The sequence below is a fragment of the Sphingobium sp. 3R8 genome, from assembly GCF_020166615.1.
Classification (GTDB): Bacteria; Pseudomonadota; Alphaproteobacteria; order Sphingomonadales; family Sphingomonadaceae; genus Sphingobium; species Sphingobium bisphenolicum.
Map to the genome: position 1 here is coordinate 1 of NZ_JAIQXR010000022.1, position 53075 is coordinate 53075.

Sequence of the window (53075 nt, forward strand, 5' to 3'; positions counted from 1 at the left end):
AACGTATCCACTCTGCTGTGCGGGCTGCAGCAAGGCTAAAGGCAAATTCTGGTCGTCAGCCGACGCCTTTCACGGTGTAAGGATAAATGGCCTCCCGAAGCAGGGACATCGTTTCGTCGGCGTCTCTGCCGTTGGATAAAGCCCATTCTTCAACTAGCCGAATCGGTGCATTAAGGTCGGACCGATCCATGACCAGATTGCTGGGCGCAAGGCCAGCGGGTTCGATCAAGGCTTCGATCAACACATTGACATATGGCGTGGTCAAAAAATCGATGCGAGGGCCATCCGCGAATTTTGAATGCAGCAAGATCGACAGAATAGGCCTCGCGTGCTGCCGGTTGACGCGAATGATAACATCGTCGTTAGTATGGGCAATGGCGATGCCCGGAGCCGTGCGTTCGGATTGCATGCCTTTTTATAAGAAGGTTTTTGCGGGAGGCAAACTAATGTCCGCTGTCGCGAAACCCAGGCGGCCTCTGAAACGGCAATTTCTGGTCGTCAGCGGTCATCGCTCACCCCGTCAGCGGACAGGTATCCAGTCCGCTGCTCCTCCGCACCACCGTCTTTCCTATTCTCCCATTCTCTGGTTTACCCTCATCGATGGACCAGCCCCTCCCCTCGTCACCCCCCACGCCTGCCAGCCGCTGGCCCATGGCGTCCGTGGCGCGTGGATGGCGCGAACCCGGCGCGTCCCTGTCGCATCCCCGTCGCGTTGGTGTGCCCCGATCATGACCGTCCCTTCACCCACCTGTAGCCTCGCGATAGCGTCGCAGGCGCGTCGGCGGCGCTTTTCGCGCAAATCACCCGACAACGGTGTGAACTTCGGCCGCGGCGCCCACCCGGCCCCGTCGCGACCCGTCGGCACCATCAAATCCCCGTCCCCCCTTCATCTTGGCCGCCGCTTGTTCTATGTCCGCACTCCAATTCCCAAGAGGACGCCATTTTGATCCTGGACCTTGCCGCCGCCGCTTCGGGCGCCATTCGCTTTGAAGATCTGGGGCTGGACCCCGTCGCCCTCAATCTGGGCTTCTTCACGCTCAAATGGTACAGCCTCGCCTATCTGGCCGGCATCCTGATCGGCTACTGGTATCTGCTCAAACTGGTCGCGCAGCCGGGGTCGCCGATGGGCCGGCGCCATGCCGACGACATGATCTTCTATGCGACGCTCGGCATCATCATCGGCGGGCGGCTGGCCTATGTGATCTTCTACCAGCCCGAAATCCTGGCCCATCCGCTCGACATCTTCAAGCTGTGGCATGGCGGCATGTCCTTCCATGGCGGCGCGGTCGGCGTGTCGTTCGGCATCCTCTACATGGCGTGGAAGGAAAAGCTGAGCTGGCTGCGCATCCATGATTATGTCGCCTGCGTCGTGCCCTTCGGCCTGTTCTTCGGCCGCCTCGCCAATTTCGTGAACGGGGAATTGTGGGGCAAGGAAACGGACGTGCCCTGGGCCATCATCTTCCCCACCGGCGGCCCCTACCCCCGTCATCCCAGCCAGCTCTACGAAGCCGGACTGGAGGGCGTCGTCCTGTTCCTGATCCTCGCCTTCGCCTTCTGGAAGACCCGCGCCCGCTACAAGCCGGGGATGCTGGTCGGCATCTTCCTGCTGGGCTATGGCTGCTTCCGCTTCGGCGTGGAATATTTCCGCGAGGCCGACGCGCAGTTGATGGAGTTCGCCGCGCGCACCGGCCTGCATATGGGCCAATGGCTGTGCGTGCCGATGATCCTGGGCGGCCTCTACCTGATCGGCACCGCCGGCCGCCGCCGCGTGCGGGTGGAACCGATCGCCGGGGCGAACAGTGTCGCCTGAAACGGCATCGCTGGCGGATCGGCTGGCGCGGCAGATCGCCTCGGGCGGGCCGATCTCGGTCGCCCATTATATATCGGAGGCGAACCAGCATTATTACGCGACCCGCGACCCCCTGGGCGCGGACGGCGACTTCACCACCGCGCCGGAAATCAGCCAGATGTTCGGCGAGCTGGTCGGCCTGGCGCTGGCCGACGTCTGGATGCGGTCGGGCCGCCGCCCCGAAACCGTCTATGCCGAGCTGGGGCCGGGCCGCGGCACGCTGGCGGCCGACGCGCTGCGGGCGATGGAGCGGGCGGCGCTCGCGCCCAAAGTGCATCTGGTCGAAACCAGCCCCGCGCTGCGCGGTCGCCAGCTCGCCCTGCTGCCCCATGCCGTCCATCATGACAGCATCGACAGCCTGCCCGAAACCGGCCCGCTGCTGGTGGTCGCCAATGAATTTTTCGATGCCCTGCCCGTCCGCCAATGCATCCGCGTCGGGGACGAATGGCGCGAGCGCGTCGTCGTCAGTCGCGAGGCGGAGGGCCGCTTCCTTGCCGTGCCCGGCTATCGCCGCATCGAATCGGGCCTGCCACCCTTTGCAGTGGACGCGCCCGAAGGCGCGATCCTCGAATCGCCGATCGTCGGCGCCGGCATCGCCTATGCCCTGGCCCACCGCATCGCCAGGCAGGGCGGCGCCGCGATCATCATCGACTATGGCCATGAAGGCCCGGCGCTGGGTGACACCTTGCAGGCGGTCAAGGCGCACCAGTTCGCCGATCCCTTCACCGATCCGGGCGAAGTGGACCTGACGACCCATGTCGATTTCAACGTGCTGGGCAATATGGCGCGCCAGGCGGGCCTGCGGGTTCATGGCCCGGTCGGCCAGGGCGATTATCTGCGCCAGCTCGGCATCGACGCCCGCGCCGACCAGCTCGCCCGCACCGCCCCTGCCCGCACTGCGGAGGTGGAGGCGGCCCGCCATCGCCTGACCGACGCGGCGGAGATGGGGACGCTGTTCAAGGCGATGGCCTGGACCCATCCCGACTGGGCGGACCCGGCCGGGTTCGACCGGCTTTAATCTTCCTGGTGGTAGCGGCCCAGCTTGCGGATGAAGCCGATCAGGCCGGTCTGCCGGCTGCGCTTCATCCGCTCGGCGTGGAGGATGGTCTGGACCCGCGCAAAGCAATCGTCGGCATCGACATTGCACAGCACATAGTCATAGCCGTCCCAATGCGCGATCTCGCCCGCGGCGCGCGCCATGCGACCCTCGATCACCGCCTCGCTGTCGGTCGCCCGCCCGCGCAGGCGCCGCTCCAGCTCCTCCATCGACGGCGGCAGGATGAAGATGCGGACCACGTCGCCGCCGGCAATCTGGTGCAACTGCTGCGCGCCCTGCCAGTCGATGTCGAACAATACGTCCTGACCAGCCTTCAGCATCGCCTCGACCGGGCCGCGTGGCGTGCCGTAACGCTGGCCGAACACATGCGCCCATTCCAGGAATTCATGGTCGCTCGTCATCCGGCGGAATTCTTCCAGATCGACGAAATGATAATCCTTCCCATCGACTTCACCCGGTCGCATCGGCCGCGTGGTCGCGGATACCGACATGGACAGGTCCGGTTCGGCGGCGAGCAGCTTGCGCGCAATGGTGGATTTGCCCGCGCCCGAAGGGGAGGAAAGGACGAAAAGAACGCCCCGCCGCTTGAAATCGGGGGTCTCTGAAGGAATGGTGTCGGCCATGGCCGCTAGTGACGCCTGAGACGCGATTTTGCAAGAGGGCGGTGGGGAGAGACGATGCGACGCAGACGACTGGCCAACCGGCGCGGCTTCATCGCCGCCGCCCTGATCGCGCTCGTCGCCTGTATCATTCTGTTTCTGATGCACCGCCCACCCATCTGCACCTGCGGCCATGTGGAACTGTGGCATGGCGCGCTCGACAGCGGCAACAGCCAGCATATCGCCGACTGGTACAGCCTCAGCCATGTGATCCACGGCTTCCTGTTCTACGCGGGGGCGCGCCTGTTGCTGAAACGCCGGCCGATCGGGCCTCGGCTGGCGCTGGCCGTCCTGATCGAATCGGCATGGGAGATATTGGAGAATTCGCCGATCATCATCGACCGTTATCGCACGACGACGATCGCGTTGGGCTATTCGGGCGACACGATCCTGAATTCGATGAGCGATATCGGCATGATGACGCTGGGCTTCCTGTTCGCCGCCCGCGCGCCGGTCTGGGTGACGGTCGCGCTCGCCGTCGCGCTGGAATTGCTTGCGCTCGCGGTGATCCGCGACAATCTGACGCTCAACGTCCTGATGCTGACCTGGCCGATCGACGCGGTGCGCGACTGGCAGGCGGCGCTTTAACCCTTGGCTTTCCGCGCCGTTTCGATCGGGATCGGCTCGCCGCTCTTGTCCGGCAGCAGTTTCAGGTTCCTTTTGCGCTCCGCCTCGCGCTTGGCCTCGTACAGCTTGCCCGCCATATAGGCCCCGGTTACGAACAGCGCGCCGGCGGGGTAGCGCATGATGATCCGCTTGGCGCCTGCGCCTGCGATCAGGCCGAACACGCCCTTCTTTCCCGTCGCCGCCGCGACCCGGGCGGCGACCACCGTCGCCCCGACCCGCGCCGCCTTTCGCAGCATTCCCGCCTTTTTCGGCGGACGGATCGTCACCAGCGGGGCGGAGGGGGTGAGGGGTGTTTTCTTCATACAGGGTTAATGTATCGAAGCCCGGCCGGTTCCGCCATGTTGATCTGGATCAGACCATATTTTCCGGCCGCACCAGCCGGTCGAAGGTCGCCTCGTCCACCAGCCCCAGTTCCAGTCCCGCCTCTTTCAGCGTCTGCCCTTTCTTGTGCGCATATTTGGCGATGGCGGCGGCATTGTCGTAGCCGATCTCGGGCGCCAGCGCGGTCACGAGCATCAGCGACCGGTCGACCAGCTCGGCGATCCGCGCCTCGTTCGCCACCAGACCCTCGACGCAGCGTTCCGCGAAACTTTCCATGCCGACGCTCAGCAGGTGGATGGAGCGCAGCACATTGGCGCCGATCAGCGGCATGAAGACGTTGAGTTCGAAATGGCCCTGCATCCCGCCGATCGTCACCGCCTGCGCATTGCCGATCACCTGCGCGGCCACCATGGTCAGCGATTCGCACTGGGTCGGGTTGACCTTGCCCGGCATGATCGAACTGCCCGGCTCGTTGGCGGGCAGGTCCAGTTCGCCCAGCCCCGATCGCGGCCCCGACCCCAGGAAGCGGATGTCGTTGGCGATCTTGGTCAGCGACACCGCCAGCGTGCTCAATGCCCCGGCGAAGAAGACGAGGCCATCCTTGGCGGCGAGCTGTTCGAACTTGTTGGGCGCGCTTTCGAAGGGGGTGCCGACGATGTCGCTGATCGCCGCGACCATATCCTCGGCCCAGCCTTCGGGCGCGTTGAGGCCGGTGCCGACGGCCGTGCCGCCGATCGCCAGCTTGCGGATATTGCCGTTGAGCGCCCCCTCGATCCGCGCCCGGCCGCTGACCAGTTGCGCGGCATAGCCGGAAAACTCCTGGCCCAGCGTCAAGGGCGTCGCATCCTGCGTATGGGTGCGGCCGATCTTGACGATATGGCTCCAGGCCTGCGCCTTCGCGGTCAACGCCCCGGTCAGCTTTTCGAGCGCCGGGATCAGCCGGTCGCGCGTCGCCATCACGGTCGCGACGTGCAGCGCGGTCGGGAAGCTGTCGTTGGACGACTGGCTCATATTCACATGGTCGTTGGGATGGACCGGGCTCTTGCCGCCGCGCGTGCCCGCCAGTTGCTCATTAGCGAAACCCGCGATCACCTCGTTGACGTTCATATTGGCCTGGGTGCCCGACCCGGTCTGCCAGATGACGAGCGGGAACTGGTCGTCCAGCGCCCCTGACACGATCTGCTGCGCCGCATCCTCGATCGCGGCGACGAGGCTGGCGTCCAGCCCATGCGTCCCGTTCACCCGCGCCGCCGCCTGCTTCACGATCGCCTGCGCATGGACGATGCCGAGCGGCATCCGTTCGGTGTCGCCGAAGGGGAAATTCTCGATGCTCCGCTGCGTCTGCGCCCCCCAATAGGCGGCAGCGGGCACCTCTATGGCGCCGATGCTGTCGGTTTCGGTGCGGGTGGTGGCGGGCATGAAGACAGTCTCCTTTTGAGAAGGAATCTCAAGAGACTGTCATGTAAGGTAAGGCTGGAAAATTCCAATGACCGACGGCGTGACCTGCCCCGCCGACGGACAGCTTTACTTCTTCTTCCCGAAGTCCACCGTCACGACATTGGAGCCGTCTTCGGCCGTCACCTGCGGCCCGTCATTCTCCGCTTCGTCATGCGGCTCGGGCAATTCATCCGCCGCGACCTGGAATTGCAGCGCGAAATTGACCGCGGGATCGACGAAGGCGGTGATCGCGCTGAAGGGAATATTGAGGTGGGCCGCGACCTGGTTGAAGGTCAGGCTGACTTCGAAATGATGGTCGCTGACCTTCAGGTCCCAATATTTATTCTGGAGGACGATCGTCATCTCGTCCGGGAAGCGCTCCACCAGATGTTTGGGGATGTCGACGCCCGGCGCGTTCGTCTTGAAGGTGATGTAGAAATGATGCGCGCCCGGCAGGCCGCCGGACTGCTGCACCTCGCCCAGCACGCGGCCGACGACTGCACGCAGGGCCTCCTGCACGATTTCGTCATAGGGAATCAGGCTGTCGGGCAGATCTTCGCTCATGGCGCAATGTCCTAACGGCCCGAAACAGGCGGTCAACCCCCGCAGGCGGATTGCATGAGCAGATTGCATGATGGGCGCTACACGCTATAGGGCGGCCATGCGCACGGCCGAGATTCACCGCAACACGGCGGAAACCCAGATCGACGTCACCGTCAACCTCGACGGGACTGGCCTCTATACGGTGTCGACGGGCATCGGCTTCCTGGATCATATGATCGAGCAGCTATCGCGCCATTCGCTGATCGACATGGATGTGAAGACGGTCGGCGACCTGCATATCGACCAGCATCACACGACCGAGGATACCGCGATCGCGATCGGCGAGGCGCTGGGCAAGGCGCTGGGCGAGAAGCGTGGGATCAGCCGCTATGGCAGCGTCTATTCGCCGATGGACGAAACGCTGAGCCGAGTGGCGCTCGACATTTCGGGTCGCCCCTGGCTGGTGTGCAAGCTGCCTTTCACCGTCACCAAGGTCGGCGAATGGGACACGGAGATGGTGGAGCATTTCTTTCACAGCTTCGCCCAGGCAGCCGGCATCACGCTGCATATCGAGCTGCTCTATGGCAGCAACAACCATCATATCGTCGAAAGCGCGTTCAAGGGTCTGGCCCGCGCGCTGCGCCAGGCGGTGGAGATCGACCCGCGCAAGGCGGACGCGATTCCCTCGACCAAGGGCATGTTGTAACAGCGCAACGAAAGGCTGGACCCATGTTCATCATATCGCTGACCTATACGGCTCCGGCCGATATTCTGGACGGCCATCTGGCGGACCACCGGGCCTGGCTGGACCGCGGCATTGCCGATGGCTGGCTGCTGCTGGCCGGCCGCCGTGAGCCGCGCACCGGCGGCATATTGCTAGCCCGTGGCGATCGCGCGGCGATCGAGGCGAAGGCGGCGACCGATCCCTTCGTCGTCAACGGCGCCGCTACGGCTGAGGTGATCGCATTCAACCCGGTGCGCGCGGCGGCGGGCGTCACTCTGGAGAGCCTGCTCGCATGATCGCCCTGATCGACTATGGCGCGGGCAATCTCCATTCGGTCCATAATGCTCTGCGCAAGGCTGGCGCGCACGATGTCGCCATCACCGCCGACGCCGATGTCGTGGCCAGGGCCGATCGCATCGTCCTGCCGGGCGTGGGCGCTTTCCGCGCCTGCCGCGATGCGCTGGTCGCGATCCCCGGCATGGTCGACGCCATGAACGAGGCGGTGAACGGGCGCGGCACGCCGTTCCTGGGCGTATGCGTGGGCATGCAGTTGCTGGCCGATGCCGGCGAAGAGTTCGGCCGGCATGAGGGGCTGGGCTGGATTCCCGGCACCGTCCGCCGGATCGAACCGACCGACGCCGCCGTCAAGGTGCCGCATATGGGCTGGAACGATGTGGTGCTGAACGGCGCGCCGCCGCTCATCGAGGCGGGTGAGGCCTATTTCCTGCACAGCTATCATTATGAGGCCGCCGATCCCGCCCATGTCGCCGCGACGACCGACCATGGCGGGCCTCTCGTCGCCGCAGTCGCGCGCGACACCATCATCGGCTGCCAGTTCCACCCCGAGAAAAGCCAGCGTTACGGGCTGGCCTTTATGGCGCGGTTTCTGGATTGGAAGCCGTGATATAATGCAACATCCGTTCGGTTCGAGCCTGTCGAGAACCCTCGCGCAACAGGTTCTCGACAAGCTCGAACCGAACGGAATTTTGGAAGTCGCATAATGTCCCTGATCGTCTTTCCCGCCATCGACCTGAAGAACGGCCAGGTCGTCCGCCTCGCCGAGGGGGATATGGACCGCGCCACCGTCTATGGCGACGATCCCGCCGCGCAAGCGCTGCTGTTCGCGCAAGCGGGCGCGCAGCATCTCCATGTCGTGGACCTCGACGGCAGCTTCGCCGGCCATGCCGTCAATGCGCAGGCGGTCGAGAAGATCGTCGACGCCTTTCCCGGCCATGTCCAGTTGGGCGGTGGCATCCGCAATCGCGAAGCGGTGGAGCGCTGGTTCGACCTCGGCGTCTCGCGCATCGTGATCGGTACCGCAGCGCTCAAAGACCCCGCCTTCGTCAAGGCGGCGGCGCGCGACTTTCCCGGTGGCATCGTCGTCGCGGTCGATGCCCGCGACGGCTTCGTCGCGACCGACGGCTGGGCGGAAAAGAGCGATATGGAAGTGATCGACCTCGCCCGCCGGTTCGAGGATGCCGGCGTCGCATCGCTGCTCTTCACCGATGTCGGCCGCGACGGGATGCTCAAGGGCTGCAATATCGACGCGACCGTCGATCTCGCCCGCGCCACCGACATTCCGGTGATCGCCAGCGGCGGCGTGGCGGGGATCGCGGACATCCGCATCCTCAGCCTCCATGCCGACGAGGGGATCGAAGGCGTCATCACCGGCCGCGCCCTCTATGACGGGCGGCTGGACCTCAAGACCGCGCTGGCGGTCGCCAAGGCGGCGGCGTGAGTAACGTGACATCCCACGGGTATTGGAAACCAGTCGCATGACCGTCCGCACCCGCGTCATCCCCTGCCTCGACGTCGCCAATGGGCGCGTGGTCAAGGGCGTCAATTTCGTCGATCTGAAGGATGCCGGCGACCCGGTCGAGCAGGCCAAGCTCTATGACGCGGCCGGGGCGGACGAACTCTGCTTCCTCGACATCACCGCCACCCATGAAGCGCGCGGCACCATCCTCGACGTGGTGCGCCGCACCGCCGAAGTCTGCTTCATGCCCGTCACCGTGGGCGGCGGGGTGCGCACGCCGGACGATGCGCGCGCGCTGCTGCTGGCAGGCGCGGACAAGGTCGCGGTCAACAGCGCGGCGGTCGCCCGGCCCGAACTGGTCGCCGATATCGCCGACCGCTTCGGTAGCCAGTGCATCGTCGGGTCCGTCGATGCACGTAAAGTAAGCGAAGGCCGGTGGGAAATCTTCACCCATGGCGGTCGCCAGCCGACCGGCATCGACGCATTGGAACATGCCCTGCGCCTGGCGGACCTGGGGGCGGGCGAACTGCTCGTCACCTCGATGGATGGAGATGGCACCAAGGCGGGCTACGACCTGGCGCTGACCCGCGCCATCGCCGACGCGGTATCGATTCCGGTGATCGCCAGCGGCGGGGTCGGCACACTCGACCATCTGGTCGAGGGCGTGGTGCAGGGCCATGCCAGCGCAGTGCTGGCCGCGTCCATCTTCCATTTCGGCCAACACACGATCGCTGAGGCCCATCGCGCGCTCGCGGCGGCGGGCGTGCCGGTACGGTCGGCCTGAAAATGTCGATTTACTTTACAGCAACCATGATTTCCGCTGCGATGTTAACCATCATTCTTCCCTAAAATACTGGGAATTCTACCCCATGGCATGGACCCTGCTTAACCAAGTCCGGGTCGCGTTCAACCATTACAGGTTCAACGCAAACGGGGTGATTTGATATGAAACTTCCTAAGATGCTTCTCATGGCCGGCGCCGTCGGCCTCATGGGCGCTGCCGTGCCGGCGCCCGCCAACGCCACTTTCTGGTGCTGGTTCGGAAAGTGCGGTGGTTCGTCGTCGGGTGGTTCGACCAGCGGCGGCGGCTCGTCGGGCGGCACGCCCACGCCGGTGCCGGAGCCGGAACAGATGGCGCTGTTCGGCATGGGTGCGGCCGTTCTGGCCGGCCGCATGTTCTTTGCGGCCCGCAAGCGCAAATAATCGATTGACGGGTCGCGCGCACGGCGCTTGATGGCGGCCATGCGCGCGACCCTTCATAGCCTCGAACAGACCATCCGCCAGCGGCGGAGCGCCGACCCGTCGGCCTCCTATGTCGCCAAGCTGACCGCCAGGGGCCGCGCCAAGATCGCGCAGAAGGTCGGCGAGGAAGCGGTCGAGACGGTGATCGCCGCCATGGCGGACGATCGCGACGCAGTGATCGGCGAAAGCGCCGACCTGCTGTTCCATCTGCTGCTGCTGCTGGCCGATGTCGATGTGCCGCTCGACGCGGTGCTGGACGAGCTGGACCGGCGCGAAGGCGTGTCGGGCATCGCCGAAAAGGCCGCGCGCCCGGTGGATTGACGCCCCATTGGGGAAAGATGTTGCCCGCCCTGCGTTGATGCGTCAGCTTCATATCAGGAAAAGGGGAGGCATCATGGTTCGCACTCTTGTCGGCGGCCTTCTGGGCGGCTTTGCCATTTTCATCACCGGCTTCATCTTCTGGGGCACGCCCTTGTCCGCGCTGGCGCTCAGCCGCACCGACGAACAGGCCAGCGCAAACCTGCAGGCCGCGATGGCGCAGGCGCTGACCCCGACCGGCACCGGCGTCTATGTTATCCCCGACCCCGCGACGGCGCAGGGCACCATCCTCTACGGCAAGGGGCCGGTAGCGCAGATATTCTACAATGAAGGCGGCTTTCCGGTGATGGACAGCGGCGCGCTGATCGGCGGGCTGATCCTGGCGCTGGTCGTGGGCGTGCTGATCGCGCTCGCCCTGCGTTTCGCACTGGCCGATTTCGCCAGCCGCGCCCGCGCCTCCATCCTGTTCGCGCTGGCGGCCGTCCTATGGCTGCATATCGGCCAGGCGGTCTTCAACCACGCGCCCTGGGGCTATATTCTCTACCTCGCCTTCAGCGATTTCGTGGCGCTGGCGCTCGCCGGCCTGATCGCGGCCAAGCTGATGGAGACAAAGGCCGAAGCGACGGCTGCGGCGGACGCCGGCACGTTGCATTAAGCGGAGGCTTCCTCCGCCAGCCGGATCATGCAGGCGGCGTGGCGCCGGGCGATCGCCATGCGATCCTCGCCATAGCCGCCGCCCATGGTGCTGGCGAGCGGCACGCCCCGCCCCCGCGCCTGCCGCATGACATAGCGGTCGCGCGCTTCCAGCCCGGCATCGGTGAGCGCCAGCCGCCCCAGACGATCCTCTGCATGGGCATCGACGCCCGCCTGATAAAGAATCAGGTCCGGCGCGAAATCGTCCAGCACGCGCGGCAGCACCTCCGCCAGCACCGCCAGATAGGCCGCGTCGCCGGTCCCATCCTCCAGCCCGACATCGAGAGTCGAGCGCGCCTTGCGTACCGGGAAATTCTTTTCCGCATGGATCGAAAGGGTGAAGATATCGGACCGCCCGGCCAGCAGCGACGCGGTGCCGTCCCCCTGATGCACGTCGAGGTCCAGGATCAGGATACGCCCCGCATCGCCCTCCGCGATCAGCCGATGGGCGGCGATGGCCAGGTCGTTGAACACGCAATAGCCCGCCCCCGTGTCGTGCAGCGCATGATGGCTGCCCCCCGCGGCATTGGCGGCATAGCCATGCGCCCTCGCCAGCTTCGCCGCCGCCCAGGTGCCGCCGGGCGACAGCATCGACCGGCGCATGACCCGCTCCGTCACCGGAAAGCCGATCCGCCGCGCCTTTTCCGGCGGCACCGTCAGGGTTACGACCTCTTCCACATAGATGGGATCATGCACCGCCTCGATCCAGGCGCGCGGCATCGGCACAGGCTCAACCGTCTGAAAATCCAGGCCGCTTTCGCGCAGTGCATCCATCACCAGCCCATATTTGTCGAAACGAAATCGGCCGCCATCTGTTGCAGGGGAGACATAGGCGGGATGGTGAACAACGTGCAGCATGATCTTTTCCGCTATGGCGATTTGAACCGTGGCGGCTTTGCGCTATCTGGTCCAGCATGAACCGTCCCGATCTGATCCGTATCCCGCTGCTGGCGCTGCTTGGCGTCGCCGCGTTCCCCGCCGTGGCGCAGACCCCGCCGCCCGCCGTGGCGCCCACATTATCTGTGCCGACCATCCAGCCCGTCCCGGTCCCCCCGCCGCCCGTGCCGATCCCGGCGCTGTCCCCGGCGCAGGAGGCCTGGGCCAATGACTGGCTGAAGAATGGCGCGGCGCAAGGGCTGATGGCCCGGCAGAAGGCGAGCGGCCCGCTGAGCGGCGATGCGCTCGTGAGCGCCCTGCTCGATCGCGCCAAGGCGCTCAGCACCGGCCGCGTCGACACCGCCGACTTCCTCCAGATCTGGGCGCTGCGCCCCGGCGCCTTCGACCCGCGCCCCGGCCTCGCCAAGGCGGTGAGCGAGGATCGGCTGTCGCAATGGTCCACCGGCCTCACCCCGCCCTGGTCGGGTTATGACACGCTGCGCAAGGGCCTCGCCAAATATGAGGCGATCCGCGACAAGGGCGGCTGGCCGACGCTGACCGCGTCCAGCGCGCCCGATGTGGTGCGCGCGCGCATCGCGCTGGAAGACCCGGCCGTCACCCAGAATGAAAAACTGGTGGACGTGATCCAGCGCGCCCAGCGCCGCTATGGCCTCGAACCCACCGGCACGCTCGGCACGCGCACATTGGCCGAACTCAATGTCGGCGTCGATGACCGCATCGCCGCGATCATGGCCAATATGGAACGCTGGCGCTGGATGCCGCGCAGCCTGCCGGTCAATCGGGTGCAGGTGAACATCGCCGCCGCCGTGCTGACCGTGTTCGAAGGCGACCAGCCGGTCACCTCGATGCGCGCGGTCACCGGCAGCCCGACCAACCAGACGCCGATGCTGACCTCCAGCATCCATTCGATCGTGGTCAATCCGCCCTGGAACGTGCCGATGTCGATCGCCAATCGCGAACTGTTTCCCAAGGGTCGGGCGGTGCTGGCGCGACAGGGCTACAAGATCGTCAAGACGCCCGAAGGCGGCGAACGCATCGTCCAGCCGGCAGGCCCCGGCAGCGCGCTCGGCCGGTTGAAGTTCGACTTCAACAACCCCTTCGCCGTCTATCTGCACGACACCCCGTCGCGGGGCAAATTCTCCAGCTATGACCGGCTGGCCAGCCATGGCTGCATCCGCCTGGAAAAGCCGGTGGCGCTGGCCGAACTGATGGTCGCGGCCGACCCCAATCTGAACGGCCAGATCCAGACGCTGATCGACGAAGGCAAGACCCAGCGCGTATCGCTGCCCAGCCAGGTGGCGGTCTATCTGCTCTACTGGACGGCTTTCGCCGGCAATAACGGCACGGTCAGCTTCCGCGCCGACCCCTATGGCTGGGACAAGCTGCTCGCGCAGAAGATCGAGGCGTCCAGCCGCCGCGTCGATCCCACCGCTGCCCCCTCTCCCGCTATCGCATCGAAGGACTGATCCATGCGCACACTCGCTTTCGCCGCCCTCGCTGGCGCCTTGCTCCTCTCCGCCTGCGGCAAGAAGGAAGAGGAAGCCCCGACCGTCACCAACAATCTGGTCGAGCCGCCGGTCGAAAATGTGATCGTGGACGAACCCGAAGCGCCGCTGCCCGAGCCGCAGAACAATGCCGTCGCGACTCCGGCCGCGCCGCCGCCGTCCGTGTCAGAACAGCAGCAGATTCAGGATGATGCGGAAGCGACCGGCATGACCTCGCGCCTGCCCGAAGGCGGCGAACAGAGCCAGCCGGCGGACGGGACGAGTACGACGGGCGAGTGAAAGCGCACGCCCCGCTCTTGGACCGGGGCGTCGCCTTTGCTATATTGCGACCATGGATCGCCGCAATTTTACGAAGTTCGCTTTAAGCGGACTCGCCTTTTCGTTTCTGTCGGACAGCATGGGTCGCGCCGCGCTGTCCACGACAGGGCCTGAACCACTGAGCCCGGCGCCGGTTCCCACCGTGCCCGCAACGCCGCGTGCGGTGGCGCAAAAGCCCTATGCCGCGCTGCTGGAACGCGCCAAGGCGGCGCTCGACCGCCATGCCGACGCCTTCGCCCTGCGCGACCGGCTGGCGATCGTCGATTTCGACGCCCCGTCGAAAAATCCGCGCATGCATATCGTCGACCTGATTGGCGGCCAGACCAGCAGCTATCTGGTCTCGCACGGCCGCGGCTCCGACCCCGAACATTCCGGCTGGCTGCACAGTTTCTCGAACGAGTTCAACTCGCTCGCCAGTTCGTCCGGCGCGTTCAAGACGGGCGACATGTATTTCGGCCAGCATGGCCGGTCGATGCGCCTGCTGGGCCTCGACCCCCAGAACAACAATGCCGAACCGCGCGCCATCGTCATCCATGGCGCCGATTATGTGAGCGAGGATCATGTCGCCGCCTGGGGCAAATGCGGTCGCTCCGAAGGCTGTTTCGCTGTCGCCCCCCATATCGTGCCGCAGGTGCTGGGCCTGTTGGGGCCGGGCCGGATGCTCTACGCCGACAAGATCGGGAACGGCTGACGCAGCGGTCGCGAAGCGAAGCGCACTCCCTCAGCCGTCATTCCAGCCAACCGAACCGGCCTTCGAAAAAGGCCGAAGCATCGCCCCGGCCTTTTTCGTCTTGTCGGGGATGGAACCTACCCCACCGTGCCCGCAGGCCCGGTCATCGTTTCGATCGATGGCTTGTTCATGGCGTCGATCGTGCCGTCGGCCATCATCGCCTTGCCCATCGTGATGGCCTCGTCGCGTAACCCCTCCTCGGTTGAGGTCTGGCTGGCGCCGATCAGGGCCGACAGCAGCACGTTCCTGCTCACCGCGTCGCCCGGTTGATCCGTTACGGTCTGGCGCGCCAGGGTCAATGCTTCCTCATAATAGGTATCGGCCGCGCCCCGGTCATGGTCGCGCAATTCCTGGTTCCCCATCTGGATCAGGATGCCGGCCAGGATGTTGCGGCCGGCCGCATCGGCGGGCTTGGCCTCCACCACCTTGCGCCAGTGCGGCAGCGATTCGCCATAGAGCGCGATCACCTTGTCCATCTGCCCCAGCGCGCCATAGGCGGCGGCATCGGCATAGAGCGCATTGGCGAGGAAATTGACATTGTCGCCCTTGGACGGGTCGGCCTCTACCGCTGTCCGGATCGCCGGCATGGCGGCGTCATATTTGGCGACCGCACCGGCATTGTCGCCCTTTTGCTGGGCCGCCTGGCCGGCGGTGAAGTCGGTCACGGCCTTGTTGAAGGCGGCGATTTCGGCCGGGGTCAGTTCGCGCGCGACGGGCGTTTCAGCGGCGGCGGGCGCGGCTTCGGCCGACGGCGCTTCGGGCGGAGCGGCATCGGGTGTCTGCTGCGCCAGCGCCAGCGGCGCGGCGAGCATCGAAACGAGGGTCAAAGCGGTGTTGCGGAACGTTGATGCCAACGTCTGGGTCTCCCTTGTCACGGCATTGGATAGTTGGCCGGACGCTATGCGCCCCTGCCAACAACAGAATGAACGAAACAGCGTTCGGGTTCCTAACGCTTTAGCACCGGCTCATCGCGCAAAAGGCGCCGGCCATGGCAAAATCGGCCGTGCGCCGTGCCGTGGCCGCGGCGGCCAGCGCATCTTCGCCCCATAGTTCGACCTGCCACGCCGCGTCGATTTCGGCCGCCTCCCACACCCGGTCGAGGTCATGTCCCCCCTCGACGATCGCCAGCCCGCAGACGAGCGATCCGCTGAGCGACACCAGCGTCGACAGGCCGACCAGCGTGAAAGGATCGCAGGCCGCGACCGCCGCACCCAGCCGGGCGAGCGTTTCGGGCGGCTGCGGCACCGGGATGATCCCCTGCGTAACGGCGAACGTCACGTCGTAGCGCGTCCGCGCCCAGTCGAGCAGCGGCTCCCACGCCGCTGCCTGCCGCGCGACCAGCGTCGCCGGCCCGTCGGCGCGATAGCAGAGCAGGTCGGTTTGCGCATATTGCGCTATCCCGTCGGCAAAGGCTGCCGGCCTGGGCGCGACATGGTCGATCGCCGCATTGGCGAGGCCGGTCATCGGCATGGACGCGGGATCGACCGTCTCCCCCTGTGCCCGCCATTCCTGCGCGACCGCTTCGGCCAGCGCGGGCGTCGGCAGCACCAACAGCGCGCGCGCCGGGGTGCGGACGGCGCGGCCGTCCAGCCGGATGGCGAAGCCGCCATCCTCGGCGACCATCGTCACATCGGTGTAGAAACGCTTCATTGCGGCGGCCGCGTGCGGAACAGTGCCAGCAAAATGCGCGGCACGACGATGAACTGGAACAGGCCGGTGACGACCATGATCGCGCCGAATGCCTTGGCCTTGTCGCCCTGCACCCAGGCGAAGCGCTGCATGATGGCAAGAAAGCCGAACATCACGATCAGCGCACCCGACAGGCGGAACAGGCCGATCGCGAAATGGCGCTGGCGCGCGACCGAATCGGGATTGGGTTTGGGCGGCGGAGCGGGCGGAAGATCGGTCATGGCGCGCCGATATGGCCGCGTAATTCCGCGCTGTCCATCGCCACCGCATGAGCGCCCGCCGCGACCAGTTCGCCCGGCAGATGATAGCCCCACGCCACGCCGATGCTGCGTACGCCCGCGGCCAGCCCCATGGCGATGTCGAAGCTGGTGTCGCCGATCATCACCGTGGTGTCGGGCGCAGCCCCCGCTTCCGCCATCGCGGTCATCAGCATCGAAGGGTGCGGCTTGGACGGGTGGCGATCGGCGGTCTGCAGCGTCACGAACCGGTCGATGATACCATGATGGGTGAGGCACAGGTTGAGGCCGCGGTCTGACTTGCCGGTCGCCACGCCCAGCAACCATCCCGCCGCGTCCAGCTCCGCCACCAGATCGGCGATGCCGGGATAGAGCGGTTCCTGCACCCCCTGCTCGCGCCGCATCGCCTGGAACGCCAGCTTGTAACGCTCGGCCAGATGATCGTGGAAATCCGCCTCCGCATCGGGCAGCAGCCGCGCCATCGCGACCGGCAACGACAGGCCCACCGCCGACAGGATCGCCAGCCGTTCGGGCGGCGGCAGTTGCACATCCTCGAAGGCGCGGACCATGGCGGTGCAGATGCTGTGCTGGCTGTCGACCAGCGTGCCGTCGCAATCGAAGACGACCAGGCGATTGCTCATGCCGCGTCCCCTTCGCCCAGAGTCGCCCGCATCAGCGCCGCCAGCGGTGCATTGCCACCGGCGTCCAGCGCATCGGCCACGCCGATCCGCGCCCCCTCCGGCTTGTCCTGCCCCAGCTTGGCAGTGCCGTGCAGCGCGTCCACCCGCATGGCGAAGCCGACGAGCCCACCGAGCAGCCGGTCGAACTGGCCCGCCCCCATCTTGTCGCGGGTCCAGACCGGCTTTGGCGCCAGCCGCCGCTCCTGCTCCTGGGTGAGCGCATCGATCTGCGCAATCGTCGCGTCCCGGTCCAGCCGCGCCATCGGCCCGCGCAATTCGGCCGACAGATAGTTCCAGGTCGGCACCTTGTCGGGCAGGCCATACCAGTCCGGGCTGACATAGCCATGCGGCCCGGTAACGACGATCAGTGCGTCCGCTCCGTCCAGATGCCGCACGATCGGATTGGCGCGATGGATGTGCAGGCCGATCCGCCGATCGTCCAGCCAGACGACAGGCAGATGCACCACATGCATCCTGTCGGGCGCGGCGACGCAGAGCAGGCCGAAGCCCGCCTGTCCCACGAAATCGCGGATCGCCGCCTCATCCGTCCAGCGATAGGGCGCCCCCGGCGTCATTCGCCGCGGCCGCCACCCCGCGACCGGCGCTCGCCCTTGCGATCCTTGCGCACCTGCTTGGCGTGCTGGCGCGCGAACTTCTTCTCGTCCTCGCGGGTCGGGGTCCGGTCGATCTCGTCGTCCAGCGGCATGTCGCCCAGGGAGAGGTCGAAGCCCAGATCCTCCAGGCTGTTGGCGAAATGGGTCGGCAGGTCCGCCATCACGTCCACCCGCCCGCCATCGGGATGATCCACCCGGATGCGGCGCGCATGCAGGTGCATCTTGCGGCTGATCGACCCGGTCAGGAAACTGTCCTTGCCGCCATATTTGCCGTCGCCCACGATCGGGTGGCCGATCGCCGCCAGATGGACGCGTAACTGGTGCGTTCGGCCGGTATAGGGTTGCAGTTCGACCCAGGCGGCGCGGTTGCCGGCCCGTTCGATCACGCGATAGCGCGTGCGGGCGGGCATCCCCTCTTCCTCGTCCACATGCATCTTCTCGCCGCCAGTGCCCGGCTGCTTGGCGAGCGGCAGCTCGATCATGCCGTCATTGATCGACGGCACGCCGATCACCAGCGCCCAATAGACCTTGCGCGCGGTGCGGCTGGAGAAAGTCTTGGCGAAATGCGCGGCGGACCGGCTGGTCCGCGCCAGCAGCAGCGCGCCCGACGTATCCTTGTCCAGCCGGTGGACCAGTTTGGGGCGCGATTCGGAATCGAACAGCAGCGCGTCGAGCAGCTTGTCGACATGCTCGTCGGTCTTGGTCCCGCCCTGCGTGGCCAGCCCCGGCGGCTTGTTGATGACGATGGCCTGCGCATCGCGATGGATCACCATCTCCTGCGCATAGGCGATCTCGTCGGGCGTCAGGTCGATGACGCGGACGCGCTTCGCCTTTTCGGGCATATCGGGCCGCGCTTCGGCGGGGGGGACGCGGATCGTCTGCCCCTCGACGATGCGGTCGCCCGGTGCGGCGCGCGCGCCATCGACCCGCAACTGGCCGGTGCGCGACCAGCGCGACACGATATTGAAGCCGACATCGGGCAGATGCCGCTGGAACCAGCGGTCGAGGCGGATGCCGTCATCGTCGGCGGCCACGCGGAACTGGCGCACGTCGAGCGACACGCCCTTGGCGGCGCTGCTCTTGGCGGCGACGGGCTTGGCTGCGGCCGGTGCGGCCTTGGCCGCGGCGGGCGCAGCGGCTTTCGTGCGGGGCTTGAACGGCGGCTTTCCGCCCTCCCCCTTGCGCGCACTTGCCGCCTTCGCGCGCCCACGGGCGCGGCCGGGCTTGCCGTCGGCGGATTTCCGGTCGAACTTGCGGTCAGCGGGCTTTTTATCACCCGGCTTCTTGTCGCCGAAGCGCTTGTCCGACGGCTTGCCGCTGGCGGAGCGGCCCGCAGGCTTGCCGTCGCGCGGCCCCTTGCCGCCGGTCGCGCCGGTGCTGGGCCTGGCGGGAGGACGCCCCTTCATGCCACGACACTCCGCATCACGGTCAGGCCCACGCACAGCGCCACGATCGCGCCGATCACCGACGCCAGCGCATAGCCGCTCGCCAGCAGGATATCGCCGCGCTGGATCATCAGCATGGTTTCCAGGCTGAACGCGGAAAAGGTGGTGAAGCCGCCCAGCACGCCCACGCCCAGCAACAGGCGGATCGGCTCGCCCGACACGCTGCCCCCGCGCGCCAGCCATCCGGCGAGCAGCCCCATGGCGAAACCGCCGATCAGATTGGCGGCGAAGGTACCCCAGGGCCAGGCCGTGCCGGGCGCCATCTGCCCGGCGAAGCGCCCCAATTGATAGCGCAAGGCGGCGCCCACGGCGCCTCCGCCCATCACAAGAAACATATTGGTCATGCAAAGCGCCCTATAGCGAATCCGTCGAAGGGGAAAGCGCGCAATCAGGCGGTTGTGACGAGCTGCGCCACCGGTCGCCGATGCGCCGCGATGCAGGTCACGACGCTCAGCACCACCAGCAGGAAGGCCGCGCTCTCCAGCCCGGTCGGCCAGCGCCCTTCCCAGGCGAAGCCATAGATCAGCGCGAAGGCGGTCTCGAACAGGATCATCTGCCCGACCATGGTCAGCGGCAACAGCCGGCTCGCCCGGTTCCACAGCGCGTTGCCCACGATCGAGGCCAGCAGCGCGACAGCGACCGAGACGGTAGCGAACTGCGTCCAGGCGGCGGCGTCATGCCGGCCCAGCCCCAGCCACAGCACGACCGGCAGGAACAGCAGCGCCTGGCATCCTGTCGCCAGCCCGATCAGCAGGTTCCAGTCCTGCGCCGGCATGTCGCCCTGCCGGCGCAGCCAGTGATTATTGCCGATGGCGAAGGCGGTCCAGGAGATCAGCGCCCCGACCGCGCAGGCAAAGCCCAGCAGCCGCGTCGCCACCGGGCCCGGTCCGGGCATCACCACCGCCTGCCAGCCGATGCACAGCGCGCCGGCGACGCACAGCAGCAGCGAGGGCGCCAATTGTCGCAGCGGCACCGCGCCCGCCTCCCGGCTGCCGATGATCGTCACCGCCACCGGCAGGAAACCGACCACCAGCGATGTCATGGCGACACCGCCCATCTGCACCGCGCTCACCAACAGCACATAGTAAAAGAGGTTGCCGGCCAGCGCGAGCCAGGCCAGCGCCCACAATAGGCGCGGCGTCATCCGCGCGGCCAGCATCCGCCAGCGCGGCGCGACGAGGATCAGCGACAGCGCGCCATAGGCCAGATAACGGCCGACCGCCTGCTGCAACGGGGTGAAGCCGCGCACCACTTCGGGCGCCACGAACACCAGCCCCCACAGCGCGCCCGCGCCCACGCCGCACGCGATGCCCGCCAGCATCGTTCCGCCTGATCCCTTGGTCATACCCGTCCGTCTTTCCCGCCCGACCGCCTGTCGATCCCGAATATTATCATCACAGGAGCGGGAAAAATGCTCTTGATTGCCCCTGAAAATGCAACAATTACTCGTCCATGCCCGATATGCGCACTCCAGACCCGTTCGACCGCGCGATCCTGCGAATCATCCAGCGCGACAATCGCACGCCGCAACGCGCCATCGCGCAGGCGGTGAACCTCTCCACCGCAGCGGTGCAACGCCGCATCGCCGCCATGGAAAAGGCCGGGATCGTCGCCCGCAACGCCGCGATCGTCGATCCCGATGCAGTGGACCTGGACATCACCGCGATCGTAGAAGTCCATCTGACCGACGAACGCTCCGCCACGGTCGACCGCGCCAAGGCGCTGTTCCGCGCCGATCCGGCTGTGCAGCAATGCTATTATGTGACGGGCGGCTGCAGCTTCATCCTGTTGATCGTATCGCCCGACATGCGCCATTATGACGCGACCACGCGCCGCCTGCTGTCGGACACCGACTTCGTCGCCAGCTTCCACAGCTTCCACAGCTTCCTCGCCCTCGACCGGGTGAAGGCGGGGATGGAATTGGTGATCCCGTAAGGGAGGGTTGCGCGGATGGGTGGTTCCTTCCATTCCACTCCTGCCAGCGGCAGGGGGAACATGTCCATTTTTGGGCGATTTCGCGCGGTCTGCTTTGCGCGAGACTTCACGCGAAAGGCGACGTAAAAATCCGTCTACCTAGCGCCCGCTTCTGACCGCTCGCAGACTGCGCCAATAAGCAATCGCCTCGTTGCCCCACCCTCACAACCCCATTGCCCTCCGCGCCAGCCGCATTACTCTCCCCGCCATGTCGGAACGGAAACTCAGGGCGTGGCAGGCGGCGGGGCTGATCGATGCCGAGACCGCCAGCGCGATCGGCGCGTGGGAAGCCGCGCATAGCCGGCCGATCGGCGTCTGGGCAATCGTCGGGCTCGGCGCGCTGACGATCGGGCTGGGGCTGGTGTCGATCGTCGCCGCCAATTGGGAGGCGATTCCCGGCACGGCGCGGCTGGCGATCCATTTTGCGATCATGGCCGCGCTCGCGGCATGGATCGGGTGGCAATTGCCCAGGGGCGATCTGAACCCAATAGTCAGCGACGCCCTGCTCTTCGTGGCGGCGGTGCTGGGCCTCACCTTTTTCGGCCATCTGGGGCAGGTCTACCAGACCAGTTCGCCGCTGTGGCAGCCGCTGCTCGCCTGGCTGCTGCTCTTCTCGCCGCTGCTTCTATTGTTCGGGCGCAGCTGGCCGGTTGCGGGCCTGTGGATGGCAGGGCTGCTGGGCACGCTGTGGGCGCACGCCGACGATCATGACCGTGTCTGGTCCCTATTCGGTCGCGTCTCGCCGACGCATCCGTCGCTCTATTGGGGACTGATCGCCTGCCCGCCGATCCTGGTCGCCGGCGCCGCCGCCCTGATGCGCGACAGGAGCGATCGCCCCGCCTTCTGGCGGCTGATCGAACAAATGGCCGCTACGACGATCTTCGCGGGCGTCAGCATCGTCCTGCTGCTGCGCGGCTGGGACAGCGACAGTGCGGTCCTGCCCGGCAGCGCCGCGATCCAGAGCGTCGCCCTGCTCTGCGCCGCCGCGGCGATCGCTAATGCCCGGCGCACCGCGTCCGGCCGGGCGACCGCAGCGCTGCTGGTGGTCGCCGCGGTACTGCATCTGGGCCAGGCGCTGCTGCCCGGCCTGAGCCATTACGCCCGCGCCTGGATCCCCAGCCTGTTCTTCCTCGCGCTCTGGGGCGCGGTCGCCGCCGGTGCGATCCATGCCCGTTGGCGGCGCATCTTCCAGGCCGCCGTCGCGTTGGTCGCGCTGCGCATCATCATCCTCAGCTTCGAACTGAATGACGATTTGCTGGGCAGCGGCGTGGGGCTGATCCTGTCGGGCCTGTTCGCCATGGCCGTCGCCTGGGCCACGATCCGCCTGTCGCGCCGTTATGCCCCCGCGCGCGGAGAGGGCGCATGACGCCCGCCCGCCATCGCCTGATCCTTGCCGCCGCGCTGCTGCTGCCGCTCGCCGCCCTGTTGGCAAGCTGGGTCATGATCCACCGGCAGGCGCAGCAGGGGCAGGACTGGCTGATCCCGATCGAGGGCTATGACCCGCGCGACCTGCTACGCGGCCATTATGTGCGCTATCGCTACGCCTGGCCGACCGCGCCGTTGCGCGAGGGGGAGAGCCGGGCCGACCCCGCTTATGCCAGCGCCCTGTGCGTCACCGGCACCGCGCCGCACATCCGAACGGTGCGCCCTATATCCCCGACGGATGCGACGCAGGACTGCGCCATCATCCTCCGCGCGACATTGGGCGCGCGGCAGGAGGTCCGCAGGCTTGAAAGCGGGATATTCTACGCCTCGCAGGGCCAGGCGATCGCCCTCTCCCGCAAGCTGGCCGATCCGCGCCTGCAAGGGCTGGTCCGCGTCCGGGTCCGCGCCGACGGCGTCATGCGCCCGGTCGCGCTGGACTTCCGCCCCCGCCCGAAACCGCAGGTTGCGCCCTAAAGCTCCAGCCCGATCAGCGTCCCGCTGCCGATCCGGTCGACATGCCGCTTGCCGTCAATCTCCAGCCAGTCGGGCGTCACCTCCAGCCGGCGGCCGTTGATCGTGGTGCGCAGATGCTCCACCGCGATCCGGTTGCGCGCGACGATCCGCAGCACCGCCAGCCCGTCGCCCCGCGCCGCCATCATGCTGTAGCGGTCGCCGCGCAGCAGGAAATGCCAGCTACCGTCGGTCGGCTTCCATTCATTGCCGTCGATGATCTGCGTCGCCACCCCGTCGGGCGAGCCCAGCCGCACGCTGATCCGCGTCGCGCCATTGGTCCGGCGCGGCGGCGCGAAGATCAGGATCGGCTCGCCTTCCAGCGTGATCGGGATCGGCGTGTCGCGCAGCAGCCGCGATCCGCCCACGATCAGTTGCGGCAATTCCGCCGAAAAGGGCAGCCGGTCGCGCGCGAAATGGCGCTGGCGCACCACGGGATTGGCGTGGAAGCTGTGGACCTGGGTCGCGGTCAGCCGCCCTTCCTCCACCAATCCGTGGCATGTCGGGCACAGCAAGGTCGCCCCCGGCCCGTCCGGCAGCCCCAGATAGCGGTAGATGGTGACGCCGCACCGCACGCAGGCAAAGCCGCAGGCGTGGCGGATTTCGGCGCGCTGCTCGGCCGTTAGGTCCGGCAAAGACGGCATCACTCGCAAGCCAACCATGGAAGACGACCCCTTATCCCGCCGTTCACCCCTTTGTGAACGGACGTTCCTGACATGGCGTCCTCTTGCGAATTGAGGCTCTGCGGCCCCTCTTTTGTTAACCCTATCGTTGAAATAAATCGGCTCAAGTCAAGGGGCTGGACGAAATAGTCTATCTTTGCGGCAGCAGGTCCAGGTTGCGCGCGGCGGCGATCGCGCGGATGCGGTCGGGCCGCGGCATGTTCTTGATCGCGATTTCGGCGATATCGCCGGCACTGAACAACTCGACATGGCCGACGCCGAAGATGCGCTGGCCCAGGCTTTGGGTGATGCGCACCGACCGAATGGAGGACAGCGCGACCTCGGTCCGCTGCTTGGCCAGCAATCCGCGCTCCATCAGCACTTCGCGCTCGCTCAGCGCCAGTCGTTCGCCCTTGTGCAGCACCCACCAGATCGCGATCGCAACGATGCCGACCACCGAAACCAGCAGCAGCAGGAACAGGACGGGATGCGCCCGGAACATCGCAGGATGCTCGTCATACAACCAGGTGTCGCTCACGCCGCCTCCGTCGCTACAGCCCGCCGACTTGACCATGGCCCGGCCGATCCGTCAACCGGCCAGTCCGTGAGGCCGCACGCGGTTGCAGAGCGGCGCTCCGGCTGGTTAACCGAAATTTTCCATAAGCGATGGTAAAGCATCCGCTCCATTTGGGATGCACCATGGCACGAAATCTGTACGACGTCGGCGATCGCCACCCGGATGACGCCGGCGCCTGGCTGAACGACAAGCAGGAACAGCGCACGCGCGTCGTCCCGATCGGCCTGCTGCTTGCCGCGCTCGGCATTGCCGGGGCCGTGGCGTTGCTCATCGCACATATTCTGCCCGCCCCCGGCGACGCCGCGAAAGACGTCGCCGCGCCTACCAGCATCAACGAACGGTTCGCGCTGTGCGACGACGTCCGGGGCGACGCCTGCATCCTGTCCGCCAACGCCTATGCCTGGCGCGGCACACGCTATCATCTCTCCGACATCAGCGTCCCCAGCGACACCGCCCCCCGCTGCTCGGCCGAAGCCGCGCGCGCGCAAAAGGGCCGCGCCGCGCTGGCCGCGATGCTGAACGGCGGCGCGTTCGAGGCCCGGCCCGACGCTGCCGATCCCGACCCCTCCGCCCGGCTGCTGCTGCGCGACGGCGTGTCGATCGGCCAGTTGATGATCCTTAAGGGCCATGCCAGGGCTTGGTCGCGCAACCCGATCGACTGGTGCGCGTCCTGATCGCCATATTTTCGCCGCTCTGCATATACCAGTACGGGATATTTATGCGGACCTGCAAGCAACGCATTGCTCCGCCATCGACTATGCGCCCCGCCGCCGATGGGGCGGCCCCGGTCGCGCGGTATCCCGACTGCAGGGCAGTCCCACCGGCGCGGCTGGACGCCCGAGCGCCTTCATCCCCCCGGCGCAGAAAAAGAGGTTGGATCGATGCCGGGCCAGTCGGCTACGGGCTAGAGACAGATAGGGGATAAAGTATCTTCCCCTCTCATGCGCTCCTTATTTGCCATTGGGAAATATGGCGCTAAAACAAGAGAAACGGGTCAAAGGTAGAGGGTCGTGACGAGCAATAACGCTAATCCTCACCATTATAGTCTCAGCGACGGCGATCTGAAAAGATCCGTAGACGAAGCTTGCGCCAACGACTTGTCGATCGAACTTCCAGTTCGTTTTATCGTAGAGCTGTCTGTAGCTCCGGACATCGATACCATTATGCAAGTGATAGCGCGCTGGTCGCGCGCGATTTTCCGTGCCGATCGCGTAACAATCGCTCTGCCGGTTGACGCTACGCATCTTCGCCTGGTGGCCATGGAGGGGAATGACGCCATTCCTTTGGACATGCCGGTCCCTATTGCCGGCACGATGGTCGGACGCGTCTTTGCGCAGGGGAAAGCAGAAATATGCCCCGACCTCACCTTATCGGAGGATTGGGACTGTAAAATACTGACCAGCAAGGGGCTGCAGTCATGCCTGGATGTTCCCTTGCTGAGCGGGTCGCGCTGCTTTGGCACAATCAACATCGGTCATTGCCATAGGAATGCGCAGGATGTGGCGGACCTGATACGATTACAGGCTATGGCCCATTGGGTGGCGTCGTCGCTCCGCATTCATCATCAGGTGGACGAAATGCGGACATTGGCGGATATTGATCCGCTGACCGGCGCCCTGAACAGGCGCGCATTTGCGCGAAAATGCGCGGCCATGTCGGCCGACTGGGACGCCCGCGGCGACCCGAAAAAGGCGCAGTTGGGCATCGCCATGATCGATCTCGATCATTTTAAGGCCATCAACGACCGCTATGGACATTCCGCCGGGGACAGGGTGCTCATCCGTGTCAAGGAAGCCTTGGCGGACAGTTGCCGCGATGGCGATTTGATCGCAAGAATGGGAGGGGAGGAATTTTGTGTAGCGATACCCGATATCAGCCAGCCGGGAATGCTGACTGTGCTCGACCGTTTCACAAAAGCCATAGAATCCGTCTATATTCCCGAGGCGGACCAGCATATCAACGTTACGGCCAGCATCGGCGCGCTGCTGGTGCAGAGTAAAATGGACGATCAGGACAAGCTATTGTCCCTGGTGGATGGGATGATGTACCGCGCCAAGGAATCCGGTCGAAACAGGGTTCTCTTTTACCAATAGTCAGGATTGCGTCGGACTTTGCTCGTGACGCCAATCCTCAACCTTCCTGCAACCGCGGAAGCGTGAAACCGCGCTGTTGAAGCATCATTTTCCTGCGGCGGTGTCGAAATTCGGCGCTCCCGCCCGTCCCCTGACCGCCGCCAGCACCTCGCCCGCCAACCGCGCATAGTCGGCGCAGGCGCGTTGCATCGCGGCCTCGGCGCCCTCCCCGCGCAGGCGTCCGAAACAATGGCGGTTCTGCGCCGCGCGCATTTCGCGCAACCGCGCGCGCGCGTCCATCGCCAGCCCCAGTTGCGGCCCGGTGCGCCGCCAGGCCTCGGCCGCGCTATAGATGCGCCGACCCGGATGCACGCCCGGATCGCCCCCGGCCGCCGCGCCCAGCCGGTGGACCCGCCCCGCCTCCACGATCAGGTCGGTCAGGAACAGGTCCAGTTCGCGCAAACCGTTGCCGATCAACTTGGCCGGCATGGCGTCGCGCCGTCGCCCCGCCGCGTCGGGACAGGTGCCCAGCGACAGGCCATTGGCCAGAAACGCCGCCGCCCGCTCGATCCGTGCGACCTGCCCGGCCAGCCCATTGTCCGGTTGACCCTTGCCGGTCAACGGCCCGGACGTTGCGCCGTCACAGGACAAGATCGTTCCCGTTCAACGGCGGGACGATCCTGCGGCGCGGCGGTCGTTCATGGGATCAGCTTTCGTCGCCCATGCGCAGCGCGGCGATGAAGGCTTCCTGCGGAATCTGCACGCTGCCATATTCGCGCATCCGCTTCTTGCCTTCCTTCTGCTTGTCGAGCAGCTTCTTCTTGCGGCTGATGTCGCCGCCATAGCATTTGGCGGTCACGTCCTTGCGCATCGCCGCGATCGTCTCGCGCGCGATCACCTTGCCGCCGATCGCCGCCTGGATCGGGATCTTGAACAGATGGCGCGGGATCAGGTCTTTCAGCCGCTCGCACATGCCGCGCCCGCGCGATTCGGCGGTGCCGCGATGGACGATCATGCTGAGCGCATCGACCGGCTCTGAATTGACCATGATGCTCATCTTGACCAGATCGCCCTCGCGATAGCCGATCTGGTGATAGTCGAAGCTGGCATAGCCGCGGCTGATCGACTTCAGGCGATCGTAGAAGTCGAACACCACTTCGTTGAGCGGCAGTTCATAGGTCACCTGCGCGCGGCCGCCGACATAGGTCAGGTTCTTCTGAATGCCGCGCCGATCCTGGCACAGTTTCAGGATGGAGCCGAGATATTCGTCGGGGCAATAGATGATCGCCTCGATCCACGGCTCCTCGATCTCGTCGATCTTAGTGGGATCGGGCATGTCGGCCGGATTGTGCAGCTCGATCTCGCCCGCGCCATAGGTGAGCTGGATTTTGTACACCACCGACGGCGCGGTGGTGATGAGGTCCAGATCATATTCGCGGGTCAGTCGCTCCTGGATGATCTCCAGATGGAGCAGGCCCAGGAATCCGCAGCGGAAGCCAAAGCCCAGCGCCGCGCTGCTCTCCATCTCGAAGGAGAAGCTGGCATCATTGAGCCGCAGCTTGCTGATGCTGTCGCGCAGCTTGTCGAAGTCGTTGGCATCCACCGGGAACAGGCCGCAGAACACCACCGGCTGCACTTCCTTGAAGCCCGGCAACGGCTTGGCCGCCGGGTTCTTGACCGTGGTGATGGTGTCGCCGACGCGGGTCTGGCTGATATCCTTGATCTGCGCGGTGATGAAGCCGATCTCGCCCGGCCCCAGTTCGGGCAGTTGCTCGATCTTGGGCCGCATGCAGCCGACGCGGTCGACCAGATGTTCGGTGCCGCCGATCATGAACTTGACGTTCTGGCCCTTTTTGATGACGCCGTTCATCACCCGTACCAGGATGACGACGCCCAGATAGGGATCGTACCAGCTATCGACCAGCATCGCTTCCAGCGGCGCGTCGCGGTCGCCCTTGGGCGGCGGGATCTTCTTGACGATCGCTTCCAATATATCGTCGATGCCGATGCCCGACTTCGCGCTGGCCAGCACCGCCTCGGACGCGTCGAGGCCGATCACCTCCTCGATTTCCGCGCGCACCTTTTCCGGTTCGGCGGCGGGCAGGTCGATCTTGTTCAGCACCGGCACGATCTCGTGGTCATGCTCGATCGACTGATAGACATTGGCCAGCGTCTGCGCCTCCACGCCCTGCGCGGCGTCCACGACCAGCAGCGCGCCCTCGCACGCGGCCAGGCTGCGCGACACCTCATAGGCGAAGTCGACATGGCCCGGCGTGTCCATCAGGTTCAGCTCATAGGTCTCGCCATTTTTGGCAACATAGTCGAGCCGGACCGTCTGGGCCTTGATGGTGATGCCGCGCTCCTTCTCGATGTCCATATTATCAAGGACTTGCGCGCTCATCTCGCGGTCTGTCAGGCCGCCGGTGCGCTGGATCAGGCGGTCGGCGAGCGTCGACTTGCCATGGTCGATATGGGCAATGATCGAGAAGTTACGGATATGGCTGAGATCGGTCATTGCGCGCCGATAGCAGCAGTTGCGCCCCCTGTCAGCAGGATCGCGCACAGGATGACAAAGCCCGTCATCCATGGCCCACATTGCTTGGAAGCGTCCCTGCCCTGTGATACGCTTTCGCAAAAGACGGGGCGCACGACATTTTCTCGATCAAGCAACAAACGGGGTTCTTGAAATGCGTGGATTGAACAAGCTGACGGCGGCCATGGTCTGCCTGGCCATGGCGACGCCGCAAGCGATCGCAGCGGACAAGGGATCGTCGGGTCGTCAGGCCCAGACCAGGAAGCAGATGGAAATTCCCCGCTGCACCAAGCGCCTTGGCACCGTCGCCATCGTCGAGCCGGACAATCAGTGGTGGCGCGAACTGAATCTGGGCAGCCCGGAAGCGATCATCAAGCTGTTCGTCCAGCAGTCCGGTTGTTTCGGCATCGTCAATCGCGGCCGGTCGATGGCCAGCCGCAACATGGAACGCGCCATGGCGGATTCGGGCGAGTTGCAAGCCGGGTCGAACCTGGGCAAGGGCCAGGTCAAGGCCGCGGACTATTTCATCCAGCCCGATATCGTCACCACCAACAAGAATAGCGGCGGCAACGCCATTGGCGGTCTGGTCGGCGGCTTCCTGGGCGGGCGTACGCTGGGCGCGCTGGCGGGCGGCATCTCGGTCAAGAAGAGCGAGGCCAATGTCATGCTCTCCGTCGTCAACGCCCGCACCACCGAGGAAGAGGTGATGGCCGAGGGCTATTTCCGCAAGTCGGACCTGAGCTTCGGCGGCGGCGGCGGCCTGGGCTGGATGGGCGGCCTCGCTGCGGTCGGCGGCGGCGGCTACCAGAATACCGATATCGGCCAGGTGATCGTGCTCGCCTATCTGGACGCCTATACCAAGATGGTGACGCAGATGGGCGGCCTGCCCGAAAATGCGGCTGCCGCGGCGCCCGTCGCGCAATAAGGCGATAGCGCAGCTATAAGACGGGGCGCGGCCGGCGACGGCGGCGCCCTTTTTGTTCAGCCCTCGCTGGTCACCGCACTCGTCGTGGCCAGTTGGGCGTCGCGGCGGCGCTTCCACCAGGCGATGATCGCTTCGCCGACGGGCCGCTCCACCACCCGGTTGATGACCGTGCCCAATGTCAGCGCCACGGTAAAGGCGGCGGCAAAGCCGAGCCACGGACTGTAGCCCGCCTTGGCGAACTCCAGCATGACGACGAAACCGACATGCTGGTGGATCAGATAGAAGCTGTAGCTGATCCCTCCCAGCCACAAGAGCGGACGCAGGCTGAGGAAGCGCAAATATCCATGGATCAGCGCGAGGTAGGTGATCATCAGGACACAGCCTACGATCGTCACGTCCCACGTCTCCATGGTCGCGATCGACAGCAGCGCGAGCGCCGCATAGGGGGCCTGCTGGATCAACGTCCGCTGACCCGACCAGAGGCGATAGGCCAGCATCCCGATCACGAAGAAGGGCGTATAGCGCAACACCAGCAGCATGATGATTCGTTCCGGCATGTCCGGCCACAGCCAGAACAGCCAGCGCACCGCCAGCCAGAACGCCAGCACCGGTTCCAGCCGCCGGATGCCGAAGAACTTCCAGATCGCGATCATGCAGAAATAGAAGGCGATCTCGACCGTCAGTGTCCAATAGGCGCCATCCACCTCCGGCATGAAGGCGAAGCCCTGGAGCATCGTGAAATTGGCGAGGATCGCGACCGGGCCGACCAGCAACTGCGTCGCCTGCGCCAGATATTCGATCCCCAGCGTCAGCAGCATCGCCACCAGATAGGCGGGATAGAGACGGGCGAAGCGATTGACGATGAAGTCGGCGACGGTACGGATGCGATCGAGCGTGAAGAAAATCGCGAAGCCCGAAATAGTAAAGAACAGCAGCACGCGATAATTGCCGCCGGGAAAGCTGAACGGCACATGCGAGGCTTGCGGAAACAGTTCGTGGAAGCGGGTCGAATAATGGAAAATCAGCACACACAGCGCGCCGATCCCGCGTAAAGCGTCCAATTCCGTCAAGCGGCCACGAGCGCGCAGCGATCCGTCCATGCGCCTCCATAGCAACAGCGGAGCAATGAATCTGCTACGATCATGGTTAACAGGCGCGGCCGATGCGCTTTTCTTTGCTGTTTTCTTTCCCGACAGCTTCGATCGGCCGCGTCGTGCCACGCGGCTCAGGGCGCAGGCGCTTCCGCCGCCCGTTTCAACCCCTGCAACTGCTCATCCAGCACCCGATCAACCAACGGCGCAATCCGGGCCGGAGGCGTACGCAGATAGCCCCCCACCACATAGGTCATGCGGACCTTCGTCCCCTTCCCCGCCGGCGTGAGTACAAGGTCGAGCGTACCGGTCGCCGCATCGGCCTGCAAAGGCCCCAGCGCGCCGGACAGGCGCAATTGCCGCCCCGGCGCGACATAGACGACGCGCCCATGCTCGACCGACCCCGACGCCCCGCCTGCCGCCGGGATCGTCTCGCAGAAGCAGCCGCCGGCGCGGGCATCCACGGTCATATTGGCCGAATCGCCGCTATAGCTGTGACTGTCACTCCACCAGCGGCCCGGCGTCAGCAGCAGTGCATAGACGGCATCGGGACCGGCTGCGATCTCGACGCTGCTTTCAATGACGAAACCGACATCGCCGGTGGCCGTAACGGCGGAATGGGCCGGGGCGGCCATCGCCGCACCAGCCCATCCCAATAATGTGATAATGCGCATATCCGCCCTCCCCTCGTCCGAAGGGCGGACACTAGCTCAGGCCGCGTCGCCGTCCAATATGGCCGCGATCGCCGCGCTCACCTCGCCCATATCGGCCATGCCATCGACCCGCGACACGATATCGCGCGCTTCGTAGATCGGCAGGATCGGCGCGGTCTTCGCGCGATATTCGGCCATGCGGGTACGCACGGTGTCCTCATTATCGTCCGGCCGGCGCTTGAATTCGTGACCGCCGCATTTGTCGCACGTGTCTTCGACCTTGGGCTTGTGGAACAGGTCGTGATAGCCCGCGCCACAGGTGCCGCAGGTGAAGCGACCGGTGATCCGCTCGACCAGCGCATCCTCGTCCACTTCCAGCTCGATCACATGGTCGAGCGTGCGGCTGCGATCCGACAATATGGTGTCGAGCGAATGGGCCTGCGCCTCGGTCCGCGGATAGCCGTCGAAAATAACGCCCGTCTCGGGCGCCAGCGCGTCGAGCGCCTCGCCGATGATGCCGGACACCACTTCGTCGGGAACCAGCGCGCCGGATTCCATCAGCGCCTTGGCCTGAAGTCCGACCGGCGTTCCGGCCTTCACCGCAGCGCGCAGCATGTCCCCCGTGGACAGTTGCACCATGCCGCGTTGCTCGACCAGTCGGCTCGCCTGCGTTCCCTTGCCGGCCCCCGGCGGGCCAAGCAGAATGATGTTCATTGCGCGCATACTCCCCTGTTGTGCGCCCTATCTGTGGTCGCCTAGCGCAGGCGACCCTTGAGCTTCGCCTTCTTGATCAGGTCGCCATATTGGTGAGCGAGCAGATGGCTTTGAATCTGGGTCACGGTGTCCACCGTAACATTGACGACGATCAACAGGCTAGTCCCACCAAGGTAGAAGGGAATGCCCGCCCGCGCGATGGCGAATTCCGGCACCAGACAGATGAAGGCCAGATAGGCCGCGCCGATGACGGTGATGCGCGTCAGCACATAATCCAGATAATTTTCGGTATTCTTGCCCGGACGAATACCGGGAATGAAGCCGCCATTGCGCTTGAGGTTATCGGCCGTCTCTTCGGGATTGAACACCACGGCGGTGTAGAAGAAGCAGAAGAAGACGATGCCCAGACCATAGAGCCCCATATAGACCGGGCTGCCATGCGACAGATACTGGTTCAGCGTCAGGACGAAATCGCCCCACTTGCTTTCGCCCGCCACGGTCTGGCCCGCAAATTGCGAGATGGTCAGCGGCATCAGCAACAGCGAGCTGGCGAAGATCGGCGGGATGACACCCGCGGTATTGACCTTGAGCGGCAGATGGCTGCGGTCGGCCTGCATCAGGCCCTGGCGGGTCTGGCGCTTGGGATATTGGATCAGCACCCGGCGCTGCGCCCGCTCCATGAAGCAGATCAGCAGGATCAGGCCCAGCGCCATCACCATGACGAACATGATGAGCAGGCCGGAGATCGACCCTTCGCTGCCCGACTTGAACAGATTGCTGAGCGTCACCGGCAACTGGGCGACGATGCCCGCCATGATGATGAGCGACACGCCATTGCCGATCCCGCGCGACGTGATCTGTTCGCCCAGCCACATCAGGAACATGGTGCCGCCGATCAGCGACACGACCGCGGTCAGGCGGAACAGCAGGCCCGGTTCGATCACCGCCGCGACACCCGACTGGGCGCCGAAGCTTTCAAGGCCCACGGCGATGAAATAGCCCTGCACCGCAGTCAGGCCCACGGTGCCATAGCGCGTCCACTGGTTCAGCTTCTTGCGGCCGCTTTCGCCTTCCTTCTTGATCGCCGCGAGTTGCGGCGAGAGGCTGGCGCCGAGCTGCACCACGATCGACGCGGTGATATAGGGCATCACGCCCAGCGCGATCAGGCTCATGCGCGACAGCGACCCACCCGAGAAGGTGTTGAAGATGTCGAGGATGCCGCCATTGGTCTGGCTGTAGAGCTGCGACAGGGCGGTCGGATCGACGCCGGGCAGCGGCACGAAGCTGAGGAAACGGAAGACGATCAAGGCGCCCAGCGTGAACCACAGGCGCTTCTTGAGGTCGGTCGCCTGGCTGAACTTTGCGAGGCTGAGATTGGATGCGAGCTGGTCGGCTCTCGATGCCATGGTGGCTGCCCTTCAAATCACTCTTGCCGGGGTATCAAGCCCCGGAGCGGAATCGCTCATCCCTTAGCGGGACGGGTCCGGCGTGTCGAACGGGGAGTTGTCGCCGGTGCGACAAATGGATTCCCCCCGATACGCATGACCCCGCCAACCCATATCGGGCAGCGGGGCCGCGCTTGCAAGTCTGCGAAAGGCGGATCAGCCCTTCTGGGCGGCCTTCTTGGCGGCCAGGGTAGTGCCCTTCTTGGCCTTGGCCTTGTCCGCCGCCGGAACGACTTCGATCACGTCGACCTTGCCACCGGCCTTTGCGACCGCCTCGATCGCGCTCTTCGACGCGCCGGCGACCAGGAAGCTGACCTTGGCGGTCAGTTCGCCCTTGGCGAGCAGACGGACGCCATCCTTGCCGCCACGGGTCAGGTTGGCGGCGTTCAGCGCCGCCTGATCGATGGTTGCAGCCGCGTCCAGCTTGCCGGCGTCGATCGCCTTCTGCACGGCGCCCAGGTTCACGATCGCATAATCGCTGGCGAAGATGTTGTTGAAGCCGCGCTTCGGGATGCGCATGTGGAGCGGCATCTGGCCACCCTCGAAGCCGTTGATGGCGACGCCCGAACGCGCCTTGGCGCCCTTCTGGCCGCGACCGGCGGTCTTGCCCTTGCCCGAGCCGATGCCGCGTCCGACGCGCATACGGCCCTTGCGGGCGCCTTCATTGTCACGGATGTCATTGAGTTTCATATCGTGCACTCGCTTTCGCTTGGTTCGCGCTGAATTGGGAAGCGCGGCCCATAGCGGGATGCGGGAGGCTTGTCACCCCCTAATGCGTCATGGCAGCCAGGCCGTCGCCAGCATCGCAACCGGCGGGGCGGCGTTGGGGCATGGCCGCTTAACTTCGCACATTTCCCGCCCATTCAGACATTTCATGGCGAGAATAGGCCATTATCTTGCGCCTTTGCTTGCGCCCTTTGCATCCATCGCCACGCCAGTTTGCCATGGCCGAGCGTTGTAGGACAGCGCGCAAGCAACCGACGACGCCGCCAAAAAGGAAAGGGCCGATTCGCGACGCGAACCGGCCCTTTTCAATCTCGCCGCAGGGCGAAGGGTTTAGCCTTCGACCACCGCCACCATGTGCGGCAGCTTCTTGATCGCACCGCGGACTTCCGCCGTGTCTTCAAGCTCCACCACGCGGTGCATCTTGCCCAGGCCCAGGCCGATCAGAATCTTCTTCTGGTCGGCGGGGCGACGGATCGGCGAACCGATCTGCTTGATCTTGATTTTCGCCATGTCGCTTACTCCACGATCGCGTCGGCGTCAGCCGCCGCAACTTCGACCGAAGCGCCACCGCGACGAAGCAGGTCGGCGACCTTCTTGCCGCGACGCTGCGCCACCGACTTGGGGCTGGTCTGCTCGACCAGCGCCACGAAGGTCGCACGGATCATGTTATAGGGGTTCGACGTGCCGTTCGACTTGGTCACGACGTCCGCGACGCCGAGGCTTTCGAACACGGCGCGCATCGGACCGCCGGCGATGATACCCGTACCGGCCGGGGCCGAACGGACCGTCACCTTGCCGGCGCCGAAATGGCCGAGACCGTCATGATGCAGCGTGCGGCCTTCCTTCAGCGGAACGCGGACCATCGCCTTCTTGGCGGCGGCAGTCGCCTTGCTGATGGCTTCCGGCACTTCGCGTGCCTTGCCATGACCGAAGCCCGCACGGCCCTTACCGTCGCCGACGACGACCAGAGCCGCGAAACCGAAGCGCTTACCGCCCTTGACGGTCTTCGAGACGCGGTTGATGTGAACCAGCTTCTCGATCAGTTCTTCGCCCTGATCCTCGTCGCGGTTGCCGCCACGACGATCGTCGCGACGGCCACGGCCGCCACGCTCGCCACGGTTGCGATCATTGCCGCCACCGCCGCCGCGGTTGCCACGGCCACGGCCGGGACCACGACCTTCGGTCGGTGCAGTCGCTTCGGCGCCCTCGACGGGTGCGACGACTTCGTTGGTGTTTTCGTCAGCCATGATCAGAACTCCAGCCCGGCTTCACGGGCCGCATCGGCCAGCGCCTTGACGCGGCCATGGAACAGGAAGCCACCACGGTCGAACACGACGCGGGTGACGCCGGCAGCGGTCGCTGCGGCGGCGACGCGCTTGCCGACATCGGCAGCCGCTTCGGACGTGGCGCCGGTCTTGCCGCGCACGTCCTTGTCCAGGGTCGATGCGGCGGCAACGGTCTTGCCCTGCGCGTCATCGATGACCTGGGCGTAGATGTGACGGCCCGAACGGTGAACGCTGAGGCGCGGGCGGGTGCCCGAAACAGCCTTGAGCGCGGTGCGAACGCGGCGACGACGCCGCGCGAAGAGGGAAAGCTTTGCCATCTTACTTCTTCTTCCCTTCCTTGCGGAAGATGAATTCGCCGGCGTATTTGATACCCTTGCCCTTATAGGGTTCGGGCTTGCGCCAGCGACGGATCTCGGCCGCTACCTGACCGACCTGCTGCTTGTCGATGCCGCTGATCTCGACCGTGGTGTTATCCGGGGTCTTGATCTCGATCCCGTCGGGGATCGCGAAATCGACGTCATGGCTGTAGCCAAGCTGCAGCTTCAGGTTCTTGCCCTGCGAGTTGGCGCGGTAGCCGACACCGGTGATGAGCAGCTTCTTGGAGAAGCCCTCGGTCACGCCGGTGATCAGGTTCTGCACCAGCGTCCGCTGCATACCCCAGAAGGCGCGCGCCTGCTTGGTCTTGTTGGCCGGCTGTACGGAGATGCCGTCATTTTCCAGCGTGTAGCTGATCTCGTCGCGCATCTGCAGGGCCAGCGTCCCCTTGGGACCCTTGACCGACAGCTGCCCGCCTTCGATGGTCGCGGTCACCCCTGCGGGGATCGCGACCGGCTTTTTACCGATGCGGCTCATTAGAACACCTCCGCCAGCACTTCGCCGCCGACATTCTGTTCGCGCGCTTCGGCGTCGGACAGAACACCGCGAGGCGTCGAGACAATGGTGATGCCCAGGCCGTTGCGAATCACCGGAAGTTCCTTGGAACCCGAATAGACGCGGCGGCCAGGCTTGGACACGCGGGCGACATGCTTGATCGCCGGCTGGCCTTCGAAATATTTCAGCTCGATGCGCAGGCCCGGGTGATTGCCGAGGGCTTCCTCGGAATAACCACGGATATAGCCTTCGCGCTGGAGCACGTCGAGCACGCGGGCGCGCAGCTTGGACGCCGGCGACATAACGCTGTCCTTCTTCGCCTGCTGCCCGTTGCGGATGCGGGTGAGCATATCACCCAAGGGATCGGTCAATGCCATCTCAAATGATCCTTACCAGCTCGACTTGGTGACGCCGGGGATCAGGCCCTTGTTGGCCAGATCACGCAGCTGCACGCGGCAGAGGCGGAATTTGCGGTAATAAGCGCGGGGACGCCCCGTCAGTTCGCAGCGGTTCCGAACGCGGGTCGGATTGCCGTTGCGGGGGATCTCCGCCATCTTCAGACGCGCGATCAGACGATCGCTGTCGTCGGCCGCGGTATCATTCGCGATCGCCTTGAGCTTCGCATAGCGGCCGGCATATTTCTTCACCAGCTTCTTGCGGCGCTCGTTCTTGTTGATCGAACTCAGTTTCGCCATGACTTAAGTTCTCTTCCTTAGCTTAAGCGTTGGGAGAGAAGCGGGGCCTTATCAGGCCGCCTGCTTCTCTTCTTCCTGCGGGAAGGGGAAGCCGAAGAGGCGCAGCAGTTCGCGCGCTTCGTCGTCCGTCTTCGCGGTGGTGGTGACGATGATGTCCATGCCGCGCACCTTGTCGACGCGGTCATAGCTGATCTCGGGGAAGATGATCTGCTCCTTGATGCCGAAGGCATAATTGCCACGGCCGTCGAAGCTCTTCGGGTTGAGACCACGGAAGTCGCGCACGCGGGGCAGCGCGATATTGATCATGCGGTCAAGGAATTCATACATGCGCTCGCGGCGCAGTGTGACCTTGGCACCGATCGGCATGCCTTCACGCAGCTTGAACTGCGCGATCGACTTCTTCGCCTTGGTGATGACCGGCTTCTGGCCGGCGATCAGTTCCATTTCCTCGGCGGCCTGCGTGACCTTCTTCTTGTCCTGGGTCGCTTCGCCCACGCCCATGTTGAGCGTGATCTTGTCGATCTTGGGGACTTCCATGACGTTCTTATAACCGAACTTCTCGGTCATCGCCTTGGCGATTTCAGCGTCATACTGCGCCTTGGAGCGCGGGATATATTTGTCGGCCATTACAGCACCTCACCGGACTTGACGGCGACGCGGACCTTCTTGCCGTCGCGGTCCTCGAAACGGACGCGGGTCGGCTTGCCATCCTTGTCGGCGACAGCGACGTTCGAAATGTGCAGCGGGGCCGGCTTGCGCTCGATGCCACCCTGCGGGTTCGACTGGTCGGGCTTGCGATGCTTGGCATGCACGTTGATGCCTTCCACCAGGACCTTGTCGTCCTTGGGCATCACCTGCAGGACGGCGCCGGTACGGCCCTTGTCCTTGCCAGCCAGGACGACGATCTTGTCGCCCTTCTTGATCTTAGCAGCGCTCATTACAGCACCTCGGGAGCAAGGCTGATGATCTTCATGTGCTTCTTGGCACGCAGCTCGCGAACGACCGGGCCAAAGATACGGGTGCCGATCGGCTCCTCGTTCTTGTTGATCAGCACAGCGGCGTTGCCGTCGAAACGGATGACCGAACCGTCTGCACGGCGGATATCCTTGGCGGTACGCACGATGACGGCACGATGCACGTCACCCTTCTTCACCTTGCCACGCGGCGCAGCTTCTTTGATCGAGACGACGATGATGTCGCCCACGCCAGCGAAGCGACGCTTCGAGCCGCCCAGCACCTTGATGCACTGGACGCGCTTGGCGCCGCTGTTGTCAGCGACGTCAAGATTGGATTGCATCTGGATCATTGGATCCGGTTCCTTCTTATTTGGCCTACCGGGGCAATTCCCGGCGGTTCCGAATTCATCTGCCTAGAGCCCGGTGACTCTACGCGAAGCGCGGGCCTGTAACCCTTTCCGAAGGAAAAGGCCAGCCCCGCGCCGCATTTTTCACCGAAGGCTCAGCGAGCCGTCCCTCAGGCCGCCGTTTCCGGCGACTTGTGGGTGTCCACGCGCTCGATCACCTTCCAGGTCTTGAGCTTGGAAATCGGGGCAGTCTCTTCGATTCGGACCGTCTCGCCTTCCTTGTAGACATTGCCCTCGTCATGGGCATGGTACTTCTTCGAACGGCGGATGATCTTGCCGTAGAGCGCATGCTTAACCTTGCGCTCTACACGAACCACCACCGTCTTGTCGGTCTTGTCGGAAACCACCGTTCCCGTCAGCACGCGCTTGGGCATCGTGTGTTTCCTTTACTTCGCGGCGGAGCTGTTACGCTCCGTCTGCAGGGTCTTGATCTGCGCGATCGACCGACGGACTTCCTTGACGCGGCTGGGCTTTTCCAGCTGGTTGGTGGCCGCCTGGAAACGCAGATTGAACTGCTCGCGCTTCAGGTTGTTCAGTTCGGTCGACAGTTCGTCGTCCGTCTTGGTCTTCAGGTCTGCAACATTCGCCATGTGCTTAACCCTCCAGATGCGAGGTGTCGCCGAGGCGGGCGACGACCTTGGTCTTGATGGGCAGCTTCATCGCGGCGCGCGAGAAGGCCTCTGCTGCGAGCGGACCGGGCACGCCGTCCAGTTCGAACAGGATGCGACCCGGCTTGACGCGGGCGGCCCAATATTCGACCGAACCCTTGCCCTTGCCCTGACGGACTTCGGCAGGCTTCTTGGAAACCGGCACGTCGGGGAAGATGCGGATCCACAACCGGCCCTGACGGCGGATGTGGCGGGTGATCGCGCGGCGGGCCGCTTCGATCTGGCGTGCGGTGACGCGCTCGGGTTCCATGGCCTTGAGACCATAGGAGCCGAAGTTCAGGGCCGAGCCACCCTTGGCATCGCCCTTGATCCGACCCTTGAAGGTCTTGCGGAACTTCATTTTCTTCGGTTGCAGCATGACGCTATTACCTTCTTATCTTCAGCGCGCCGGGCGCACGCCGGAGGTCTGAGCCTCCAGCATCAGCCGGTCGGTGGCCATCGGATCGTGACCAAGGATTTCGCCCTTGAAGATCCAGACCTTGATGCCGCACACGCCATAGGCGGTGTGTGCCGTGGCTTCGGCATAGTCGACGTTCGCACGCAGCGTATGCAGCGGAACGCGGCCTTCGCGATACCATTCGACGCGCGCGATCTCCGCGCCGCCCAGACGGCCGCCGCAGGTGATCTTGATGCCTTCGGCGCCCAGACGCAGGGCCGACTGCACCGCACGCTTCATCGCCCGGCGGAACGCCACGCGGCGTTCGAGCTGGTCGGCGATGCCCTGTGCGACGAGCTTGCTATCGATTTCCGGCTTGCGAATCTCGACGATGTTCAGCGACACGTCGGACGAGGTCAGCGCGCCCAGCTTCTTGCGAAGCTTTTCGATGTCCGCGCCCTTCTTGCCGATGATGACGCCCGGACGGGCGGCGTAGATCGACACGCGGCACAGCTTGGCCGGACGCTCGATCACGACCTTGGAGATCGCGGCCTGCGGCAGGGTCTTGAAGATGAACTGGCGGATCTTGAGATCCTCCAGCAGCAGGCGACCATAGTCGGCGCCTTCGGCGAACCAGCGGCTGTCCCAGGTGCGGTTGATCTGCAGACGCAGACCGATCGGATTGCTCTTGTGGCCCATGTGCTTACGCCTCCGCTTCTTCGCCAGCTTCACGCACGACGATGCGCACGCGGCTGAAGGGCTTGAGGATCCGGGTCGACTTGCCGCGGCCGCGCGCGTGGAAGCGCTTCAGGGTGAAGCTCTTGCCCACCGATGCTTCCGCGACGACCAGCGAATCGACGTCGAGATTGTGGTTGTTTTCCGCATTGGCGATGGCCGAAGCCAGCACCTTGCGCACGTCGACCGCCATCGCCTTCTTCGAGAAGGCGAGAATGTTCAGCGCGTCCTCGACCTTGCGGCCGCGGATGAGCGTGGCGACCAGGTTCAGCTTCTGGGCCGAACCACGGATCTGCGTGCCAACGGCCAGCGCCTCATTGTCGGCGACGCGACGGGGAGCCTTTTCCTTGCTCATCAGCGCTTGCCCTTCTTGTCGGCGGCGTGGCCGGGGAAGAAGCGGGTCGGGGCGAATTCGCCCAGCTTGTGACCCACCATATCCTCGTTCACGGAGACCGGAACATGCTTGCGGCCGTTATAGACGTTGAACGTCAGGCCAACGAACTGCGGCAGGATGGTGGAACGGCGCGACCAGGTCTTGATCGGCGCACGGCCACCCGCGTCCTGCGCGGTTTCCGCCTTCTTCAGAAGGCTGAGGTCCACGAAAGGACCTTTCCAGACGGAACGAGCCATCTCGCTTACCTCTTCTTCTTCGCATGGCGGCTACGGATAATCATCTTGTCCGTCGCCTTGTTGTGGCGGGTGCGCGCACCCTTGGTCGGCTTGCCCCATGGCGTAACCGGATGACGGCCGCCCGAGGTGCGGCCTTCACCACCACCATGGGGGTGATCGACCGGGTTCTTGGCGACGCCGCGCGTCAGCGGGCGGATGCCGTTCCAACGGTTGCGGCCAGCCTTGGCGAGGTTGGTGTTGCCATTGTCCGGGTTGCTGACGGCGCCGATGGTGCCCATGCAGTCCGAACGGATGTAGCGCTGCTCGCCCGAGGACAGACGCACCATCACCATGCCGCGATCGCGACCGACGAGCTGGGCGTAGGTGCCCGCAGACCGGCAGAGCTGACCGCCCTTGCCCGGCTTCATCTCGATGTTGTGGATGATCGTGCCGACCGGCATCTGACCCAGTTCCATCGCGTTGCCCGGCTTCACGTCGGTCTTCTTGCCGGCGATGACCTTGTCACCGGGGGCAAGACGCTGCGGCGCCAGAATATAGTTCTGGGTGCCGTCGGGATAGTTGACCAGCGCGATGAAGGCGGTGCGGTTGGGGTCATATTCCAGACGCTCGACCGTACCTTCGACATCCCACAAGCGGCGCTTGAAGTCGATGATGCGATAGCGCTGCTTGTGACCGCCACCGATGCCGCGCGAGGTCACATGACCCTTGTTGTTGCGGCCGCCGGTCTTGCGCTTGCCTTCGGTCAGCGCCTTGACGGGCTTGCCCTTGTGCAGGCTGGACTTGTCGACCAGGATCAGGCCGCGGCGGGCCGGGCTGGTCGGGTTATAATGCTTCAGAGCCATCTCAGCGGACTCCCTCGGTGATGTCGATCGACTGGCCTTCGGCCAGGCGGACGATCGCCTTCTTCACGTCCGAACGCTTGTAGGGCTTGCCCTTCCAGCGCTTCGTCTTGCCCTTCGTGACCAGCGTGTTGACGCTCTTGACGTCCACACCCCAGATCGCTTCGACAGCGGCCTTGATCTCCGGCTTGGAGGCATCGCCCGCCACCTTGAAGACCACGGCGTTGTTTTCGCTGAGAAGGGTCGACTTCTCGGTGATGTGGGGGGCGACAACCACGTCATAATGACGGTTGTCGACGGTCCCGGCTTGCTTTTTAGCCATTGAAACGGGCCTCCAGCTTTTCGACCGCGGCGCGGGTGAGCACCAGCGAGTCGGCTTTCAGGATGTCATAGACATTGGCGCCAACGGCAGGGAGCAGGTCCACGCCGATGATGTTCGCCGAAGCCTTCGCGAAGCTGACGTTGACCGCGTCGCCGTCGATGAACAGCACCTTGGTGAGGTTCAGCTTGGCGAGGCTGGCGACCAGCGCCTTGGTCTTGCCTTCGGCGACGTCCAGGCTGTCGATGATCGTGAGCGTGCCGCTCTTGACCTTCGACGACAGCGCCATCTTCAGACCCAGCGCGCGAACTTTCTTGTTCAGCGAGGGGTTGAAGTCGCGGACGCGGGCGCCGTGCGCCTTACCACCACCGATGAACACCGGCGCACGGCGATCGCCGTGACGGGCGGTGCCGCCGCCCTTCTGGCGGCCGAACTTCTTGCCGGTGCGGGCAACATCGCTACGCTCGCGGGTGCCGCGGGCGGTGCCGCGACGCTTTTCGAGCTGCCAGGTGACGACGCGGTGCAGGATGTCGGCGCGGGGCTCGACACCGAACACGGCATCGTTAAGCTCCAGATCGCCAGCTTCCGCTGCGTCGAGGGTCTGTACCTTGACCTTCATGGTTTAGCCCTCCTGGCCTTCGGTCGCTTCAGGCGCCGCGGCGTCTTCCGCCGGGGTGTTCGCCGGAGCGTCATTGCTGTTGTCAGCCTTCTTCAGGCTGGCGGGGTACGGCACGTCGGCCGGACGGGGAACCTTGACCGAGTCCTTGATGGTCAGCCAGGTGCCCTTGGCGCCCGGAACGCTGCCCTTGACGAAGATCAGGCCACGCTCGACGTCCGTGCGGACGATTTCGAGATTCTGCTGGGTCCGCTCGCGGTCGCCCATATGGCCGGCCATCTTCTTGTTCTTGAAGACGCGGCCCGGATCCTGGCGGTTACCGGTCGAACCATGCGCACGGTGGCTGATGGACACGCCGTGGGTGGCGCGCATACCGCCGAAGCCCCAACGCTTCATCGCACCGGCAAAGCCCTTGCCCTGCGTGTGACCCGACACGTCGACCAGCTGGCCGTCGATGAAATGGTCTGCGGCGATTTCAGCGCCGACGTCGAGGAGCGCATCCTCGGCGACGCGGAATTCAACCAGGCGAGCCTTCGGCTCGACCTGCGCCTTGGCGAAGTGGCCACGCTGCGGCTTGGCGACATTCTTCACCTTGGCAACGCCGGCGCCGAGCTGGACGGCGACATAGCCATCGCTGTCGACATCCTTGCGGGCCACGACCTGATTGCCCTCAAGGGCCAAAACCGTAACCGGGATATGGCGTCCGTCCTCTTGGAACAGACGGGTCATCCCGACTTTCTTAGCGATCACGCCTGTGCGCATCACTGATTACTCCCATAGAGGCCCGTCTTAGCAACGGGCGTATCCAACGAAAAAACCGCTCAGCATCTCTGCTTCGCGGCCCAACCCAATGTATAGATCACCCCGTCCGGGTTGGATGCCACCCCCTGCTCGGGAATAGCGACGGGGGACCAGAACCACAGACCCGCTGGTTGCCCAGTGCTGTGCGGTATCCCTTGTGTCGTGTGAGCTTCCGGTTTCCCGAAATGCCCGATACCCTGCCCTCTTTTCAGAAAGCAGGGACTTGTCGGCTTTAGGCCAACTTGATCTCGACGTTCACGCCGGCAGCCAGGTCCAGCTTCATCAGCGCGTCGACCGTCTGCGGCGTCGGCTGCACAATGTCAAGCATACGCTTGTAGGTGCGGACCTCGAACTGCTCGCGCGACTTCTTGTCGATGTGCGGACCACGGTTGACCGTGAACTTTTCGATGCGCGTCGGAAGGGGAATGGGACCGCGAATAAGGGCGCCGGTGCGGCGGGCGGTGTCGGCGATGTCGCCGGTCGCCTGATCAAGCACGCGATGATCGAACGCCTTGAGGCGGATGCGGATGTTGCTGTCCATAGTTCCTGTACCGATGCGAAAGAGCCAAAAACGTAGAGCATTTTCAAAAATCAGCCGGAGCAGCCGATGACTTGTGAAAATGCGCCAACCAAAAAATATCCGCCCCGCAAACTGCCCTTCTAGCTCTTGCGAGCCGGAGAAAGGCGATCCGGGGCGGTTAAAATCCTCAGCGGCACGAATCGGGTGATTCGCGCCGCTGCGGTCCTATATTACTTCGAGATCGTGCCGACAACCCCTGCGCCGACGGTGCGGCCGCCTTCGCGGATCGCGAAGCGCAGGCCGGCGTCCATGGCGATCGGGGCGATCAGCTTCACGCCGAGCTTCACGTTGTCGCCAGGCATGACCATCTCGGTGCCCTCGGGGAGGATCACTTCGCCGGTCACGTCCGTGGTGCGGAAGTAGAACTGCGGACGATAGTTGGCGAAGAACGGGGTGTGACGGCCGCCTTCTTCCTTCGACAGGACGTACACTTCGGCGTCGAATTCGGTGTGCGGGGTGATGGTGCCGGGCTTCGCCAGAACCTGACCACGCTCCACGTCTTCACGCTTCGTGCCGCGCACCAGGGCGCCGATATTGTCGCCTGCACGACCTTCGTCGAGCAGCTTGCGGAACATTTCCACGCCGGTGACGGTCGTCTTGGTGGTGTCCTTGAGGCCGACGATCTCGACTTCTTCACCAACCTTGATGATGCCGGTTTCGACACGGCCGGTGACGACGGTGCCGCGACCCGAGATCGAGAACACGTCTTCGATCGGCATCAGGAAGGGCTTGTCGACCGGACGCTCGGGCTGCGGGATCCAGCTGTCGACGGCCGCCATCAGGGCCAGAACGGCGTCATGGCCGATTTCAGGCGTCTTATCCTGCAGCGCGGCAACGGCCGAACCGGGGATGACGGGGATGTTGTCGCCGTCGAAATCGTAGCTGCTGAGCAGTTCGCGGATTTCCAGCTCGACCAGCTCGAGGATTTCGGCGTCGTCGACCAGGTCGACCTTGTTCATGAACACGACAAGCTGCGGCACGCCGACCTGACGGGCGAGCAGGATGTGCTCGCGGGTCTGGGGCATCGGGCCGTCGGTGGCCGACACCACCAGGATCGCGCCGTCCATCTGGGCGGCACCGGTGATCATGTTCTTGACGTAGTCAGCGTGACCCGGGCAGTCGACGTGCGCATAGTGACGGGCTTCGGTCTCATATTCGACGTGGGCGGTCGAAATGGTGATGCCGCGCTCGCGCTCTTCGGGCGCCTTGTCGATGTTGTCGTACGACGTGAAGGTCGCGCCGCCGGTCTCGGCCAGCACCTTGGTGATCGCTGCGGTCAGCGAGGTCTTGCCATGGTCGACGTGACCGATGGTGCCGATGTTGCAGTGCGGCTTGTTCCGCTCAAACTTAGCCTTAGCCATTTTATCCTACCTTCTAATCAAAATCAGCTTGGGTCTGACCGCTCGGCCGCGCCTCGCGAAGGCGCGTCCATAGCAGCAAATTTACAGATTACCAGCCCCTAACCGAGCCGTTCGCACGGCTCGGCACGGGAAAGTCATCAGGCCATCTTCGCCTTGACTTCATCCGCCACATTCTGCGGCACTTCGTCATAGTGCGAGAAGATCATCGAATAGTTCGCACGCCCCTGGGTGAACGAACGCAGCGAGTTCACATAGCCGAACATGTTGGCCAGCGGAACCATCGCCTCGACCACCTGCGCGTTGCCGCGCGTATCGGTGCCCTGGATCTGGCCGCGACGGCTGTTCATGTCGCCGATGACGTCGCCCAGATATTCTTCCGGGGTGACGACTTCGACCTTCATGACCGGTTCGAGCAGCGTGATGCCCGACTTCTGCGCGACTTCGCGCATCGCAGCACGGCCGGTGATTTCGAACGCCAGAGCCGACGAGTCGACGTCATGATAGGCGCCGTCATACAGGTTGATTTCGAAATCGATGATCGGGAAGCCGATCAGCGAACCGGTCGCCGCGGTTTCGCGCATACCCTTCTCGATCGCCGGGATATATTCCTTGGGAATATTACCGCCCTTGATCTCGTCCTTGAAGATGATGCCCGCGCCGCGCTCGCCCGGCGTGACCTTCACCTTGATGCGGCCGAACTGGCCGGTGCCGCCCGACTGCTTCTTGTGGGTGTAGTCGACGTCGACGGCCTTCTTGAGATATTCGCGATAGGCCACCTGCGGCGCACCGACATTCGCCTCGACCTTGAACTCGCGCTTCATGCGGTCGACCAGGATTTCGAGGTGAAGCTCGCCCATGCCCTTGATGATGGTCTGGCCCGATTCGTGATCGGTCGAGACGCGGAAGGACGGATCTTCGGCGGCCAGGCGGTTGAGCGCGACGCCCATCTTTTCCTGGTCGGCCTTGGTCTTGGGTTCCACCGACAGTTCGATGACCGGCTCGGGGAATTCCATCCGCTCCAGGATGATCGGCTTGCGCTCGGCGCACAGCGTATCCCCGGTGGTGGTTTCCTTCATGCCGGCCAGCGCGACGATGTCGCCGGCATAGGCCGCATCGATGTCTTCACGGCTGTTCGCATGCATCAACAGCATGCGGCCGATCTTTTCCTTCTTGTCCTTGACCGAGTTCAGGTACGTACCCTTGGTCAGCGTGCCCGAATAGACGCGCAGGAAGGTGAGCGAGCCGACGAACGGATCGTTCATGATCTTGAACGCCAGACCCGAGAAGGGCGCGTCGTCCGCGGTCGCGCGGCTGTCGGGTTCGTCGGTGTCGGGATTGATGCCCTGCACGTCTTCGATGTCGAGCGGCGAAGGCAGATAGTCCACGACTGCGTCGAGCAGGGGCTGAACGCCCTTGTTCTTGAACGCCGAGCCGCACAGCACCGGCACGAACGACTGGTTCAGCGTACCCTTGCGGATCAGCGCCTTGAGCGTCGCGGTGTCGGGCAGATTGCCTTCGAGATAGGCTTCCATCGCCTCGTCGTCCTGTTCGACGGCGAGTTCGATCAGCTTTTCGCGATATTCGGCAGCCTTGTCGGCGAGGTCGGCCGGAATCTCTTCATAGGAGAATTCGGCGCCCAGATTCTCATCCTTCCAGATGATGGCGCGATTCTCGACCAGGTCGACCAGGCCCTTGAACTCGCTCTCCGCACCGATGGGGAGATAGAGGACGGCCGGGATCGCACCCAGGCGATCGATGATCGTCTGCACGCAATAATAGAAATTGGCGCCGGTGCGGTCGAGCTTGTTGATGAAGCACATCCGCGGAACCTTGTACTTGTCCGCCTGGCGCCACACGGTTTCCGACTGCGGCTCAACGCCGGCGACGCCGTCGAACGCGGCGACCGCGCCGTCCAGCACGCGCAGCGAACGTTCGACTTCGATGGTGAAGTCGACGTGACCGGGGGTGTCGATGATGTTCAGGCGGTGATCGTTCCAGATGCACGTGGTCGCAGCCGACGTGATGGTGATCCCACGCTCCTGCTCCTGCTCCATCCAGTCCATCGTGGCGGCGCCGTCATGGACTTCGCCGATCTTGTAGGACTTGCCGGTGTAGTAAAGGATACGCTCGGTCGTGGTGGTCTTGCCGGCGTCGATATGCGCCATGATACCGAAATTGCGATACTTCTCGAGCGGATGGCTGCGGGCCATGATGCTTCTCCGTTGCCGGTGCGCCGGCGGTTGGGGATTCGTTTGATCTGGGCGTGGCCCCTAAACCAATCCGTTCGCCATGGGTAGGCCCACGACGAACGGATGGATTTTTAGAGCGAAAAACGGGACGGACACCCTGCGGCGACCTTCCCGTTCATCATTGTTACCAGCGATAGTGCGAGAAGGCGCGGTTCGCTTCCGCCATGCGGTGCGTGTCTTCGCGCTTCTTCACGGCATTGCCGCGGTTGTTGGCGGCATCCAGCAACTCACCCGACAGGCGCGCGGCCATCGTGGTTTCGCTGCGGTTGCGCGCTGCGGTGATCAGCCAGCGGATCGCCAGGGCCTGCGACCGCTCGGGGCGGACTTCCACAGGAACCTGATAGGTCGCACCGCCGACGCGGCGGCTGCGGACTTCGATGCCGGGCTTCACATTGTTCAGCGCGTCATGGAACAGGCCGATCGGATCCTTCTTGGCGCGGGTCTCGACGGTTTCGAGAGCGCCATAGACGATCGATTCAGCAACGGCCTTCTTGCCGTCCTGCATGATGCTGTTCATGAACTTGGACAGAACCTGATCGCCATATTTGGGATCGGGCAGGATGATGCGCTTTTCGGGGCGACGACGACGTGACATATTATTGTTCTCCCCTTACTTCGGACGCTTCGCGCCGTACTTCGAACGGCTCTGCTTGCGATCCTTGACGCCCTGGGTATCCAGAACGCCGCGAAGAACGTGGTAGCGCACGCCCGGAAGATCTCGCACACGGCCGCCGCGGATCAGCACGACGCTGTGCTCCTGCAGGTTATGGCCTTCACCCGGAATATAGGTGATGACTTCGCGCTGGTTGACCAGGCGAACCTTGGCCACCTTGCGAAGCGCCGAGTTCGGCTTCTTCGGGGTCGTCGTATAGACGCGGGTGCAAACGCCGCGCTTCTGCGGGTTTGCATCCATTGCAGGGACCTTGCTCTTGGTCTTCTGCAGCTCGCGGCCCTTGCGGACCAGCTGGTTGATTGTTGGCATGAAGCCCTTCACCTTTTTCAGTTACTTTACCTGGGCATCCCCGCGCCTCGCACCGCCTGGAGGAATGATTCGTCCAAACGGCAAAGGCCCCGGTGGGCATAAGCCCCCCTGGAGCCGCAAGAGCACCCGGTAATGTTCAGCTCTAGTGTCGCCCAGTTGATATGACGCGAGGAGACGAGTCTTCGCACGGCAAGGTCGCTGGGCAGCCGCGCCTATAGCCATCGACGCCCGGCCGGTCAAGCGAGCAGCGGCGGCGGCGATCGGCGCTTTTCAGCTACACGCTTTTTCAGGCACTTAGTAAATTGATAACCTTAACAGTCCTATGATGACAACCCGCTCAGCCTGGACGCGACGTGACGATATTATCCCCTTTCACCGGCGAGTTTCGCGATCCCGACCGGGAATCGGCGTTCCAGGCCGAACGACTCCCCGAAACCCGCCGCCATGCCAGAACCTTGTTCGCCCTGTCGGCGCTGCTGAACGCCATCTTCCTGATCAGCGACTGGCGCTTTGCCGGCACCCCCCATTTCTGGGTCGCCATTCCCGCCCGCCTCGCCGTCGTCGCAGGATCGCTGCTGTGCCTTGCCCTGTGGCGCTACACCCGCAGCTTCTCCGCGCTGGAGCGACTCTGCTTCCTGTGGCAGGGGATCACCGCCATCGGCGTGGCGCTGCTCGTCAGTTCGCGCAGCGACATTGCCCTCTTCGTGCTGGTCATGCTGCCGCTCGTCTTCTACCTCGTCGTGCCCACCAGCTTCCGCGGCAATGCCGGCGGCGGCCTGGCCTGCGCTGTCGCGATGCTGACCGGCTATCTTGCCCCTGCGCCGCATAGTCAGACAGCGATCGGCATGGTCCTGGCGATGCTGATCCTGCATTGCGGCATGTGGATGGCCATCACCCGGCACAACCGGCTGCAACGGCAGGAATGGACGGCCGGCCGACTGGCGCAGGCGGCGCAGGCGGCGCTGGCCAACAGCCTCGACGCGCTGGAGCGGATGTTCATGGCCGTGCCCATCCCCCTGCTCGTCACCCGGCACGACGGCAGCATCCTGCGCCTGAACCAGGCCGCGCAGGACGCCTTTGCCGCCGGCAGCGACATCCCCCTTGCGCATGTGGAGCAGACCTATGTCGACCTGCCGATCCGCAACCTGCTGTTCGGGATGTTGCAGCGCGAGGAGCGCGTCGACAATTTCGAATGCCGCCTGCGCCGGGCGGACGGACAGATTCGCGACACATTGCTGTCCTCGCGCCCGATCGTCGTCGACGACACGCCCTGCATCGTGACCAGCGTCGTGGACATCACTGAACGCAAGGAAGCCGAACAACATCTCGAGCGGCTGGCCATGACCGACGCACTGACTGGCCTTGCCAACCGCGCCCATTTCATGGCGGCAGTGACCCAGACCCAGGCGACGAGCGGCCCGGCCAGCCGACTGGTGGATTCGGCCCAATCGGCGATTTTGCTGATCGATCTGGACGAATTCAAGCGGGTCAACGATACCGCAGGGCATGATGCGGGCGACGCGCTGCTCTGCGCCGTAGCGGACCGCCTGCGCCTGGCGCTGCGACCGGGCGATCTGGTGGCGCGCATGGGCGGCGACGAATTTGCCGTGCTGCTGACGCGCCTGCCGCATGCGGATGCGCTTCCACCAATCCTGGCGCGCATCACCGATCATCTCCATGCGCCGCTCAGCTATCGCGGCCGGCCGATCGAGGCGCGGGTCAGCATCGGCGTGGCGCTCTTCCCCGACCATGGCGGCGATGTCACCGCACTGGTCAAACATGCCGACATCGCCCTCTACCACGCCAAGAATAGCGGGCGCGGGCGCGCGACCCTGTTCGAGCCGGCGCTGCTCGCCAATTGGGAGCGCGAGGCGACCATGCTCGACCGGGCGCGGCACATTCTGGCGCAGGAACGCCCCTGCCCGTGGTATCAGCCCAAAATCGATCTCGCCACCGGCGCACCGGTGGGATTTGAAGCGCTGTTCCGCTGCCCCACGACCGCCGGCGCGGTCATCATGCCCGCCGACATCGCCGCCGCCTTCGAACATCCCGAACTCGGCCCCGCCATCACCGCGCAGATGATCGACGGCATCCTGGCCGACTGCCGCCGCTGGCGCGACGCCGGCCTGCCCTTCGGCCATGTCGCCTTCAACGTGTCGGGCGCCGACCTCAACGACGATGATTTCGCCGACCGCCTGCTGCGCCGCCTGGCGGACGCCGATCTGCCGCCCTCGATCATCGAACTGGAAGTAACCGAATCGGTGTTCCTGGGACGTAATGCCGACCGGGTCGGCCGCCTGCTGCAACGGCTGAGCGACGCGGGCGTCGCCATCGCCCTGGACGATTTCGGCACCGGCTATGCGTCGCTGTCGCACCTCAAGCAATTCCCGATCGACGTCATCAAGATCGACCAGCGCTTCGTCCGCGACCTCGAAACCGACCCGGACGACGCCGCCATCGTCCGCACCGTGCTGAACCTGGCCTATAGCCTGGGCATCCGTACCGTGGCGGAAGGCGTGGAGAACCAGCAGCAGGTGGACTATCTGCGGGCCGGCGGGTGCCATATGGGGCAGGGCTATCATTTCAGCGCCGCCATCCGCGCGGCGGATGTCGAAGCCATGCTCGGCCGGCAGGATCAATTCCGCCAGATCTGAAATAAATCCGCAAATAATCGACCGAAGCAGGGAACAAAAAGCCAGACCGATCATTTCGCCGCATCGATCGCTCGACTCGTCACGACTCCGCAACGACGGATTCGCGCGAAAGGCAAAGCTTTGCTACCGGCCCCCTCGCTATATAAGAGTCGGGGTCGCATTGTCGCATCAGAAGAAGAAGGGGGTCGCTCCCCTCCGGGAACGGCTGCTCGCCCTATGCCCGGAACGGGAGATATTCCTCCGTTCCGGCGGCCAGGTGAAATTCCTCCGCATCTCGCGCCGCGCGCAGCTTGCCGCGATCGGCGTGACGTCCGCCGCGCTGCTCGGCTGGGGCGGCATGACCCTGTCGATGCTCGCCGGCAGCGCATCGGTCGCGCAGGAACGCGCCGCGCTGGCGCAGCAGGGCCGCTCGGTCGCCACTGCCGCCACCAAGGTCGAGGGCTATCGCAAGTCGGTCGAGGATCTGGCGCAGGATCTCGAAGCCCGCCAGGACTTCATGGACGACCTTTACAAGACCCATTTCGGCGATCAGGACGATAAGTCCGCGGGCAGCGACATGGCCGCCCCGACCAGGGCGGAAAAATCCGACGCGCTGACCGCCAAGATCAGCCTGGCGCCCGAAGCCGCACCGCTGGTCCGGCTGGAAGCGCGCCAGCGTCAATTCGCCACCCTGCTGACCGCCGCAGTCGAGCGCCGCGCGGACAAGGCCGCCGCCGCGATCCGCAGCTTCGGCCTCAACCCCGACAATCTCGCCCGCAGCGCCGCCCGCGCCCAGGGTGGCCCCTTCGTCCCATGGAAGGGCGACAAGGGCGCGCTGACCGACGAACTGGAAAATCTGGCCGACGCCATGTCGCGCATGGAATTTCTGGAACGCAGCCTGCTCACGATTCCCTCAGGCCGCCCGACCGGATCGCCGATGCTGACCAGCTCCTATGGATACCGTCGCGACCCGTTCAACGGCCATGCCGCCTTCCATGCCGGCCTCGACTTTCCCGGCCGCTACGGCCAGCCGATCACCGCCGCCGCCGACGGCAAGGTCAGCTATGTCGGCCAGCGCCAGGGCTATGGCAATGTCGTCGAGGTCGAACATGGCAATGGCATCATGACCCGCTACGCCCACCTGTCCGGTTTTTCCGCCCGCGTCGGCCAGAAGGTCGCGCGCGGCGACACCATCGCCCGGATGGGATCGACCGGCCGTTCGACCGGCACCCATCTCCATTTCGAGGTCCGGCTGAACGGCCAGGCCGTCAATCCCCGCCCTTTCCTGGAGGCCCGCAAAGATGTTCTCCAAGTCCAGCAAATCGCCACGGCCCGCTTCGCCGATGTCCGCGACCGGGGGTAAGTCCATCCCCTTCTCGCTGATCGGCAGCGACGTGACGATCACCGGCAACCTCGCCGCGTCGG

General features: G+C 64.8%; 70 protein-coding genes (1 of these 70 running past the window's edge). 23 read left to right on the forward strand and 47 right to left on the reverse strand.

Features of this window, described 5'->3' with window-relative positions; all coding sequences use genetic code 11:
* Positions 1-55 precede the first annotated feature (55 nt).
* Positions 56-409, reverse strand: coding sequence for a hypothetical protein (locus tag K9B33_RS18350; protein WP_224550521.1), 354 nt, complete (start codon positions 407-409; stop codon positions 56-58).
* A gap of 534 nt (positions 410-943) precedes the next feature.
* Between K9B33_RS18350 and lgt the strand changes: the two genes are divergently transcribed.
* Positions 944-1810, forward strand: a complete 867-nt coding sequence (lgt, locus tag K9B33_RS18355; protein WP_224550522.1) for a prolipoprotein diacylglyceryl transferase — start codon at positions 944-946, stop codon at positions 1808-1810.
* Complete coding sequence (locus K9B33_RS18360) at positions 1800-2867, forward strand: class I SAM-dependent methyltransferase (protein WP_224550523.1); 1068 nt, start codon at positions 1800-1802, stop codon at positions 2865-2867. Before lgt ends, K9B33_RS18360 begins: the two co-directional genes overlap by 11 nt.
* Here the strand turns inward: K9B33_RS18360 and gmk are convergent.
* Entirely contained in the window at positions 2864-3529 is a 666-nt protein-coding gene (gmk, locus tag K9B33_RS18365; protein WP_224550524.1) for a guanylate kinase, read from the reverse strand. The genes K9B33_RS18360 and gmk overlap by 4 nt on opposite strands.
* Before the next feature lie 54 nt (positions 3530-3583).
* Here gmk and K9B33_RS18370 point away from each other — a divergent pair, with 54 nt between their 5' ends.
* Positions 3584-4153: a DUF2585 domain-containing protein gene (locus K9B33_RS18370; protein WP_224550525.1), complete on the forward strand. Its 570-nt coding sequence runs from the start codon at positions 3584-3586 to the stop codon at positions 4151-4153.
* Here the strand turns inward: K9B33_RS18370 and K9B33_RS18375 are convergent.
* The 3 genes from K9B33_RS18375 to K9B33_RS18385 form a co-directional block, all read right to left on the reverse strand.
* On the reverse strand, positions 4150-4494 hold the full coding sequence (locus K9B33_RS18375; RefSeq protein WP_224550526.1) for a hypothetical protein: 345 nt from the start codon (positions 4492-4494) through the stop codon (positions 4150-4152). The genes K9B33_RS18370 and K9B33_RS18375 overlap by 4 nt on opposite strands.
* A 49-nt stretch (positions 4495-4543) precedes the next feature.
* Positions 4544-5932, reverse strand: a complete 1389-nt coding sequence (gene fumC / locus K9B33_RS18380; protein ID WP_224550527.1) for a class II fumarate hydratase — start codon at positions 5930-5932, stop codon at positions 4544-4546.
* Positions 5933-6037: 105 nt separating this feature from the next.
* Positions 6038-6514: an SspB family protein gene (locus tag K9B33_RS18385; protein ID WP_224550528.1), complete on the reverse strand. Its 477-nt coding sequence runs from the start codon at positions 6512-6514 to the stop codon at positions 6038-6040.
* A 97-nt stretch (positions 6515-6611) separates the two neighbouring features.
* Here K9B33_RS18385 and hisB point away from each other — a divergent pair, with 97 nt between their 5' ends.
* The 8 genes from hisB to K9B33_RS18425 all read left to right on the forward strand — a co-directional run bounded on the left by hisB (position 6612) and on the right by K9B33_RS18425 (position 11188).
* A complete protein-coding gene (hisB, locus tag K9B33_RS18390) occupies positions 6612-7199 on the forward strand; it encodes an imidazoleglycerol-phosphate dehydratase HisB (RefSeq protein WP_224550594.1) in 588 nt (195 codons plus the stop codon).
* Positions 7200-7222: 23 nt separating this feature from the next.
* Positions 7223-7513 carry a YciI family protein gene (locus tag K9B33_RS18395; RefSeq protein WP_066606340.1) on the forward strand — a complete coding sequence of 97 codons (291 nt, stop codon included), beginning with the start codon at positions 7223-7225 and terminating at the stop codon, positions 7511-7513.
* Positions 7510-8121, forward strand: a complete 612-nt coding sequence (gene hisH, locus K9B33_RS18400) for an imidazole glycerol phosphate synthase subunit HisH (RefSeq protein ID WP_224550529.1) — start codon at positions 7510-7512, stop codon at positions 8119-8121. The genes K9B33_RS18395 and hisH overlap by 4 nt, the downstream gene beginning before the upstream one ends.
* A 96-nt stretch (positions 8122-8217) precedes the next feature.
* Positions 8218-8955, forward strand: a complete 738-nt coding sequence (hisA, locus tag K9B33_RS18405) for a 1-(5-phosphoribosyl)-5-[(5-phosphoribosylamino)methylideneamino]imidazole-4-carboxamide isomerase (protein ID WP_224550530.1) — start codon at positions 8218-8220, stop codon at positions 8953-8955.
* A 37-nt stretch (positions 8956-8992) separates the two neighbouring features.
* Positions 8993-9757 (forward strand): imidazole glycerol phosphate synthase subunit HisF, encoded by a 765-nt coding sequence (gene hisF / locus K9B33_RS18410; RefSeq protein ID WP_224550531.1) that lies wholly within the window; start codon positions 8993-8995, stop codon positions 9755-9757.
* 161 nt (positions 9758-9918) lie between these two features.
* Positions 9919-10176 carry a PEP-CTERM sorting domain-containing protein gene (locus tag K9B33_RS18415; protein WP_224550532.1) on the forward strand — a complete coding sequence of 86 codons (258 nt, stop codon included), beginning with the start codon at positions 9919-9921 and terminating at the stop codon, positions 10174-10176.
* A gap of 39 nt (positions 10177-10215) precedes the next feature.
* Complete coding sequence (locus tag K9B33_RS18420; RefSeq protein WP_224550533.1) at positions 10216-10536, forward strand: phosphoribosyl-ATP diphosphatase; 321 nt, start codon at positions 10216-10218, stop codon at positions 10534-10536.
* Positions 10537-10609: 73 nt separating this feature from the next.
* Positions 10610-11188 (forward strand): hypothetical protein, encoded by a 579-nt coding sequence (locus K9B33_RS18425; RefSeq protein ID WP_224550534.1) that lies wholly within the window; start codon positions 10610-10612, stop codon positions 11186-11188.
* On the opposite strand, the gene K9B33_RS18430 is transcribed toward K9B33_RS18425, so the two are convergent.
* A complete protein-coding gene (locus tag K9B33_RS18430; protein WP_224550535.1) occupies positions 11185-12084 on the reverse strand; it encodes a histone deacetylase in 900 nt (299 codons plus the stop codon). The two genes, K9B33_RS18425 and K9B33_RS18430, sit on opposite strands and share 4 nt — an antisense overlap.
* A gap of 56 nt (positions 12085-12140) precedes the next feature.
* Between K9B33_RS18430 and K9B33_RS18435 the strand changes: the two genes are divergently transcribed.
* The 3 genes from K9B33_RS18435 to K9B33_RS18445 are packed head-to-tail and all read left to right on the forward strand — an operon-like array spanning position 12141 to position 14637.
* Positions 12141-13589 carry a L,D-transpeptidase family protein gene (locus tag K9B33_RS18435; protein ID WP_224550536.1) on the forward strand — a complete coding sequence of 483 codons (1449 nt, stop codon included), beginning with the start codon at positions 12141-12143 and terminating at the stop codon, positions 13587-13589.
* A 3-nt stretch (positions 13590-13592) separates the two neighbouring features.
* Entirely contained in the window at positions 13593-13907 is a 315-nt protein-coding gene (locus K9B33_RS18440) for a hypothetical protein (RefSeq protein ID WP_224550537.1), read from the forward strand.
* Positions 13908-13959: 52 nt separating this feature from the next.
* The gene (locus K9B33_RS18445) at positions 13960-14637 is read left to right on the forward strand and encodes a murein L,D-transpeptidase catalytic domain family protein (RefSeq protein ID WP_224550538.1); all 678 of its coding nucleotides are present in this window, start codon (positions 13960-13962) and stop codon (positions 14635-14637) included.
* 116 nt (positions 14638-14753) lie between these two features.
* On the opposite strand, the gene K9B33_RS18450 is transcribed toward K9B33_RS18445, so the two are convergent.
* The 8 genes from K9B33_RS18450 to K9B33_RS18485 all read right to left on the reverse strand — a co-directional run bounded on the left by K9B33_RS18450 (position 14754) and on the right by K9B33_RS18485 (position 20685).
* Positions 14754-15488: a hypothetical protein gene (locus tag K9B33_RS18450; protein ID WP_224550595.1), complete on the reverse strand. Its 735-nt coding sequence runs from the start codon at positions 15486-15488 to the stop codon at positions 14754-14756.
* A gap of 142 nt (positions 15489-15630) precedes the next feature.
* On the reverse strand, positions 15631-16326 hold the full coding sequence (locus K9B33_RS18455; protein WP_224550539.1) for an ATP12 family chaperone protein: 696 nt from the start codon (positions 16324-16326) through the stop codon (positions 15631-15633).
* Positions 16323-16586 (reverse strand): hypothetical protein, encoded by a 264-nt coding sequence (locus K9B33_RS18460; protein WP_224550540.1) that lies wholly within the window; start codon positions 16584-16586, stop codon positions 16323-16325. Before K9B33_RS18460 ends, K9B33_RS18455 begins: the two co-directional genes overlap by 4 nt.
* Entirely contained in the window at positions 16583-17242 is a 660-nt protein-coding gene (locus K9B33_RS18465; RefSeq protein WP_224550541.1) for an HAD-IA family hydrolase, read from the reverse strand. Before K9B33_RS18465 ends, K9B33_RS18460 begins: the two co-directional genes overlap by 4 nt.
* Entirely contained in the window at positions 17239-17856 is a 618-nt protein-coding gene (locus tag K9B33_RS18470; RefSeq protein ID WP_224550542.1) for an FMN-binding negative transcriptional regulator, read from the reverse strand. Before K9B33_RS18470 ends, K9B33_RS18465 begins: the two co-directional genes overlap by 4 nt.
* Positions 17853-19301: an RluA family pseudouridine synthase gene (locus K9B33_RS18475; RefSeq protein ID WP_224550543.1), complete on the reverse strand. Its 1449-nt coding sequence runs from the start codon at positions 19299-19301 to the stop codon at positions 17853-17855. Before K9B33_RS18475 ends, K9B33_RS18470 begins: the two co-directional genes overlap by 4 nt.
* Positions 19298-19684 (reverse strand): fluoride efflux transporter CrcB, encoded by a 387-nt coding sequence (gene crcB, locus K9B33_RS18480; protein ID WP_224550544.1) that lies wholly within the window; start codon positions 19682-19684, stop codon positions 19298-19300. Before crcB ends, K9B33_RS18475 begins: the two co-directional genes overlap by 4 nt.
* A gap of 44 nt (positions 19685-19728) precedes the next feature.
* Complete coding sequence (locus K9B33_RS18485; RefSeq protein WP_224550545.1) at positions 19729-20685, reverse strand: DMT family transporter; 957 nt, start codon at positions 20683-20685, stop codon at positions 19729-19731.
* 107 nt (positions 20686-20792) lie between these two features.
* Between K9B33_RS18485 and K9B33_RS18490 the strand changes: the two genes are divergently transcribed.
* The 3 genes from K9B33_RS18490 (at position 20793) to K9B33_RS18500 (ending at position 23213) form a co-directional block, all read left to right on the forward strand.
* Positions 20793-21275 (forward strand): Lrp/AsnC family transcriptional regulator, encoded by a 483-nt coding sequence (locus tag K9B33_RS18490; RefSeq protein WP_224550546.1) that lies wholly within the window; start codon positions 20793-20795, stop codon positions 21273-21275.
* Between the two features lie 190 nt (positions 21276-21465).
* On the forward strand, positions 21466-22680 hold the full coding sequence (locus tag K9B33_RS18495; RefSeq protein ID WP_224550547.1) for a DUF2157 domain-containing protein: 1215 nt from the start codon (positions 21466-21468) through the stop codon (positions 22678-22680).
* Positions 22677-23213: a GDYXXLXY domain-containing protein gene (locus tag K9B33_RS18500; protein ID WP_224550548.1), complete on the forward strand. Its 537-nt coding sequence runs from the start codon at positions 22677-22679 to the stop codon at positions 23211-23213. Before K9B33_RS18495 ends, K9B33_RS18500 begins: the two co-directional genes overlap by 4 nt.
* On the opposite strand, the gene K9B33_RS18505 is transcribed toward K9B33_RS18500, so the two are convergent.
* Together K9B33_RS18505 and K9B33_RS18510 are read right to left on the reverse strand one after the other, a co-directional pair.
* Entirely contained in the window at positions 23210-23893 is a 684-nt protein-coding gene (locus tag K9B33_RS18505) for a hypothetical protein (RefSeq protein ID WP_224550596.1), read from the reverse strand. The genes K9B33_RS18500 and K9B33_RS18505 overlap by 4 nt on opposite strands.
* Positions 23894-24062: 169 nt before the next feature.
* Positions 24063-24449 (reverse strand): PH domain-containing protein, encoded by a 387-nt coding sequence (locus tag K9B33_RS18510; protein WP_224550549.1) that lies wholly within the window; start codon positions 24447-24449, stop codon positions 24063-24065.
* 161 nt (positions 24450-24610) lie between these two features.
* Between K9B33_RS18510 and K9B33_RS18515 the strand changes: the two genes are divergently transcribed.
* Together K9B33_RS18515 and K9B33_RS18520 are read left to right on the forward strand one after the other, a co-directional pair.
* Positions 24611-25162, forward strand: a complete 552-nt coding sequence (locus K9B33_RS18515; RefSeq protein WP_224550550.1) for a nuclease — start codon at positions 24611-24613, stop codon at positions 25160-25162.
* 336 nt (positions 25163-25498) lie between these two features.
* Positions 25499-26581 carry a diguanylate cyclase gene (locus tag K9B33_RS18520; protein WP_224550551.1) on the forward strand — a complete coding sequence of 361 codons (1083 nt, stop codon included), beginning with the start codon at positions 25499-25501 and terminating at the stop codon, positions 26579-26581.
* 84 nt (positions 26582-26665) lie between these two features.
* Here K9B33_RS18520 and K9B33_RS18525 read toward each other — a convergent pair whose 3' ends face one another.
* Entirely contained in the window at positions 26666-27211 is a 546-nt protein-coding gene (locus K9B33_RS18525; protein ID WP_224550552.1) for a hypothetical protein, read from the reverse strand.
* A 55-nt stretch (positions 27212-27266) separates the two neighbouring features.
* Positions 27267-29075 (reverse strand): translation elongation factor 4, encoded by a 1809-nt coding sequence (lepA, locus tag K9B33_RS18530; protein ID WP_224550553.1) that lies wholly within the window; start codon positions 29073-29075, stop codon positions 27267-27269.
* 172 nt (positions 29076-29247) lie between these two features.
* Here lepA and K9B33_RS18535 point away from each other — a divergent pair, with 172 nt between their 5' ends.
* Positions 29248-30018, forward strand: coding sequence for a CsgG/HfaB family protein (locus K9B33_RS18535; RefSeq protein ID WP_224550554.1), 771 nt, complete (start codon positions 29248-29250; stop codon positions 30016-30018).
* A gap of 56 nt (positions 30019-30074) precedes the next feature.
* Here K9B33_RS18535 and K9B33_RS18540 read toward each other — a convergent pair whose 3' ends face one another.
* From K9B33_RS18540 to rpsL, 29 genes are all read right to left on the reverse strand, one after another.
* Complete coding sequence (locus tag K9B33_RS18540) at positions 30075-31118, reverse strand: acyltransferase family protein (RefSeq protein ID WP_224550555.1); 1044 nt, start codon at positions 31116-31118, stop codon at positions 30075-30077.
* A 125-nt stretch (positions 31119-31243) separates the two neighbouring features.
* The gene (locus K9B33_RS18545) at positions 31244-31783 is read right to left on the reverse strand and encodes an SRPBCC family protein (protein ID WP_224550556.1); all 540 of its coding nucleotides are present in this window, start codon (positions 31781-31783) and stop codon (positions 31244-31246) included.
* Positions 31784-31819: 36 nt separating this feature from the next.
* Positions 31820-32476, reverse strand: a complete 657-nt coding sequence (locus tag K9B33_RS18550; RefSeq protein ID WP_224550557.1) for an adenylate kinase — start codon at positions 32474-32476, stop codon at positions 31820-31822.
* A 41-nt stretch (positions 32477-32517) separates the two neighbouring features.
* Positions 32518-33882 (reverse strand): preprotein translocase subunit SecY, encoded by a 1365-nt coding sequence (gene secY, locus K9B33_RS18555; protein ID WP_224550558.1) that lies wholly within the window; start codon positions 33880-33882, stop codon positions 32518-32520.
* Between the two features lie 195 nt (positions 33883-34077).
* Positions 34078-34611, reverse strand: a complete 534-nt coding sequence (gene rplO / locus K9B33_RS18560) for a 50S ribosomal protein L15 (protein ID WP_224550559.1) — start codon at positions 34609-34611, stop codon at positions 34078-34080.
* 366 nt (positions 34612-34977) lie between these two features.
* The gene (rpmD, locus tag K9B33_RS18565) at positions 34978-35157 is read right to left on the reverse strand and encodes a 50S ribosomal protein L30 (protein ID WP_066560520.1); all 180 of its coding nucleotides are present in this window, start codon (positions 35155-35157) and stop codon (positions 34978-34980) included.
* 5 nt (positions 35158-35162) lie between these two features.
* Entirely contained in the window at positions 35163-35894 is a 732-nt protein-coding gene (gene rpsE / locus K9B33_RS18570; protein ID WP_224550560.1) for a 30S ribosomal protein S5, read from the reverse strand.
* Between the two features lie 2 nt (positions 35895-35896).
* A complete protein-coding gene (gene rplR / locus K9B33_RS18575; RefSeq protein ID WP_066606453.1) occupies positions 35897-36250 on the reverse strand; it encodes a 50S ribosomal protein L18 in 354 nt (117 codons plus the stop codon).
* A gap of 1 nt (position 36251) precedes the next feature.
* Positions 36252-36785 (reverse strand): 50S ribosomal protein L6, encoded by a 534-nt coding sequence (rplF, locus tag K9B33_RS18580; RefSeq protein ID WP_066606456.1) that lies wholly within the window; start codon positions 36783-36785, stop codon positions 36252-36254.
* On the reverse strand, positions 36785-37180 hold the full coding sequence (gene rpsH / locus K9B33_RS18585; RefSeq protein WP_224550561.1) for a 30S ribosomal protein S8: 396 nt from the start codon (positions 37178-37180) through the stop codon (positions 36785-36787). The genes rplF and rpsH overlap by 1 nt, the downstream gene beginning before the upstream one ends.
* A gap of 12 nt (positions 37181-37192) precedes the next feature.
* Positions 37193-37498 (reverse strand): 30S ribosomal protein S14, encoded by a 306-nt coding sequence (gene rpsN, locus K9B33_RS18590; protein ID WP_007707881.1) that lies wholly within the window; start codon positions 37496-37498, stop codon positions 37193-37195.
* Positions 37499-37549: 51 nt separating this feature from the next.
* The gene (rplE, locus tag K9B33_RS18595; RefSeq protein ID WP_224550562.1) at positions 37550-38125 is read right to left on the reverse strand and encodes a 50S ribosomal protein L5; all 576 of its coding nucleotides are present in this window, start codon (positions 38123-38125) and stop codon (positions 37550-37552) included.
* Complete coding sequence (gene rplX, locus K9B33_RS18600) at positions 38125-38436, reverse strand: 50S ribosomal protein L24 (protein WP_224550563.1); 312 nt, start codon at positions 38434-38436, stop codon at positions 38125-38127. The genes rplE and rplX overlap by 1 nt, the downstream gene beginning before the upstream one ends.
* Positions 38436-38804, reverse strand: a complete 369-nt coding sequence (rplN, locus tag K9B33_RS18605) for a 50S ribosomal protein L14 (protein ID WP_056691686.1) — start codon at positions 38802-38804, stop codon at positions 38436-38438. Before rplN ends, rplX begins: the two co-directional genes overlap by 1 nt.
* A 167-nt stretch (positions 38805-38971) precedes the next feature.
* Complete coding sequence (rpsQ, locus tag K9B33_RS18610) at positions 38972-39235, reverse strand: 30S ribosomal protein S17 (protein ID WP_006960320.1); 264 nt, start codon at positions 39233-39235, stop codon at positions 38972-38974.
* A 12-nt stretch (positions 39236-39247) separates the two neighbouring features.
* On the reverse strand, positions 39248-39451 hold the full coding sequence (gene rpmC / locus K9B33_RS18615) for a 50S ribosomal protein L29 (RefSeq protein WP_056691689.1): 204 nt from the start codon (positions 39449-39451) through the stop codon (positions 39248-39250).
* Positions 39452-39455: 4 nt separating this feature from the next.
* The gene (gene rplP, locus K9B33_RS18620; RefSeq protein ID WP_056691692.1) at positions 39456-39887 is read right to left on the reverse strand and encodes a 50S ribosomal protein L16; all 432 of its coding nucleotides are present in this window, start codon (positions 39885-39887) and stop codon (positions 39456-39458) included.
* Positions 39888-39908: 21 nt separating this feature from the next.
* Positions 39909-40604: a 30S ribosomal protein S3 gene (rpsC, locus tag K9B33_RS18625; RefSeq protein ID WP_224550564.1), complete on the reverse strand. Its 696-nt coding sequence runs from the start codon at positions 40602-40604 to the stop codon at positions 39909-39911.
* Positions 40605-40608: 4 nt separating this feature from the next.
* Complete coding sequence (gene rplV, locus K9B33_RS18630; protein ID WP_224550565.1) at positions 40609-40995, reverse strand: 50S ribosomal protein L22; 387 nt, start codon at positions 40993-40995, stop codon at positions 40609-40611.
* Positions 40995-41270 (reverse strand): 30S ribosomal protein S19, encoded by a 276-nt coding sequence (gene rpsS, locus K9B33_RS18635; protein WP_007707899.1) that lies wholly within the window; start codon positions 41268-41270, stop codon positions 40995-40997. Before rpsS ends, rplV begins: the two co-directional genes overlap by 1 nt.
* Before the next feature lie 5 nt (positions 41271-41275).
* On the reverse strand, positions 41276-42112 hold the full coding sequence (gene rplB, locus K9B33_RS18640; RefSeq protein WP_224550566.1) for a 50S ribosomal protein L2: 837 nt from the start codon (positions 42110-42112) through the stop codon (positions 41276-41278).
* Position 42113: 1 nt separating this feature from the next.
* The gene (locus K9B33_RS18645) at positions 42114-42431 is read right to left on the reverse strand and encodes a 50S ribosomal protein L23 (protein ID WP_224550567.1); all 318 of its coding nucleotides are present in this window, start codon (positions 42429-42431) and stop codon (positions 42114-42116) included.
* On the reverse strand, positions 42424-43047 hold the full coding sequence (gene rplD, locus K9B33_RS18650) for a 50S ribosomal protein L4 (protein WP_224550568.1): 624 nt from the start codon (positions 43045-43047) through the stop codon (positions 42424-42426). Before rplD ends, K9B33_RS18645 begins: the two co-directional genes overlap by 8 nt.
* A gap of 3 nt (positions 43048-43050) precedes the next feature.
* A complete protein-coding gene (rplC, locus tag K9B33_RS18655) occupies positions 43051-43806 on the reverse strand; it encodes a 50S ribosomal protein L3 (RefSeq protein ID WP_224550597.1) in 756 nt (251 codons plus the stop codon).
* Between the two features lie 271 nt (positions 43807-44077).
* Positions 44078-44386 carry a 30S ribosomal protein S10 gene (rpsJ, locus tag K9B33_RS18660; RefSeq protein ID WP_007686587.1) on the reverse strand — a complete coding sequence of 103 codons (309 nt, stop codon included), beginning with the start codon at positions 44384-44386 and terminating at the stop codon, positions 44078-44080.
* A gap of 209 nt (positions 44387-44595) precedes the next feature.
* The gene (tuf, locus tag K9B33_RS18665; RefSeq protein WP_066606490.1) at positions 44596-45786 is read right to left on the reverse strand and encodes an elongation factor Tu; all 1191 of its coding nucleotides are present in this window, start codon (positions 45784-45786) and stop codon (positions 44596-44598) included.
* A gap of 137 nt (positions 45787-45923) precedes the next feature.
* Positions 45924-47996 (reverse strand): elongation factor G, encoded by a 2073-nt coding sequence (gene fusA / locus K9B33_RS18670; protein ID WP_224550569.1) that lies wholly within the window; start codon positions 47994-47996, stop codon positions 45924-45926.
* Between the two features lie 163 nt (positions 47997-48159).
* Complete coding sequence (gene rpsG, locus K9B33_RS18675) at positions 48160-48630, reverse strand: 30S ribosomal protein S7 (protein ID WP_224550570.1); 471 nt, start codon at positions 48628-48630, stop codon at positions 48160-48162.
* A gap of 15 nt (positions 48631-48645) precedes the next feature.
* On the reverse strand, positions 48646-49017 hold the full coding sequence (gene rpsL / locus K9B33_RS18680; protein ID WP_004208728.1) for a 30S ribosomal protein S12: 372 nt from the start codon (positions 49015-49017) through the stop codon (positions 48646-48648).
* A 353-nt stretch (positions 49018-49370) separates the two neighbouring features.
* Between rpsL and K9B33_RS18685 the strand changes: the two genes are divergently transcribed.
* The 3 genes from K9B33_RS18685 to K9B33_RS18695 form a co-directional block, all read left to right on the forward strand.
* Positions 49371-51671 carry a putative bifunctional diguanylate cyclase/phosphodiesterase gene (locus K9B33_RS18685; protein ID WP_224550571.1) on the forward strand — a complete coding sequence of 767 codons (2301 nt, stop codon included), beginning with the start codon at positions 49371-49373 and terminating at the stop codon, positions 51669-51671.
* Positions 51672-51927: 256 nt separating this feature from the next.
* Entirely contained in the window at positions 51928-53013 is a 1086-nt protein-coding gene (locus K9B33_RS18690) for a M23 family metallopeptidase (RefSeq protein ID WP_224550572.1), read from the forward strand.
* Positions 52994-53075 carry the beginning of a polymer-forming cytoskeletal protein gene (locus K9B33_RS18695; RefSeq protein ID WP_224550573.1) on the forward strand. The gene runs 302 nt beyond the window's last position, so only the first 82 of its 384 coding nucleotides appear in the window; it begins with the start codon at positions 52994-52996; its stop codon lies off the right edge, out of view. Before K9B33_RS18690 ends, K9B33_RS18695 begins: the two co-directional genes overlap by 20 nt.

Coding starts and splice junctions, on each gene's coding strand:
- K9B33_RS18350 (WP_224550521.1), bottom strand. CDS start 409: ATGCAATCCGAACGCACGGCTCCGGGCATCGCCATTGCCCATACTAAC.
- gmk (WP_224550524.1), bottom strand. CDS start 3,529: ATGGCCGACACCATTCCTTCAGAGACCCCCGATTTCAAGCGGCGGGGC.
- K9B33_RS18370 (WP_224550525.1), top strand. CDS start 3,584: ATGCGACGCAGACGACTGGCCAACCGGCGCGGCTTCATCGCCGCCGCC.
- K9B33_RS18375 (WP_224550526.1), bottom strand. CDS start 4,494: ATGAAGAAAACACCCCTCACCCCCTCCGCCCCGCTGGTGACGATCCGT.
- fumC (WP_224550527.1), bottom strand. CDS start 5,932: ATGCCCGCCACCACCCGCACCGAAACCGACAGCATCGGCGCCATAGAG.
- K9B33_RS18385 (WP_224550528.1), bottom strand. CDS start 6,514: ATGAGCGAAGATCTGCCCGACAGCCTGATTCCCTATGACGAAATCGTG.
- hisB (WP_224550594.1), top strand. CDS start 6,612: ATGCGCACGGCCGAGATTCACCGCAACACGGCGGAAACCCAGATCGAC.
- K9B33_RS18395 (WP_066606340.1), top strand. CDS start 7,223: ATGTTCATCATATCGCTGACCTATACGGCTCCGGCCGATATTCTGGAC.
- hisH (WP_224550529.1), top strand. CDS start 7,510: ATGATCGCCCTGATCGACTATGGCGCGGGCAATCTCCATTCGGTCCAT.
- hisA (WP_224550530.1), top strand. CDS start 8,218: ATGTCCCTGATCGTCTTTCCCGCCATCGACCTGAAGAACGGCCAGGTC.
- hisF (WP_224550531.1), top strand. CDS start 8,993: ATGACCGTCCGCACCCGCGTCATCCCCTGCCTCGACGTCGCCAATGGG.
- K9B33_RS18415 (WP_224550532.1), top strand. CDS start 9,919: ATGAAACTTCCTAAGATGCTTCTCATGGCCGGCGCCGTCGGCCTCATG.
- K9B33_RS18420 (WP_224550533.1), top strand. CDS start 10,216: ATGCGCGCGACCCTTCATAGCCTCGAACAGACCATCCGCCAGCGGCGG.
- K9B33_RS18425 (WP_224550534.1), top strand. CDS start 10,610: ATGGTTCGCACTCTTGTCGGCGGCCTTCTGGGCGGCTTTGCCATTTTC.
- K9B33_RS18430 (WP_224550535.1), bottom strand. CDS start 12,084: ATGCTGCACGTTGTTCACCATCCCGCCTATGTCTCCCCTGCAACAGAT.
- K9B33_RS18435 (WP_224550536.1), top strand. CDS start 12,141: ATGAACCGTCCCGATCTGATCCGTATCCCGCTGCTGGCGCTGCTTGGC.
- K9B33_RS18440 (WP_224550537.1), top strand. CDS start 13,593: ATGCGCACACTCGCTTTCGCCGCCCTCGCTGGCGCCTTGCTCCTCTCC.
- K9B33_RS18445 (WP_224550538.1), top strand. CDS start 13,960: ATGGATCGCCGCAATTTTACGAAGTTCGCTTTAAGCGGACTCGCCTTT.
- K9B33_RS18450 (WP_224550595.1), bottom strand. CDS start 15,488: ATGCTCGCCGCGCCGCTGGCGCTGGCGCAGCAGACACCCGATGCCGCT.
- K9B33_RS18455 (WP_224550539.1), bottom strand. CDS start 16,326: ATGAAGCGTTTCTACACCGATGTGACGATGGTCGCCGAGGATGGCGGC.
- K9B33_RS18460 (WP_224550540.1), bottom strand. CDS start 16,586: ATGACCGATCTTCCGCCCGCTCCGCCGCCCAAACCCAATCCCGATTCG.
- K9B33_RS18465 (WP_224550541.1), bottom strand. CDS start 17,242: ATGAGCAATCGCCTGGTCGTCTTCGATTGCGACGGCACGCTGGTCGAC.
- K9B33_RS18470 (WP_224550542.1), bottom strand. CDS start 17,856: ATGACGCCGGGGGCGCCCTATCGCTGGACGGATGAGGCGGCGATCCGC.
- K9B33_RS18475 (WP_224550543.1), bottom strand. CDS start 19,301: ATGAAGGGGCGTCCTCCCGCCAGGCCCAGCACCGGCGCGACCGGCGGC.
- crcB (WP_224550544.1), bottom strand. CDS start 19,684: ATGACCAATATGTTTCTTGTGATGGGCGGAGGCGCCGTGGGCGCCGCC.
- K9B33_RS18485 (WP_224550545.1), bottom strand. CDS start 20,685: ATGACCAAGGGATCAGGCGGAACGATGCTGGCGGGCATCGCGTGCGGC.
- K9B33_RS18490 (WP_224550546.1), top strand. CDS start 20,793: ATGCCCGATATGCGCACTCCAGACCCGTTCGACCGCGCGATCCTGCGA.
- K9B33_RS18500 (WP_224550548.1), top strand. CDS start 22,677: ATGACGCCCGCCCGCCATCGCCTGATCCTTGCCGCCGCGCTGCTGCTG.
- K9B33_RS18505 (WP_224550596.1), bottom strand. CDS start 23,893: ATGCCGTCTTTGCCGGACCTAACGGCCGAGCAGCGCGCCGAAATCCGC.
- K9B33_RS18515 (WP_224550550.1), top strand. CDS start 24,611: ATGGCACGAAATCTGTACGACGTCGGCGATCGCCACCCGGATGACGCC.
- lepA (WP_224550553.1), bottom strand. CDS start 29,075: ATGACCGATCTCAGCCATATCCGTAACTTCTCGATCATTGCCCATATC.
- K9B33_RS18535 (WP_224550554.1), top strand. CDS start 29,248: ATGCGTGGATTGAACAAGCTGACGGCGGCCATGGTCTGCCTGGCCATG.
- K9B33_RS18540 (WP_224550555.1), bottom strand. CDS start 31,118: ATGGACGGATCGCTGCGCGCTCGTGGCCGCTTGACGGAATTGGACGCT.
- K9B33_RS18545 (WP_224550556.1), bottom strand. CDS start 31,783: ATGCGCATTATCACATTATTGGGATGGGCTGGTGCGGCGATGGCCGCC.
- K9B33_RS18550 (WP_224550557.1), bottom strand. CDS start 32,476: ATGAACATCATTCTGCTTGGCCCGCCGGGGGCCGGCAAGGGAACGCAG.
- secY (WP_224550558.1), bottom strand. CDS start 33,882: ATGGCATCGAGAGCCGACCAGCTCGCATCCAATCTCAGCCTCGCAAAG.
- rplO (WP_224550559.1), bottom strand. CDS start 34,611: ATGAAACTCAATGACATCCGTGACAATGAAGGCGCCCGCAAGGGCCGT.
- rpmD (WP_066560520.1), bottom strand. CDS start 35,157: ATGGCGAAAATCAAGATCAAGCAGATCGGTTCGCCGATCCGTCGCCCC.
- rpsE (WP_224550560.1), bottom strand. CDS start 35,894: ATGGCTGACGAAAACACCAACGAAGTCGTCGCACCCGTCGAGGGCGCC.
- rplR (WP_066606453.1), bottom strand. CDS start 36,250: ATGGCAAAGCTTTCCCTCTTCGCGCGGCGTCGTCGCCGCGTTCGCACC.
- rplF (WP_066606456.1), bottom strand. CDS start 36,785: ATGAGCCGCATCGGTAAAAAGCCGGTCGCGATCCCCGCAGGGGTGACC.
- rpsH (WP_224550561.1), bottom strand. CDS start 37,180: ATGGCATTGACCGATCCCTTGGGTGATATGCTCACCCGCATCCGCAAC.
- rpsN (WP_007707881.1), bottom strand. CDS start 37,498: ATGGCGAAACTGAGTTCGATCAACAAGAACGAGCGCCGCAAGAAGCTG.
- rplE (WP_224550562.1), bottom strand. CDS start 38,125: ATGGCCGACAAATATATCCCGCGCTCCAAGGCGCAGTATGACGCTGAA.
- rplX (WP_224550563.1), bottom strand. CDS start 38,436: ATGAGCGCTGCTAAGATCAAGAAGGGCGACAAGATCGTCGTCCTGGCT.
- rplN (WP_056691686.1), bottom strand. CDS start 38,804: ATGATCCAGATGCAATCCAATCTTGACGTCGCTGACAACAGCGGCGCC.
- rpsQ (WP_006960320.1), bottom strand. CDS start 39,235: ATGCCCAAGCGCGTGCTGACGGGAACGGTGGTTTCCGACAAGACCGAC.
- rpmC (WP_056691689.1), bottom strand. CDS start 39,451: ATGGCGAATGTTGCAGACCTGAAGACCAAGACGGACGACGAACTGTCG.
- rplP (WP_056691692.1), bottom strand. CDS start 39,887: ATGCTGCAACCGAAGAAAATGAAGTTCCGCAAGACCTTCAAGGGTCGG.
- rpsC (WP_224550564.1), bottom strand. CDS start 40,604: ATGGGCCACAAGAGCAATCCGATCGGTCTGCGTCTGCAGATCAACCGC.
- rplV (WP_224550565.1), bottom strand. CDS start 40,995: ATGAGCAAGGAAAAGGCTCCCCGTCGCGTCGCCGACAATGAGGCGCTG.
- rpsS (WP_007707899.1), bottom strand. CDS start 41,270: ATGGCTCGTTCCGTCTGGAAAGGTCCTTTCGTGGACCTCAGCCTTCTG.
- rplB (WP_224550566.1), bottom strand. CDS start 42,112: ATGGCTCTGAAGCATTATAACCCGACCAGCCCGGCCCGCCGCGGCCTG.
- K9B33_RS18645 (WP_224550567.1), bottom strand. CDS start 42,431: ATGGCTAAAAAGCAAGCCGGGACCGTCGACAACCGTCATTATGACGTG.
- rplD (WP_224550568.1), bottom strand. CDS start 43,047: ATGAAGGTCAAGGTACAGACCCTCGACGCAGCGGAAGCTGGCGATCTG.
- rplC (WP_224550597.1), bottom strand. CDS start 43,806: ATGCGCACAGGCGTGATCGCTAAGAAAGTCGGGATGACCCGTCTGTTC.
- rpsJ (WP_007686587.1), bottom strand. CDS start 44,386: ATGGACAGCAACATCCGCATCCGCCTCAAGGCGTTCGATCATCGCGTG.
- tuf (WP_066606490.1), bottom strand. CDS start 45,786: ATGGCTAAGGCTAAGTTTGAGCGGAACAAGCCGCACTGCAACATCGGC.
- fusA (WP_224550569.1), bottom strand. CDS start 47,996: ATGGCCCGCAGCCATCCGCTCGAGAAGTATCGCAATTTCGGTATCATG.
- rpsG (WP_224550570.1), bottom strand. CDS start 48,630: ATGTCACGTCGTCGTCGCCCCGAAAAGCGCATCATCCTGCCCGATCCC.
- rpsL (WP_004208728.1), bottom strand. CDS start 49,017: ATGCCAACAATCAACCAGCTGGTCCGCAAGGGCCGCGAGCTGCAGAAG.